The sequence below is a fragment of the Parafrankia irregularis genome, assembly GCF_001536285.1.
Classification (GTDB): Bacteria; Actinomycetota; Actinomycetes; order Frankiales; family Frankiaceae; genus Parafrankia; species Parafrankia irregularis.
Map to the genome: position 1 here is coordinate 1 of NZ_FAOZ01000040.1, position 57,671 is coordinate 57,671.

51 protein-coding genes, 1 tRNA gene, 1 other RNA gene and 1 pseudogene (1 of these 54 running past the window's edge) are annotated in these 57,671 nt (G+C 70.0%); 34 read left to right on the forward strand and 20 right to left on the reverse strand.

Annotated features, from left to right (window positions below; all coding sequences use genetic code 11):
• The 7 genes from cysC to AWX74_RS34500 form a co-directional block, all read left to right on the forward strand.
• Positions 1-1,756 (forward strand): adenylyl-sulfate kinase (cysC, locus tag AWX74_RS34470; protein ID WP_091285293.1); only part of this gene is annotated, 1,756 nt, incomplete at its 5' end.
• 23 nt (positions 1,757-1,779) lie between these two features.
• Positions 1,780-2,493, forward strand: a complete 714-nt coding sequence (locus tag AWX74_RS34475; protein WP_091285445.1) for an inositol monophosphatase family protein — start codon at positions 1,780-1,782, stop codon at positions 2,491-2,493.
• 82 nt (positions 2,494-2,575) lie between these two features.
• Positions 2,576-3,400, forward strand: a complete 825-nt coding sequence (locus tag AWX74_RS34480) for an SDR family oxidoreductase (RefSeq protein WP_091285296.1) — start codon at positions 2,576-2,578, stop codon at positions 3,398-3,400.
• A gap of 42 nt (positions 3,401-3,442) precedes the next feature.
• Positions 3,443-4,345 (forward strand): LLM class F420-dependent oxidoreductase, encoded by a 903-nt coding sequence (locus AWX74_RS34485; RefSeq protein ID WP_091285298.1) that lies wholly within the window; start codon positions 3,443-3,445, stop codon positions 4,343-4,345.
• Positions 4,346-4,372: 27 nt separating this feature from the next.
• Entirely contained in the window at positions 4,373-5,851 is a 1,479-nt protein-coding gene (locus AWX74_RS34490) for an aldehyde dehydrogenase family protein (RefSeq protein WP_091285301.1), read from the forward strand.
• A 231-nt stretch (positions 5,852-6,082) separates the two neighbouring features.
• On the forward strand, positions 6,083-7,363 hold the full coding sequence (locus tag AWX74_RS34495) for a DUF1214 domain-containing protein (protein WP_091285448.1): 1,281 nt from the start codon (positions 6,083-6,085) through the stop codon (positions 7,361-7,363).
• Positions 7,364-7,482: 119 nt separating this feature from the next.
• Positions 7,483-7,911, forward strand: coding sequence for a VOC family protein (locus AWX74_RS34500; protein WP_091285303.1), 429 nt, complete (start codon positions 7,483-7,485; stop codon positions 7,909-7,911).
• A gap of 14 nt (positions 7,912-7,925) precedes the next feature.
• On the opposite strand, the pseudogene AWX74_RS39260 reads toward AWX74_RS34500, so the two are convergent.
• The 4 genes and pseudogenes from AWX74_RS39260 to AWX74_RS34515 form a co-directional block, all read right to left on the reverse strand.
• A pseudogene (locus tag AWX74_RS39260) lies at positions 7,926-8,069 on the reverse strand (family 1 glycosylhydrolase); the annotation flags it as partial.
• A gap of 19 nt (positions 8,070-8,088) precedes the next feature.
• Entirely contained in the window at positions 8,089-9,549 is a 1,461-nt protein-coding gene (locus tag AWX74_RS34505) for an MFS transporter (protein ID WP_091285307.1), read from the reverse strand.
• Positions 9,550-9,644: 95 nt separating this feature from the next.
• The gene (locus tag AWX74_RS34510) at positions 9,645-11,210 is read right to left on the reverse strand and encodes a serine/threonine-protein kinase (RefSeq protein ID WP_091285309.1); all 1,566 of its coding nucleotides are present in this window, start codon (positions 11,208-11,210) and stop codon (positions 9,645-9,647) included.
• Positions 11,211-11,514: 304 nt separating this feature from the next.
• Positions 11,515-12,549: a Gfo/Idh/MocA family protein gene (locus AWX74_RS34515; RefSeq protein ID WP_091285314.1), complete on the reverse strand. Its 1,035-nt coding sequence runs from the start codon at positions 12,547-12,549 to the stop codon at positions 11,515-11,517.
• Positions 12,550-12,753: 204 nt separating this feature from the next.
• Between AWX74_RS34515 and AWX74_RS34520 the strand changes: the two genes are divergently transcribed.
• Positions 12,754-13,815: a LacI family DNA-binding transcriptional regulator gene (locus AWX74_RS34520; protein WP_091285318.1), complete on the forward strand. Its 1,062-nt coding sequence runs from the start codon at positions 12,754-12,756 to the stop codon at positions 13,813-13,815.
• A 61-nt stretch (positions 13,816-13,876) separates the two neighbouring features.
• Positions 13,877-15,064: a cytochrome P450 gene (locus AWX74_RS34525; protein ID WP_091285321.1), complete on the forward strand. Its 1,188-nt coding sequence runs from the start codon at positions 13,877-13,879 to the stop codon at positions 15,062-15,064.
• 80 nt (positions 15,065-15,144) lie between these two features.
• Here AWX74_RS34525 and AWX74_RS34530 read toward each other — a convergent pair whose 3' ends face one another.
• The 3 genes from AWX74_RS34530 to AWX74_RS34540 form a co-directional block, all read right to left on the reverse strand.
• Positions 15,145-16,464, reverse strand: a complete 1,320-nt coding sequence (locus tag AWX74_RS34530; RefSeq protein WP_091285323.1) for an MFS transporter — start codon at positions 16,462-16,464, stop codon at positions 15,145-15,147.
• 118 nt (positions 16,465-16,582) lie between these two features.
• Positions 16,583-17,539 carry a substrate-binding domain-containing protein gene (locus AWX74_RS34535; RefSeq protein ID WP_242666558.1) on the reverse strand — a complete coding sequence of 319 codons (957 nt, stop codon included), beginning with the start codon at positions 17,537-17,539 and terminating at the stop codon, positions 16,583-16,585.
• A gap of 183 nt (positions 17,540-17,722) precedes the next feature.
• Positions 17,723-18,112, reverse strand: coding sequence for a winged helix-turn-helix transcriptional regulator (locus tag AWX74_RS34540; protein WP_091285328.1), 390 nt, complete (start codon positions 18,110-18,112; stop codon positions 17,723-17,725).
• 107 nt (positions 18,113-18,219) lie between these two features.
• Here AWX74_RS34540 and AWX74_RS34545 point away from each other — a divergent pair, with 107 nt between their 5' ends.
• Positions 18,220-18,840, forward strand: a complete 621-nt coding sequence (locus AWX74_RS34545) for an NAD(P)-dependent oxidoreductase (RefSeq protein ID WP_091285331.1) — start codon at positions 18,220-18,222, stop codon at positions 18,838-18,840.
• Positions 18,841-18,876: 36 nt separating this feature from the next.
• Here the strand turns inward: AWX74_RS34545 and AWX74_RS34550 are convergent, their stop codons facing one another.
• Positions 18,877-20,100 carry a CU044_5270 family protein gene (locus AWX74_RS34550; RefSeq protein ID WP_311984162.1) on the reverse strand — a complete coding sequence of 408 codons (1,224 nt, stop codon included), beginning with the start codon at positions 20,098-20,100 and terminating at the stop codon, positions 18,877-18,879.
• 608 nt (positions 20,101-20,708) lie between these two features.
• Between AWX74_RS34550 and AWX74_RS34560 the strand changes: the two genes are divergently transcribed.
• From AWX74_RS34560 to AWX74_RS34570, 3 genes are all read left to right on the forward strand, one after another.
• Entirely contained in the window at positions 20,709-21,341 is a 633-nt protein-coding gene (locus tag AWX74_RS34560) for a hypothetical protein (protein ID WP_165615916.1), read from the forward strand.
• 866 nt (positions 21,342-22,207) lie between these two features.
• Positions 22,208-23,365: an ImmA/IrrE family metallo-endopeptidase gene (locus AWX74_RS34565; RefSeq protein WP_091285343.1), complete on the forward strand. Its 1,158-nt coding sequence runs from the start codon at positions 22,208-22,210 to the stop codon at positions 23,363-23,365.
• A complete protein-coding gene (locus AWX74_RS34570) occupies positions 23,365-23,850 on the forward strand; it encodes a DUF4411 family protein (protein WP_091285347.1) in 486 nt (161 codons plus the stop codon). The genes AWX74_RS34565 and AWX74_RS34570 overlap by 1 nt, the downstream gene beginning before the upstream one ends.
• A 12-nt stretch (positions 23,851-23,862) precedes the next feature.
• Here the strand turns inward: AWX74_RS34570 and AWX74_RS34575 are convergent, their stop codons facing one another.
• Positions 23,863-24,807, reverse strand: a complete 945-nt coding sequence (locus tag AWX74_RS34575) for a hypothetical protein (RefSeq protein ID WP_091285350.1) — start codon at positions 24,805-24,807, stop codon at positions 23,863-23,865.
• A gap of 359 nt (positions 24,808-25,166) precedes the next feature.
• Between AWX74_RS34575 and AWX74_RS34580 the strand changes: the two genes are divergently transcribed.
• From AWX74_RS34580 to AWX74_RS34645, 14 genes are all read left to right on the forward strand, one after another.
• On the forward strand, positions 25,167-25,457 hold the full coding sequence (locus AWX74_RS34580) for a hypothetical protein (protein ID WP_131799612.1): 291 nt from the start codon (positions 25,167-25,169) through the stop codon (positions 25,455-25,457).
• Between the two features lie 391 nt (positions 25,458-25,848).
• On the forward strand, positions 25,849-26,166 hold the full coding sequence (locus AWX74_RS34585) for a putative quinol monooxygenase (RefSeq protein WP_091285357.1): 318 nt from the start codon (positions 25,849-25,851) through the stop codon (positions 26,164-26,166).
• Positions 26,163-27,377 carry a helix-turn-helix domain-containing protein gene (locus tag AWX74_RS34590; protein ID WP_091285361.1) on the forward strand — a complete coding sequence of 405 codons (1,215 nt, stop codon included), beginning with the start codon at positions 26,163-26,165 and terminating at the stop codon, positions 27,375-27,377. Before AWX74_RS34585 ends, AWX74_RS34590 begins: the two co-directional genes overlap by 4 nt.
• A 296-nt stretch (positions 27,378-27,673) precedes the next feature.
• Positions 27,674-28,087 (forward strand): hypothetical protein, encoded by a 414-nt coding sequence (locus tag AWX74_RS34595; RefSeq protein WP_091285365.1) that lies wholly within the window; start codon positions 27,674-27,676, stop codon positions 28,085-28,087.
• On the forward strand, positions 28,087-28,332 hold the full coding sequence (locus AWX74_RS34600) for a DUF6284 family protein (RefSeq protein ID WP_091285368.1): 246 nt from the start codon (positions 28,087-28,089) through the stop codon (positions 28,330-28,332). The genes AWX74_RS34595 and AWX74_RS34600 overlap by 1 nt, the downstream gene beginning before the upstream one ends.
• A 17-nt stretch (positions 28,333-28,349) precedes the next feature.
• The gene (locus tag AWX74_RS41780) at positions 28,350-29,144 is read left to right on the forward strand and encodes a winged helix-turn-helix domain-containing protein (protein WP_226931100.1); all 795 of its coding nucleotides are present in this window, start codon (positions 28,350-28,352) and stop codon (positions 29,142-29,144) included.
• A gap of 88 nt (positions 29,145-29,232) precedes the next feature.
• Positions 29,233-31,449 carry a cell division protein FtsK gene (locus tag AWX74_RS34610; RefSeq protein ID WP_226931101.1) on the forward strand — a complete coding sequence of 739 codons (2,217 nt, stop codon included), beginning with the start codon at positions 29,233-29,235 and terminating at the stop codon, positions 31,447-31,449.
• A 140-nt stretch (positions 31,450-31,589) separates the two neighbouring features.
• On the forward strand, positions 31,590-31,829 hold the full coding sequence (locus tag AWX74_RS34615; RefSeq protein ID WP_091285371.1) for a hypothetical protein: 240 nt from the start codon (positions 31,590-31,592) through the stop codon (positions 31,827-31,829).
• A gap of 22 nt (positions 31,830-31,851) precedes the next feature.
• Entirely contained in the window at positions 31,852-32,121 is a 270-nt protein-coding gene (locus tag AWX74_RS34620; protein WP_091285374.1) for a hypothetical protein, read from the forward strand.
• 85 nt (positions 32,122-32,206) lie between these two features.
• The gene (gene ssb, locus AWX74_RS34625) at positions 32,207-32,680 is read left to right on the forward strand and encodes a single-stranded DNA-binding protein (protein WP_091285377.1); all 474 of its coding nucleotides are present in this window, start codon (positions 32,207-32,209) and stop codon (positions 32,678-32,680) included.
• Positions 32,681-32,798: 118 nt separating this feature from the next.
• On the forward strand, positions 32,799-33,740 hold the full coding sequence (locus AWX74_RS34630; RefSeq protein WP_091285381.1) for a bifunctional DNA primase/polymerase: 942 nt from the start codon (positions 32,799-32,801) through the stop codon (positions 33,738-33,740).
• Positions 33,737-35,005, forward strand: coding sequence for a DUF3631 domain-containing protein (locus AWX74_RS34635; RefSeq protein WP_091285385.1), 1,269 nt, complete (start codon positions 33,737-33,739; stop codon positions 35,003-35,005). Before AWX74_RS34630 ends, AWX74_RS34635 begins: the two co-directional genes overlap by 4 nt.
• A gap of 87 nt (positions 35,006-35,092) precedes the next feature.
• Complete coding sequence (locus AWX74_RS34640; protein ID WP_091285388.1) at positions 35,093-35,275, forward strand: helix-turn-helix domain-containing protein; 183 nt, start codon at positions 35,093-35,095, stop codon at positions 35,273-35,275.
• 97 nt (positions 35,276-35,372) lie between these two features.
• Positions 35,373-36,623: a tyrosine-type recombinase/integrase gene (locus AWX74_RS34645; protein WP_091285392.1), complete on the forward strand. Its 1,251-nt coding sequence runs from the start codon at positions 35,373-35,375 to the stop codon at positions 36,621-36,623.
• Between the two features lie 88 nt (positions 36,624-36,711).
• On the opposite strand, the gene AWX74_RS34650 is transcribed toward AWX74_RS34645, so the two are convergent.
• Positions 36,712-36,796, reverse strand: a tRNA-Ser gene (locus AWX74_RS34650).
• A 116-nt stretch (positions 36,797-36,912) separates the two neighbouring features.
• Here AWX74_RS34650 and ffs point away from each other — a divergent pair.
• The 4 genes from ffs to recR all read left to right on the forward strand — a co-directional run bounded on the left by ffs (position 36,913) and on the right by recR (position 41,027).
• Positions 36,913-37,008: signal recognition particle sRNA small type (gene ffs / locus AWX74_RS34655), an RNA gene on the forward strand.
• 36 nt (positions 37,009-37,044) lie between these two features.
• On the forward strand, positions 37,045-39,906 hold the full coding sequence (locus AWX74_RS34660) for a DNA polymerase III subunit gamma and tau (RefSeq protein ID WP_091285396.1): 2,862 nt from the start codon (positions 37,045-37,047) through the stop codon (positions 39,904-39,906).
• 61 nt (positions 39,907-39,967) lie between these two features.
• A complete protein-coding gene (locus tag AWX74_RS34665) occupies positions 39,968-40,414 on the forward strand; it encodes a YbaB/EbfC family nucleoid-associated protein (RefSeq protein WP_054568343.1) in 447 nt (148 codons plus the stop codon).
• A 13-nt stretch (positions 40,415-40,427) separates the two neighbouring features.
• Entirely contained in the window at positions 40,428-41,027 is a 600-nt protein-coding gene (gene recR / locus AWX74_RS34670; RefSeq protein ID WP_091285455.1) for a recombination mediator RecR, read from the forward strand.
• Between the two features lie 101 nt (positions 41,028-41,128).
• On the opposite strand, the gene AWX74_RS34675 is transcribed toward recR, so the two are convergent.
• The gene (locus tag AWX74_RS34675; protein WP_226931102.1) at positions 41,129-41,716 is read right to left on the reverse strand and encodes a hypothetical protein; all 588 of its coding nucleotides are present in this window, start codon (positions 41,714-41,716) and stop codon (positions 41,129-41,131) included.
• Positions 41,717-42,324: 608 nt separating this feature from the next.
• Between AWX74_RS34675 and AWX74_RS34680 the strand changes: the two genes are divergently transcribed.
• On the forward strand, positions 42,325-42,777 hold the full coding sequence (locus AWX74_RS34680) for a hypothetical protein (RefSeq protein WP_091285462.1): 453 nt from the start codon (positions 42,325-42,327) through the stop codon (positions 42,775-42,777).
• A 72-nt stretch (positions 42,778-42,849) separates the two neighbouring features.
• Here AWX74_RS34680 and AWX74_RS34685 read toward each other — a convergent pair whose 3' ends face one another.
• The 3 genes from AWX74_RS34685 to AWX74_RS34695 form a co-directional block, all read right to left on the reverse strand.
• Complete coding sequence (locus AWX74_RS34685) at positions 42,850-45,501, reverse strand: BTAD domain-containing putative transcriptional regulator (RefSeq protein WP_242666560.1); 2,652 nt, start codon at positions 45,499-45,501, stop codon at positions 42,850-42,852.
• A 181-nt stretch (positions 45,502-45,682) separates the two neighbouring features.
• Complete coding sequence (locus AWX74_RS34690) at positions 45,683-46,798, reverse strand: zinc-binding alcohol dehydrogenase family protein (protein WP_091285403.1); 1,116 nt, start codon at positions 46,796-46,798, stop codon at positions 45,683-45,685.
• A 158-nt stretch (positions 46,799-46,956) separates the two neighbouring features.
• Positions 46,957-47,541 carry a TerD family protein gene (locus tag AWX74_RS34695; RefSeq protein ID WP_091285406.1) on the reverse strand — a complete coding sequence of 195 codons (585 nt, stop codon included), beginning with the start codon at positions 47,539-47,541 and terminating at the stop codon, positions 46,957-46,959.
• A gap of 222 nt (positions 47,542-47,763) precedes the next feature.
• On the opposite strand from AWX74_RS34695, the gene AWX74_RS34700 reads away from it, so the two are divergent.
• Positions 47,764-49,032: an aspartate kinase gene (locus AWX74_RS34700; RefSeq protein WP_091285410.1), complete on the forward strand. Its 1,269-nt coding sequence runs from the start codon at positions 47,764-47,766 to the stop codon at positions 49,030-49,032.
• A gap of 88 nt (positions 49,033-49,120) precedes the next feature.
• On the forward strand, positions 49,121-50,182 hold the full coding sequence (locus AWX74_RS34705) for an aspartate-semialdehyde dehydrogenase (protein WP_091285414.1): 1,062 nt from the start codon (positions 49,121-49,123) through the stop codon (positions 50,180-50,182).
• A 667-nt stretch (positions 50,183-50,849) separates the two neighbouring features.
• On the opposite strand, the gene AWX74_RS34710 is transcribed toward AWX74_RS34705, so the two are convergent.
• From AWX74_RS34710 to AWX74_RS34735, 6 genes are all read right to left on the reverse strand, one after another.
• Positions 50,850-51,053 carry a cold-shock protein gene (locus AWX74_RS34710; RefSeq protein WP_006540798.1) on the reverse strand — a complete coding sequence of 68 codons (204 nt, stop codon included), beginning with the start codon at positions 51,051-51,053 and terminating at the stop codon, positions 50,850-50,852.
• Positions 51,054-51,385: 332 nt separating this feature from the next.
• Positions 51,386-52,435 (reverse strand): aldo/keto reductase, encoded by a 1,050-nt coding sequence (locus tag AWX74_RS34715; RefSeq protein ID WP_091285417.1) that lies wholly within the window; start codon positions 52,433-52,435, stop codon positions 51,386-51,388.
• Positions 52,436-52,877: 442 nt separating this feature from the next.
• Positions 52,878-54,413, reverse strand: a complete 1,536-nt coding sequence (locus AWX74_RS34720) for a CYTH and CHAD domain-containing protein (RefSeq protein WP_091285465.1) — start codon at positions 54,411-54,413, stop codon at positions 52,878-52,880.
• A 198-nt stretch (positions 54,414-54,611) separates the two neighbouring features.
• The gene (locus AWX74_RS34725) at positions 54,612-55,466 is read right to left on the reverse strand and encodes a CPBP family intramembrane glutamic endopeptidase (protein ID WP_091285420.1); all 855 of its coding nucleotides are present in this window, start codon (positions 55,464-55,466) and stop codon (positions 54,612-54,614) included.
• A 390-nt stretch (positions 55,467-55,856) separates the two neighbouring features.
• Positions 55,857-56,864 carry a cytochrome d ubiquinol oxidase subunit II gene (locus tag AWX74_RS34730; protein WP_091285425.1) on the reverse strand — a complete coding sequence of 336 codons (1,008 nt, stop codon included), beginning with the start codon at positions 56,862-56,864 and terminating at the stop codon, positions 55,857-55,859.
• Positions 56,861-57,671, reverse strand: the end of a protein-coding gene (locus AWX74_RS34735; protein ID WP_091285429.1) for a cytochrome ubiquinol oxidase subunit I. Its footprint extends 851 nt past the window's final position; only the last 811 of its 1,662 coding nucleotides appear in the window; the start codon falls outside the window, past its right edge — the gene reads right to left on this strand; its stop codon occupies positions 56,861-56,863. The genes AWX74_RS34730 and AWX74_RS34735 overlap by 4 nt, the downstream gene beginning before the upstream one ends.

Consider the following 57,671-nt stretch of genomic DNA (forward strand, 5'->3'; position numbering starts at 1 on the left):
TCTCGCCGCGCTGGAAAGCGACTCGAAGAAGGTCGGCACCCAGGGCGACGGGCTCGATTTCGCGCTGCTCGTCGACGGGCTCGCCGCGGAACGCGAACAGGGCATCACGATCGACGTCGCCTACCGGTTCTTCTCCACCGAGCGGCGTAAGTTCATCGTCGCGGACACCCCCGGGCACGAGCAGTACACCCGGAACATGGTGACCGGCGCGTCCACCGCCGACCTCGCCGTGATTCTCGTCGACGCCCGCCGGGGTGTGCTCACCCAGACCTGCCGGCACAGCTATCTGGTGTCGCTGCTGGGAATCCGCAAGGTCGTCCTGGCGGTGAACAAGCTCGATCTCGTCGGATACTCCAAGGAGACGTTCGACGCCATCGAGGCGGACTACCGCCAGTTCGCCGCGCAGATCGGGCTCAGCGACATCGTCGCGATCCCGATGTCGGCGCTCGCGGGTGACAACATCACCGCGCCCAGCCCGAACACCCCCTGGTACACCGGGCCAACCCTGGTCGGCCACCTGGAGACCGTCGAGATCGACGACGATCTGGAGGACAGGCCGTTCCGGCTGCCCGTCCAGTGGGTCAACCGACCGGACCTGGACTTCCGCGGGTTCTCCGGGCAGATCGCCGGAGGAGTCATCCGCCCTGGCGACCGGGTACGGGTGCTGCCTTCGGGCCAGGAGAGCACCGTCTCGCGGATCGTCACGGCTGACGGCGACCTGCCCGAGGCCGGTGCCGGTCAGTCGGTGACCCTCACCCTCGCGGACGAGATCGACATCAGCCGCGGCGACGTCATCGCGACCGCCGTCAACCCTCCGGAGGCCGCTGACCAGTTCGAGTGCCATCTGGTGTGGATGGGCGAGGAGCCGATGCTGCCGGGCCGGCCCTACCTGCTCAAGATCGGCACCCGCACCGTCGGCGCGGCGGTCACCCAGCCGAAGTACAAGGTCAACGTCAACACCCTGGAGCACCTCGCCGCACGTTCTCTCGAGCTCAACGAGATCGGCGTCGTCAACATCAGCCTCGACCGGCCGGTGCCGTTCGACCCCTATGGCGAGAACCGGGACATGGGCGGTTTCATCCTGATTGATCGGTTCACCCACGGCACGGTCGCGGCCGGGCTGCTGCACTTCGCGCTGCGACGCGCGCACAACGTGCACTGGCAGGCCGTCGAGGTCAACAAGAAGGCCCGTGCACTCGGCAAGGGCCAGCGACCGGCCGTCGTGTGGTTCACCGGGCTTTCCGGCGCCGGCAAGTCGACGATCGCCAACCTCGTCGAGAAGCGGCTGCACGACCAGGGCTTCCACACCTATCTGCTGGACGGTGACAACGTCCGGCACGGCCTGAACAAGGATCTCGGGTTCACCGAGGCCGACCGGGTGGAGAACATCCGCCGTGTCGCCGAGGTCGCGAAGCTCATGGTGGACGCCGGCCTCATCGTGCTCACCTCCTTCATCTCGCCGTTCCGCGCCGAACGACAACTGGCCCGCAGCCTGTTCGAGGACGACGAGTTCATCGAGGTCTTCGTCGATGCGCCCCTCGAGGTCGCCGAGTCCCGCGACCGCAAGGGCCTCTACGCCAAGGCCCGTCGTGGTGAGCTGATCAACTTCACCGGCATCGACTCGTCCTACGAGGCCCCCGTGGCACCGGAGCTGCATCTCGACGCGAGCGGAGCCGTCGCCGCCGAGGCCTCCGCCGATTTCGTCATCGCCCACCTGCGCCAGGCCGGCGTCCTCACACTGCCGCAGACGTCGTGACCGGGCTCGACGCCCTCGACGGGCTGGACGATCACGCCCTCGCGGCGCAGCTGGCCGAGCTGGCCGGGGCCCTGCTGCTCGCCATCCGCTCCGAGGGCGGCAAGGAGGGTGACCGACAGTCCAACGAGCTTCTTCTGGGACTGCTGGCACGAGCCCGCCCCGACGATGCAGTCCTGTCCGAGGAGAGCGCGGACAACCCGGCACGCCTCGACCGGGAGCGGGTCTGGATCATCGATCCTCTCGACGGCACCCGTGAGTACGGCGAGCCGCCCCGGGAGGACTGGGCCGTCCACGTGGCTCTCGCCCTCGGCGGCCTGCCCGCTGCCGGCGCGGTCGCCCTGCCCGCGGCCGGGCTCGTCCTGCACACCGGGGCCCCACCAGCGTCCCCGCCTGTCGCACCGGGGCCGATCCGTCTCGTGGTGTCACGCACCCGGCCACCGGCCTGTGTCGACCTGCTCCGCACCCACCTTGACGCCGAGCTCGTGCCCATGGGCTCGGCGGGGGCGAAGGCGATGGCTGTCGCGCGTGGCCAGGCGGACGTCTACGCCCACTCCGGCGGTCAGTACGAGTGGGACTCGTGCGCGCCCGTGGCGGTGGCCGCCGCGGCCGGCCTGCATGTGTCCCGGCTCGACGGCAGCCCACTGCTGTACAACCGGCCCGACCCCTACCTCCCCGACCTGCTGATCTGCCGTCCGGACCTCGCGGGTGCGGTTATCAGCGTGCTCCGGGAGAGCTGAGCGCCCAGCCCGGACCGGTCGGCCTGATGTAGCTGCCGCAACACAGATTTCTGGTCATCGATGGTGGAGGAGACAGCTGGACATGTCCCTGTTTGACGCGTTCCGGTTCGACGGGAAGCGGATCCTCGTGGTCGGCGGTGCCACCGGGATGGGTGCCTCGGCTGCCGAACTGGCACTGAGCGCCGGCGCCGAGGTCGTGGTGATGGACCACGCCGCCGTCACGCTCGCCGGTGCGACGGCGATCACTGTCAACCTCGCGGACACCGACTCCATCGACGCAGCCGTCGAGGAGTGCGGCGGCCCGGTGCACGCCGTCCTCTCCTGCGCGGGCGTCGCCGACGGCACCCCCGGCATCGAGAAGATCAACTTTCTCGGTCATCGGTACCTGATCGAGCGTCTGCTGGCCGCCGATGCCCTCCCAGCCGGATCGGCCATCGGATTCATCTCCTCCGCGGTCGGGCTGGGTTGGGAGAAAAACCTGCCGGAGCTGCGCGAATACCTCGCCATCACCGACGTCGAGAAGGCATCGGCCTGGGCAGTCGAGCACGGCAGGGCCTCCTACCTGTGGAGCAAGCAGACGGTCTGCGCCTATGTGGCCAGCGAGGCACTGCCGCTGCTGAAGCGGGGTATCCGCATCAACGCCATCTGCCCGGGCCCGACCGAGACACCGCTGGCCCAGGCCAACAAGGAGACCTGGCTCGGGTTCGGTGCCGACTACAGAGCCGAGATCGGTATCGAGGCAGCCACATCCCTGGAACAGGCGTACCCGCTGCTCTTCCTGTGCAGCGAGGCCGCGGCCGCGATCACCGGCATCACCGTGATCACCGACTCGGGCTACTTCAGTGCCGGCGTGACCGAGTCCTTCCCCGCCGCCGCAGCAGCGGTGAAGTTCGTCCTCAGCCTCTGACCGACCGGGGCGAGCACTCTTCGACTGGATGGTTTGCTCTCTATGCGATTCGTGTATCACTACCCCGAAACCAACGGACTCGAGCGCGACATGCTCGAAGCAGGCGCCGTCGGTGACGTGGCGGCCGCAGCGGAGAAGGCCGGGTTCCACGGTTTGTGCCTCAGCGAGCACCCCGCACCGAGCGCGCGCTGGCTGGCTTCCGGCGGCCACCAGAGCCTCGATCCGTTCGTCGCGCTCGGGCATGCCGCCGCCGCGACCGAACGGCTCCGGCTACACACCAATCTCTCGGTGGCTCCCTATCGCAACCCGTTTCTGCTCGCGAAGGCGGCGGCGACCGTCGACAAGCTCTCGGGCGGACGGTTCGTGCTCGGTCTGGGGGCCGGGTACATGAAAACCGAGTTCTACGCGCTCGGAGTGAACGTCGATGAGCGCAACGCCCTGTTCGACGAGGTGCTCGACGTGCTCCCGCTGCATTGGAGCGGCGAGCCGTTCAGCTACCAGGGCCGCCATTTCGACGCTCGCAACGTGATCGCCCGGCCCCGGCCGGTGCAGAACCCCATACCGATCTGGATCGGCGGCAACTCGAAACTGGCACGGCGCCGGGTCGCCGAACGGGCGCAGGGATGGATGCCGCTGGTAGGCCCGCCCGAGCTCAGCGCCGCTGTCCGCACCACCGCGATCGGTTCGCTGGCGGAACTGAGCAACATGATCAACGAGATTCGGGAGACGGCCGCGGCCGCGGGGCGAACGGACACGATCGACCTGCAGTACTCCTACAAGGATCGTTCCATCGCCACACCGGCCGTCGACGCGGACCGCCATCGCGCGGCACTGGCCGAGATCGAAAAGGCCGGCGTGACCACTGTGATCGTGTCCAGCCCGTCGGTGTCACCCGAGGCCACCCTGGAGTTCCTTGAGACCTTCGGTACCACCTATCTGTCCTGACAGCGCTACCGGAGAGAAGCGGCGACGATGGCGGAGACCCGCGCAATCAACCCCGAGCGCAGAATGCTGGTCGACGGCCGGCTGTGCGACGCCGACTCGGGACGGACATTCGACAACATCAATCCGGCGACCGAAGAGGTACTGGGCCAGGTCGCCGACGCGTCGGGTACGGAGATGGACCGGGCGATCGCCGCGGCCCGCCGGGCTTTCGACGAGACGGACTGGTCGACGAACCGGTCGTTCCGGCGTCACTGCATCGAACAGCTGCAGGAGGCGTTGGAGGCAGCCCGCGAGGAGCTACGTGAGCAGCTGATCCTCGAGACAGGCTGCCCGCGCATGCTCACGAACGGCCCGCAGCTCGACGACCCGCTCTCCGAGGCGCTCCGCTACCCGCTGAAGCTCATGGATGAGTTTCCGTGGGAGGTCGATCTTCCGGACGCGCTGACCCGGGGGACGGTGAACCACCGGCGGATCTGGAAGGAGCCGGTCGGGGTGGTCGGGGCCATCGCGCCGTGGAACTTCCCGTTCGAGATCGCCCTGCACAAGCTTGGCCAGATCCTCGCCACCGGTAACACGGTGGTTCTCAAGCCGGCCCCGGACACGCCCTGGAATTCCACTCTGATCAGCCGCCTGGTCGCAGAGCAGACCGATTTCCCGGCCGGCGTGATCAACGTCGTCACATCCTCGGATCACCTGGTGGGAGAGAGACTGACGCTCTCTCCGCTGGTCGACGCGATTTCCTTCACCGGGTCGACGCCCGTCGGAAAGAGGATCCTGGAGAAGGGTGCGGCGACGGTCAAACGGGTTTTCCTGGAGCTCGGCGGCAAGTCGGCGACCATCGTGCTCGACGACGCCGACTTCCCGAAGGCACTCATGGCGGGCCTGGGAGTGTGCGTCCATGCCGGCCAGGGCTGTGCCATCCAGAGCCGCATGCTGCTGCCGCGCTCTCGCTACGCCGAGGGCGTGGCCATGCTGAAGGCGGCCATGGCGGCCGTTCCCTACGGAGACCCGCAGCGCCCCGATGTGATCATGGGGCCGGTGGTGTCGAGCAAGCAGCGTGATCGGGTCCTCGGCTACATCGAGAAGGGTGTCCAGGAGGGCGCGACACTCGCCGTCGGGGGCGGTCGCCCCGACCATCTGCCGAAGGGCTGGTACGTCGAGCCCACGCTGTTCGCCGACGTGGACAACTCGATGACGATCGCCCGGGAGGAGATCTTCGGGCCGGTGCTCGTCGCTATTCCCTTTGATGACGACGACGATGCCGTCCGTATCGCCAACGACAGTTCCTACGGCCTTGGCGGAGGGGTGTTTTCGGGGTCGTTGGAGCGATCCTTCGCCGTGGCGCGCCGGATCCGGGCCGGAAGCGTCGGCCTCAACGGCGGCATCTGCTACGGCGCCGACCTGCCGTTCGGGGGATACAAGCACAGCGGAGTGGGGCGGCAGAACGGGAGCGTCGGTTTCGAGCAGTATCTCGAGACGAAGTCGCTCGCCTGGCCAGCCGCCTGACTCATCGCTCCCCCGCGGGCCAGACTGCGCGCATTCGCCAGCGATTCGCCCCAGGAGTCGAAGGCTCCGCCTCAGGACGGTGGCACAGGCCAAGGCCTTCGCCGGCGACATCACCGCCGAGGTCACCAGCGACCTGTTCGCCCTGTCGCATCGCAAATGCTCTGGTTGGTGCTTTCTCTGTTGAACCTAGATAGAAATGATGGGAACGAGAAGATGGGCGGAGCGATCACGATGACCGATGAGCAAGCTCGGCAGACCCGGCCGGTCCTGGCAACGCCGTCGCAGATTCTCGCCGAGGAGACCTTGCTTGAGATCCTCGAGGACGCTCAGCTCAAGCGCTTGCAGGCCGACCTGCGCGAACAGCTCGCGGCGACCCCGCGCGGGCAGTCCCCGGCGGGCGCCGCCACCCTCGACGAGGCGATCTCCCAGTGGTCCAACTCGCTGATCATGGCGGAGATTGCGAACGTCCTGCCTCAGCCCTCGCAGATCTGGGTCACCGACGACACCCCCCGGGAATGGCTCGGCCACACCCTGCCCGGCGTCGGCACCTCCGGCGACAACCCGGACGCGGTCTACCGCATCGCCTCCGTCGACGGGGACCGGCGCTTTGAGGTCCTCGGCCGCTTCGACCCCGCCCGCCGCCCTGCGCAGCTCAACATCGAGCTGCATCGCGGAACCAAGGTCACCCCACCGAACATGGTCAACAACACGGATCTGACTCCCCTGGCCAGTATCACCGATCGTGATCTGCAGATCGCGGTGGACGGGTCCTTCCGGATCACGATCGGACCCAAGGAGGAGAGCCCCGTCCACCTTCTTTCGGCTCCCGGCCTGCTTTCTCTCGGCTCCCGGGACATGCTGGCCGACTGGGATCAGCGCCCGTCCTGGATGGAGCTGCGCCCGCTCGACGACGTCGAGCCGACCCCCTTCGACATCGCGGAGATCATCCGGTCGGTCTACCGTGACCTGCCGGGCTACCTGCTCTTCTGGGCGAATTTCCCGAACGTGTGGTTCGGCGGCCTTCACGGCAACCAGATCAGTCCCGGGCATATACGCACCGGCAGCATGTCCGGCTTCACGGTGGCTCTCAGCTGGGACCTCCGGCCGGATCAGGCGATCGTCGTGACGACGGACCCGGTCGGCGCCGCCTACACGGGCTTCCAGCTCATGGACCCGTGGATGCTCGGGCCGAATGCCAAGGAACGTCAGGTCTCGCTCAACCTGGCCCAGACCGCGCCGAACCCCGACGGCACCTTCACCTTCGTCATCGCTCACGAAGACCCCGGGGTTGCGAACTGGCTCGACACAACGGGCCTCGATGAGGGGCTCGGACTCATCCGGTGGCAGGCGGCACCGCCTGGCGCGGCAATCAGCCCAGCCGTGCTGGTGCGCGATTTCCGGGTCGTCTCCCTCGCCAACGTGGAAAGCCTCGAGCTCCCCCAGGTCACCCCCGCCCAGCGGGCGGCCCAGCTTGCGGCCCGGGCCGTGGGATATCACTCCCGCACGCTCTAGTCCCCGCACCCGTCAAGGTTCCCCGTGCGGCGTACCCAAGCCGATTGCTGGCAAGGCACCGAAATCCGCTGTGTAGCAGCGCCACCCGAGAACCAGCGAAGGGCAGGTCACCCCCCACGATGCGTACGCCGACCTTCCGCTTCACGAAACTCGTGGTCAGCGACCTCGCTGTCGCGGAGAGCTTCTACAGCGGCGTCTTCGGGATGAAGGTCATCAACCGTGTCATGACCGACGAGCACAAGTACCCACTTGAAGAGATCACGCTGTCATCCACCGGCGAGCCCGATACGCACGTTCTCGTCATCGCCAGATATCTCGAGCACGCCCGCCCGCCGGCCGGCTCGGCGTGGACCGGTTTTGTCGTCCCGAATATCGATGTGGCACTGGCGGCGGTGGAGTCGGCCGGCGGCCGGATCGAGGTCCCGGTGCACGGGAATGCCGAGTTCGGAACACGTGCGGCCATCGCGACCGATCCAGACGGGCATCCGATCGAGATCATTCAGTTGATGTATGCCTCCACGCCTGAGAGGCGAACGTTCGGTCGCTGAACTGCCGCCACCGATCAGGGGAGGCGGCCCGTGCGGGCGATCTCACCGAGCCAACGTGCGGACGGTTTCACCGTGCGGGCGAAGGTGGCCCGGTCGACGGCGATCAGCCCGAAGGTCATCGCGTAGCCGGACGTCCACTCGAAGTTGTCGAGCAGGGAGCGACCAACGGCATGCGGGTCAGACCCGACGGGCCGTCCGGCTGTTCCGCAGTACCGTCCGGCTGTTCCGCAGTATCAGAGCCAGCGCCGCCCCGGTCGCGGCAACGCCGGCGGTGAACAGGAGACCGTTGGAGTATCCCTCGTCTCGGTAGAACCGGATGCCGTGAATGATCTGGCTGTCCCGGGCAAGAATGATGAAGGTCAGTTGGCTGAGAATGGTCTGGGTGGCCCCTTGCGCCATTGACTGGGCGCCGTTGGCCAGGGCCTGTTCCGCTGGGTGCACCGCCTGGATGACCAGGATGGGAACGGTGGCCACCACGAGGCCCATGCCCACCGCGGTCCCGGCGCCGAGGAGCATCAACTGCGGCACGGTGTGGTGGTATACGGAGATCGCACCATAGCCGCCGGCGACGAGCAGGCCGCCGACGGCCAGCAGGAGCCAGGGGTCGATCCGACGGGCAGCCATCCCGGCCGCGATCGCGCCCAGAAGAACCAGGACGCTGCTGGGAGCATTGATCAGCGCGTTTTTGGTCGCGGAGAACCCCAGGCCGTCGGAGACGCCGGGGATCGTCGGCATCAGGGCGAGCAGGAACATCACCGTGCCGACGGCGTACGCTGCCCCGCCGACCAGTGACGTCGTCAGCAGCATGGTCCAGAACGACCGCCGTTTCAGCAGGGGCAGTGGAAACATCGGATGCGGCACCCGGCTTTCGACGAAGGCGAAACCGGCCACCGCGGCGAGACCGCCGCCGATGAACAGAGGGGTGCGGGCACTGGCCCAGCCCCAGCCTGCGCCTTCACCGATCCCGTAGATGACCGCGGTCAGGCCACCGCCGAGCAGGAGCCCGCCCAGCCAGTCGATGCGGGTGCGTTCCTCGCGCACGGGACTCTCGGGAACGAGAAGCACGAGCGCCGCAAGGCTGAGCGCGCTGGCAGCGGCCATGAACCACAGCGCGCCACGGAAGCCGAAACCGTCGACGAGCCACGCGGACAGAAACGGGCCGCCGAGCGCGACCAGCCCGACGCCGCCGCCCAGCAGGCCGCTGGCTGGACCAACGAGCCGGCGCGGGAAGACATCACGAACCATCGAACAGGCCAGCGCGGCGATCGGACCGTAGCACCCGGCAATGCCACGTCCGATCAGCAGCATGGAGTAGTTCGTCGCGAGGGCGGCGATCACGTCACCCACCAGGCCGAGGACGGTGATGACCACCATGACGCGCTTCTTGCCGTACATGGCCGCAGCCTTGACCACGAACGGCGTGACGAAGGTGCCGACCAGCGCCGTGACCAATGTGAACCACGAGATCCTCGCGGTGTGAAAATGTATGGCGATCTCGGCCTGAATGTTGCCGGACAGCAGGCCGACCAGCCCCAGGAGCTGGGATGCCCACATCAGCACAAGCAGGATCAACGCATGTCGCGCGCCGAATCCGGATTCTCCGGATGCTGTCCGGGACGGGGCCGCGATAAGGGTCATGAACGGCTCCTGTCTGCTCGAATGATGAAACCCCTGGCACCAGGGGCACGCCGACAGCGCCGTAATACCGTTGTTCAGGACGGGCGACGGCCCGGCTACAACGGAATGGAACCGCCGCCACTGGCCGGGCTGTCATGGAGTTCCAGCCGCCGCGGTGTGGCGTCACGCGGTAGGTCGAACACCATCCTGCCGTGAATGGACGCACCCGGCTCGGCGGTGTTCCAGATCGTCTCGCCGGGCAGGTAGTAGCGCGACAGGTAGTCGGCGGTGCGACGAGCCCCGGTGCTGTCGTACACGTACTGGTAGGAATTATCCAGGGCACGGGGCGACGTACCGTTGTTACGGATCGTTATGGCGACCAGGCAGAACTGGCCATCCGGGTGGCGGGCCAGGAGCCCGAGGCCGAGTTGTTCGACCTCGCATTCGACGCCGTCGACGGCAAACGACAACGGGCCGTCCCGGAAGGCGCCGGGGCCAGGTGCGGTACGCGGGCCGGAAAGCGGCATGGCCGAGGAGTCCGCCGGTACGGCCGGGGACGCCACCGACGCCACCGACGCGGCCGGGGTGGCCGGGGATTCCACCGGCGTCGCCGCAGGAGTGGCCGGCTCAGCCGACGTCCCGTCATCACGGTTCGCCGCCAGCCTGATCGCGGTGAGGGCCACCATGACCAGCACCAGGCTGGCGGTCAGCGGAACGCGGCCACGCCCCCGGAGCCGCCACCGCGCATGCGCGGACCGGTCCGCGGACCGGTCCGGCGAGGGCGCGAGCTCCGCGGTGAGCCCGAGCAGGCGGACAGCCGGATCGGTGGGGTGCTCCCCCGGCCGGCGCTCGACCAGACGCAGGAGCAGGTCCCGGGCATCAGGCCGGCCGGCCGCGTCTTTCGTCAACGCATCGCGGACGAGATCCACCACCTGCCCGGGCAGGCCGGTCAGGTCCGGTTCGGCGGCGGTGATCCGGTGGGAAAGCTCGACATCCGGGCCGTCCCCGAAAGGGTGCCGCCCGGTGCCCGCATAGGCGACAAGAATGCCCCAGGCAAACACGTCAGCCGCCGCCCCGATCGGCTGACCGTTGATCTGCTCGGGTGCCATCCATCCCGCCGAGCCGAACCCCCAGGCCGTCGGCTTACCGGCGCCGTCCAGGGCACGGGCGATACCGAAGTCAATGACCCGCGGACCGGTCAGTGAGAGGATCACATTGCTGGGTTTGAGATCCCGGTGGATCAGCCCGGCATGGTGAATCGCGGTCAACGCCGTCGCGACCCCGACTGCCAGCCCGGTAAGAGTCGACGAGTCGAGCGGCCCCCCGTCGGCGACAGCGTTGTCCAGCCGGGGGCCGCCGATGAACTCCGTCACCAGGTACGGCGCGAACGCCTCCGGGTCGGCGTCGAGAACTTCGGCGGTGCAGAACGAGGCGACGCTGCGAGCCGCCTCGACCTCCCACCGGAACCGCCTGCGGAACTCCTGGTCCCTCACCCGATCCGACCTGATCACCTTGACCGCGACCGGCCTCCCCTGCTGGTCGCGCGCGTAGTAGACGGCACCCATCCCACCCACGCCCAACCGGCTCATCAGCACATACGGGCCGATGACGGTCGGCTCGTGCGGAAGCAGGGGTTCACCCGGGACGGACACACCGCGCGCAGTCTCCACCGCTACCTTCATCCGAGCCGGGGCCGGCCGCACATTCTGATCTGGTCGACGGCCGTGCCCGGGCGTCTATGCACCCCCGCGCAATACTGCCCCGGCCGGGCCGCTCCGTCATCGTCCATCCGCAGGCAGTACCGGCTACATATGACGCAGTACTTTTCCGGCCGTCGTACTCCAACCGGAGTACCTGCCGCGGCTCCGGCTCCGGCTCCGCAGCGGCCGGCTGGCCGGCTGGCCGCCGGCGCCCTGACCGCCCCCGGACACCGGCAACCGCCGGCCTGCCGCTCGGCCTACAGGCAGCCGTATGACCACTGTGTCGTCAGGCGTTGTCGGCTGGGTAGTGCACCCCGATCCGGGCTCGCGCAGTGTCGAGGGTTCGCATGATCGAGACGGTTTCGTCCAGCGGCATGATGTCGCTTTCGAGGTGCCCCGACCGCAGCCGTTCGTGGACGTGGCGGGCCTGGTGGTGCAGGCCGCCACCGGCCGTCTCGTCCCCGTCGCCATCGCCGTCCCGGGCGGCCGGCAGGTGCAGGCGCTCGACGGCACCCGCCCGTTGCACGACGAGTTCGTCGGGGCAGTGCATGAAGGCGGGCAGCTCGATGCTTCCGGCCGTGCCGGTGACCCGGCCGGCGCACGCCAGACTGGCCCGCAGAGACGCCTTGGCAACGGCGAACGCGCCACTGTCGTAGGCGCCACTGTCGTAGGAGGTCAGGACGGCCAGGTGCTCATCGACTCCGGTCTCGCCGAGCTGCCCGAACGCCGCCACCCGGCTCGGCTCACCGAGCAGCATGCTGGCCAGCGACACCGGGTAGACGCCGAGGTCCAGCAGTGCGCCACCGCCCAGGGCCGGGTCGAACAGCCGGTGGGTGGGTGTCATCGGCACCCGGAACCCGAAGTCGCCCTCGACCGAGAGCACGGTGCCGATCTCGCCGGCCGTGACCAGCTCGCGCAGCCTGACGTAGGCGGGCAGGAAGCGGCTCCACATCGCCTCCATCAGAAACCGGCCCTGCGCTCGGGCCGCCGCCACCATTTCGGCGGCCTGGCCGGCGTTCAGCGCGAACGGCTTCTCGCACAGCACGCCGTGGCCGGATTCCAGGAAAAGCAGGGTGTGCTCGTGGTGGTGCGAGTGGGGGGAGGCGACGTAGACGATGTCGATGTCGTCGTCGGCGGCCAGGCTCTCGTATGAGCCGTACCTGCGGTTCGGCGCGATGCCGTGGTTCTCGCCGAACTCGTCGGCGGTCGCCCGGTTGCGGGAGCCGACGGCCACCAGTTCGGCTTCCGGAAGGCGGCCCAGCGCGTCGGCGAAGCCCCTGGCGATCGCTCCGGTCCCCGCGATTCCCCAGCGTAAGGCCATGTGTACCCCGTTCTCCGAAGGATGCCGCGGGCGGGTGCCGCCCGTTCCTCTCACGATCGGGGTAGGTCGGCCCGGCGGGCGGTGTCACGCAGCATTTGCACCCGGAGGTTACACGTGTAACATGACCCTCGCCGCGAGTTACACGTGTAACTTGATCACACAGTCGAACGGGTGTGCCGCGGGCAGAGGATGGGTGATCGCACGATGCCGGTAGATGGTCGACGGGGCGAGGAGCTGTCGAGGCTGCCCGCGGCGCCGGGGCCGGGGCCGGGGCCGTCCAGGCCCACCAGCGCCGACGTGGCACGGCACGCCGGTGTGTCACGGGCGACGGTCTCCCACGTCCTCAACGGCACCGACCATCCGGTCAGCGAACAGACCCGACAGCGGGTCCTGGCAGCGGCGCGGGACCTGCAGTACGCGCCGAACGCGTCCGCGCGGGCGCTGCGCGCCGGGCGCAGCAACATCGTCCTGGTGCCCATGCTGCGGTCCGCGACCGTGCCTGGTGCGGACCGGTTCCTCGAGAGCCTCGACCGGGAGCTGGCCGCTCGCGACCTGGTCCTGCTGATGCACGGCGACCGCACCACCAGCGGGGTGCGGGGGGCCCAGGCCTGGGCCGAGCTTCGCCCCGCCGCCGTGTACGTCAACGTGTCCCGCGGTACCCCGGCCGCCGTGGAACTGCTGCGCCGGGCGGGCGTGCAGGCAGTCCTGCTCACAGGTGCCCCGCGGGTGGACTACGCGCCCACCGTGCCGCTCGATCCCGCCGCGGTGGCCCGCCTCGCGACCCGGCACCTGCTCGCACGGGGCTGTCGGCGCCTCGCCTGTCTGGTGCCCAGCGGGCCGCTGGCGGAGCTGCCCACGCAGCGTTACGAGGCGGTCATGGAGGTGGCGGCGGCCGACGGCGTGCCCGTCGAGCGGGTGGACTGCGAGCTCTCCTCGGACAGCATCGCGCCGGTGGTGGACCGATGGCGCGACCCCGCGCAGCGGCCGGACGCGGTGTACACCAACAGCGACCCGTTCGCCATCCTGCTCATCGACAAACTGCGCGCCGCGGGCATCGAGGTTCCCCGCGACATCGCGGTGGTCGGTTCGGGTGACCATCCGCTGGGCGCCGCGCTGCGGCCCGCGATCACCACCGCCACCTTCGACGTCCCGGCGATAGCGCGGGTGGTCGCCTCCTCGATCCGGCGGCTCCTCGACGGAGCGGACCTGGATCCGGGCCTGGAGGCCGCTCTGCGACCACACCTGATTGTCAGGGAGTCCGGGTGAGGACCTTTCCCCGGGAAAGTCCTCACTTCATCCCGCACCTACGACGAGAGGACTTATCCACATGACGGACGATCTGTACTGGGACCCGTTCGACAAGGAGATCGACGTCGACCCGCACCCGCGGTGGAAGCGGATGCGCGACGAGGCGCCGGTCTATCGCAACGAGAAGTTCGACTTCTACGCCCTCTCCCGCTTCGCCGACGTCGACGCGGCCCACCTCGATCCGACGACATACAGCTCCAGGTACGGCACCGTCCTCGAACTCATGAAGCCGGAGCCCTGGGACACCGGGCAGATAATCTTCATCGACCCGCCCGCGCACACCACCCTGCGCGTGCTGGTCTCCCGGGCCTTCACCCCGCGCCGAGTCGGCGGTCTCGAAGGCGTCATCCGGGACCTGTGCGCCGAGCTTCTCGACCCGCATATCGGCGGTGGCGGGTTCGACTACGTCCAGGACTTCGCCGCCCAGCTCCCCTCACTGGTCATCTCCCAGCTCATCGGCGTCGACCCCGCCGACCGGGAGGACGTCCGAAAGATGATCGACGGGACGTTCTACCTGGACCCGGAGAAGGGCATGTTCAACGAGACCGCCATGGCGGCCACCGCCCGGTTCCACGGCTACCTGACCGCCCAGCTCGAGGAGCGGGCCAGGAGCCCCCGCGACGACATGATGACCGCGCTCATCCAGGCGGAGATCGCGGCCGAGGGCGGCACCCGCCGCCTGAGCCTGCGCGAGGCCACGGACTTCACCGCGCTGCTCGTCTCCGCGGGCACCGAGACCGTCGCCCGTCTGCTCGGCTGGGCCTGCGTGCTGCTGGCCGCCCACCCCGACCAGCGGGCCGACCTGGCCGCCGACCCGGCGCTGCTGCCGGGCGCCGTCGAGGAGACCCTGCGCCACGAGGCACCGTCTCCCGTCCAGGGGCGCATGGCCACCCGCGACATCGACCTGCACGGCACCCGGATCCCTGCCATGTCGAAGGTTCTGCTGCTCACCGGCTCCGCCGGGCGGGACGACCGCAAGTACGACGACCCGGACCGCTACGACATCCGCCGCTCGTTCGACAGGCACCTCTCCTTCGGCCGCGGCGTCCACTTCTGCCTCGGCGCCTCCCTAGCCCGCATGGAGGGACGCATCGCCCTGGAGGAGACCCTGCGCCGTTTCCCGACCTGGGACATAGACCACAAGAACACGGTTCGCCTACATACCAGCACCGTGCGCGGCTACGAGAAGCTGCCGATCATTCTCTGATCGGCAGCCTCCACGCCGCACAGTTCACCCCAGCCCCAGCCCCGGCCCCGGCCCCGGCCCCGGCCCACGTCACCTGACGATCACGCCGGTGTTGTCCGCGTCGCCCAGAGCAGGGCGACGAGTGCGAGTGCCATCCAGGCCGTGAGGTAGCCGAACGCGAGCGCGGGCGAGGCCACGGTGTACAGGAGCCCCGCGACGACGCTGGCGGCGGTGTTGCCGACCGCCTGCACGGTGGCGAGCAGTCCGAACGCCGACCCACGGATCTCCTCGGGAGCGAACGCGGCGACCGCCGCGTGCTCCGCGGTCTCCGCGCACCCGATCCCGAAACCCGCCAGGACGAACCCGACCCCCAGCAGCCAGACCTGCGGCCCGGCCGCGGCGAACAGCAGGTAGGAGGCCAGAAACGCGGCGACGCCGGCGACGGTGACCAGCAGTGGCCCGCGCCGGCCGAGCCGGTCGGAGATGCCTCCGGCTGGGAACGACGCGGCTGTGGCGGCGATGTTGTAGGCGATGTACAGGCCGATCGCGATCTGGGTGGCGGTGCCGGTGCCGTGCCCGGGGGCCAGCAGATCCGTGGCCCGCAGGATCAGCAGGGCGGCGGCCGCATTGCCGACCTCGAACGCGGTGAAGCCGGTCAGCACCCGGCCGAGCTGGCCGCGCAGCACCGGACGGACCTGAAAGCGCAGGCGGCGGCGTTCACCGGCCCGGGGCACCTTCGCCTGCCGGATCGCGTAGCCAACCGCGACCGCGGCCAGCAGCCCTGGGATCACCGACAGCAGCATCGCGGTACGCACGCCGACCAGCGACACCAGGCCGAGTGCGAGCAGCGGGCCCACGATCGCGCCGAGATTGTCCATGGTCCGCTCGAAACCGTAGGCCCGGCCGTAGGCGGCGGCGGGCACGACGTCGGCGAGCAGCGCGTTGCGGGCCGGGACCCGCAGCCCCCGGGCCGCCCACGCCGCCCCGCGCAGGACCCCGGCCTGCGCGGTCGAGGTGGTCGCCCCGATCAGGGCGGCGAGCGCGGCGGTGGTGGTGTAGCCGCCGATCGCGACCGTCCGGCGCCGGCGGGGGTCGTCGGCCAGGGCGCCGCCGACGAACCGGCCCGCACCGGCCAACCCGTCCGAAATGCCCTCGATCGCGCCCAGCGCGGCGGCCGGGGCGCCCAGGGTCACGGTGACGAAACCGGCCATCAGCGCGGTCGGCACCTCGTGCCCGACATCGGCGAGGAAACTCGCCGTCCCGATTCCCCCGACCCCGGGGGTGAGCCACAGCCGCCCGGACGGCTCCCGCGCCGGGTCAGTCGTCGCCTCCGACGTCTCCCCGGCCGCGGTTCCGCTCCTGGCCTCACTGCACTCGGCCTCACCGCTCTCGGCCTCACTGTTCGCCGTCTCGCTGCGCACATACGGAAGAAAACAGCTTTCCTCGCCGAAAATGCAGTCTGTTCCCGGTCGCCCTACCCGCTTACAATGATCTTTGTACCGGTCTGTGCCAACACTGCCCGCACCAACGACAGCAGGGCTATTCCGCCGACGGCCGGTCCACGTCCACCGGTCGGACCATGCCGGTGCGGGTGAGGTCATAGCCGCCGAGTGCCGTGATCGCCTGATGCAGGGCGGGGTCCCGCAATGCGTCGAGCAGCGGCCGGGCGGCGCCCAACGACTCACGTCCGAGCGCGATCTCGTACGGCTCCCACCGCAGCGGCACGAACTCCAGCCCCAGATCCGCGAGCCCCGCCCGCACGCCCAGCCCCACGTCGGCGATGCCCAGCGCGACCGCGAACGCGACCTCCATATGCGAGGGAAGCACCGGTCCGGCGACAGCGTCCGGGGCGATCCCCTCGGCGAGCAGCAGCTGATCAAGCAGTACTCGGGTGCCCGCTCCGAGCTCACGCCGAGCGACCTGGAGACCGCCGATTCCGGCGGCCGAGGCGAGCCCGCGTGGATTGCCGGCCGGGACGATCAACCCCTGCTCACGCCGCCACAGGTGGATCAGGTGCGGGTCGTCGCGGGCCAACACGGCCCGAACGAACGCCTCGTTGTACACGCCGTCGCGATGACACAGGTGGATCACCGCACCGTCGGCTTCACCACGGATGACAGCGCGCAGACCAGGGAAACTGCCCCGCGCACCGACCGGCGTCACGGCCGGGCCGAGGCGACCGAGCAGAACACCCAACGCGGGATCGTCGCTGCCGGCGAGCCGGAACACCCTCCCGGGCTCCAACAGCCGCGCCGCCGCGATCACGCCCTCCGCCGCGACCCGGGCCCGCCGCCGATCCGCGATCGTGATCACCGCACCGTCGGCCAGATACCGGTACGCCCGCACGACCGTCGACGAGGTCGTCCCCAGAACCCGGGCGTACTCCCGCACCCCGGGCAGCTCCGTCTGCGCGGCCAGTTCTCCGGACCGCACACGACACGCCAGTTCATGAGCGATCTCCACATAACGGGCCATGGCCGCCGACTGTAGGGCCACCAGCCGAATCGTGGGGAGAAACGAGCGCACTCGGGCCCTGATCTTCCCGGCTTGGTCACCAACCTGGGCGGGCACGACCTCGTCCCGCTCGACGCCGCCTTCGGCCGCATCGACGACACCCTCGCCGGCGGACCGGTGGGCGCCGTTCCCCGCGTGGAGCGCGTCGGCGAGAGCCGCGCGGCGTCACCCGGCGCGGTCGAGGCGGATGACGCCGTCGTACGCCTCGCGGGCATCGAGGAGCTGGTCCCAGTGCTCGGCGACCCAGGCGCAGGCAACCGTCATCGGCTCCAGCATGCTGCGGCCCAGCGCGGTCAGCTCGTACTCGACATGGGCGTTGGCCCTGGCATCCAGGACGGTGCGGGTGATCAGGCCGTCCCGTTCGAGGGAACGCAGCGACTGGGTGAGCACCTTGGGAGTGACCCGGCTAAGTGGCACGCGCAGCTCGGAGAACCGGCGCGGCCCGTCTTCAAGGCAGCGGATGATGAGGGCCGCCCACTTGTCGCCGAAGCGGATCGGGTTGAGCGAGGACGGGCACAGCTCGTCGAACATGTCGGCGGGCAGAGGCTCCCTCACAGCCTCACGATAGCCAGACAACCGGTATCCCCGCGGTAACCGTCGTCCTCGCTAGCGTCCGCGCAACGGCCGGCGCAAGGGCGCCGGTTCCCGAGAGAGGGGTTGCCGTGGACATTGTGGTGTTCGGCGCAGGCGGGCGTGCGGGGCGGCAGGCTCTCGCCGAAGCAGGTCGCCGCGGCCACCAGGTCACCGCCGTGGTCCGCGACCCCGCCCAGCATGGTGACCTGCCGTCCGACGTCCGGGTGGTTGCGGGCGATGTGACGGACGCGATGAGTGTCGAGCGGGCGGCGGCCGGGCAGGACGCGGCGATCAGCGCCGCGGTCGACCTGTCCGTGCCGGCACACGATTTCTTCACCGCATCGTCCCGCGCCCTGGTCACAGGGCTGGCCAGGGCGGGCGTGCGCCGTCTGGTGGTCGTCGGCCTCTCCTCGATCCTGCCGGGGGCATCCGGCGCCGCGTTGATGGACGAGCCCGGCTACCCGAACGAGTACCGTCCTTTCTTTCTCGGCCACGCGGCGGGCCTCGACGTGCTGCGCACCTGCGAGCTCGACTGGGCGTACATCGCTCCCGCCGGGGACTTCAACCACGACGGGGCGCGCACCGGCCAGTACCGGGTCGCCGAGCACGGCGACGCGGCCAGCCGGATCGGCTACTCGGACTTCGCAATCGCGCTGCTCGACGAGATCGAGGAAGCGCGTCACCACCGCGCCACCGTCAGCGTCCGGTAGGCACCGACCAGGGAGACGGGTCGTGACCTTACCGAGTCAGGGTCGACTGCCTCGGCCGTCTGGCGCGGGGGCATCCGCGTTTCCGGAGTAGTCGGGGGTCCGCGCGGCTACGAGCCACCGAGAAATGCGGCTTCGCCGTTCGGCCGGGCCTCGATGCCGACTGTCCGGCCACCAGCCCCTTTCTTCAACGCGGGGGTTCAGTGCCCTGGGTGTGAGTGGCGTCGAGGAAGGCGGTGTAGGAGATAACGCTGGGAATGGGACGCCGAGAGCACCGGCGGTGCCGGTCAGGGTCTTCTCCTGGCCGAGGAGACGTCCGTCGGTCGGATCGATGAGCAGGGTGTAGCGGGTCGGCAGTCCGGACATCGCGCTGTCGACCGCGACCGCGAGGGCGGGGCGGCCGGCCCGGTCGACGGTGCGGCCCTGGAAGTAAAGGTCCGGAGTGGAGGCAAGAACGTCGAGAAGGGCGGCGCGCACCGGTGCGGGTGGAACCTGTTCGAGGCAGAGATCGGCGATGGCGACGAGGGTCTCGGCGGGGCCGTTCTCAACTGGATGACTGGTGGCGAGGAGGGCTGCCAGCTCGGTCGTGCCCGTGGGCAGGTCTGCTGGATACATGGCACCCAGGCCGCCAGCCGGGAAAGTCTCATCAGCAGGATCGGCTATGGGACGTCCTTCCTCCTCCCATGCCTGCCGCGCATCCTCCGAAGGGAACTGCGGCTCGCCCGCGACGGTTCGAATGCGCCCGGAGCCGTCGGGAGCACGCCAAACCTCACGGATCTCGGGCAGGACCGCCGAACGGACCTGGACACCATCGATCCGTGTGGACAGATCCCAGCTCTGCGTCCGCACGTATCGATAACCAGTGCTACTGCTCGCAGGAGCCTCGGCCGCGCGGATGCGGCCGGCGACGGCCAGCAGCGCCTCCCGGGCAGATCCCGCCTCGGCCTGGTAGGTCAGCGGCGGTGGTGTAGCGGCCTGAGCCAGCGACGGGGCGGTGCCCCGCGGCAGGCCGAGCTGAGTCACGACGATCGCTACCAGGACGGCAGCCATCCCCACCGGCGTTAGCCACAGCGCGTGTGACCGGCGTCGAGCGGCGCTCTGGCTTCGGCCGCGCCGTCCCGGGTCCCCGGGGGTGTCAAGGATGCGGGCAAGGACAGCTGTGTGATCCGTAGCCGCGGTCTCGTCGATGCCGTCTGCCGGGTCGTGACCGCCAAGAATCCGGTCGGCGACCACGGCCTGAGGCACAGCAGCGCCTCGATCCACCTTGCCGAGGAAGTCGACATCACGTTGGTGTCGAAGCGGCCTCGACGACCATCACCGGGCATCTGTACACGCACCTGCTGCGGTCGTCCGGGGCGCAGACTGCGGAGACCGCTGCCGCCGCGATCCCTCGGAAGCGCGCGAACGTGCCCACATAGATCATCGAGCGAGGCGGACGTCAGCCCGGACGACAGACGTTCGTTGAGCCGCAAGGGGTGCGGTCGACCATTCCCACGATCAGGTTGCGGAGGATGCGAGATTCGAACTCGCGAGGGGTTGCCCCCAACACGCTTTCCAAGTCTGTGGCACCCCGTTTGCGGCCGTTCGCAGTGGTACGCGCGTGATACGTGACGGCCAAACGATCCTTGGCGGACGCCCCCGAACGAACGTGAACGAGACCAGAACTGAGACCGCCGATCCACCAACTTGCCCAGCCGGGGAGTGATCGTGTACGGTCCTAGATCAAGGCAGACGCGCCTGCCGGCTCCGAGCTACCGGGACCCACGCACCCGCAGCGATGAGGACAAGAGGCCTTGACTCAGCGCACTCATCCGCACGTTTGGCATGACCGCCGATCTTGCGGAGGGCGTGGGACTCCGTCGGAGGATGTCGTGTCCAAGAACTTCAAGCGCAAGCCCGTAGCGGATCGTGCCCGGGTGAGGGCTATTCGCGCCCGTCAGGCAAGGACCGGCGAGCCCTACAGCGTCGCGGCCCGCATGGTGGATGTCGAGGTAGCTGCCGCGCAGGAGCACGCGAAGCAACGCAGCGCGGACGACCAGGGACTGAACGTCTCCAAGCTCGAGACGGCCCTAGGCATCGATCCGCTTCTTCGGGACCGGATGGCTCGCATCGTTGCCGACTACCAGGCATCCGCATTCGCCTCGATCGCCCGAGCGCTCGCCCCGGCACAGGAGGCCGCCGCCGCCTCGATCGCTGCGGCGGTCAGTCCGATGCAGGAGCTCGCCAAGACCCACCAGGCATCCACGTCCGCCTCGATCGCCCGAGCGCTCGCCCCGGCGCAGGAGGCCGCCGCCGCCTCGATCGCTGCGGCGGTCAGTCCGATGCAGGAGCTCGCCAAGACCCACCAGGCATCCACGTCCGCCTCGATCGCCCGAGCGCTCGGCCCGGCACAGGAGGCCGCCGCCGCCTCGATCGCCAGAATGGTCGAAGTCGCCCAGGTACCCACCTGGATGGACGATGTCATCCGTCTCCAGGAGCGGATCGGCAAGATCTACGGCGTCTAGACCCATCACACGAAGCAGCCGGTACCTGGCTCAGGTACCGGCCGCTTCGCGTTCCCTACCGTCGAGTGCCGCGGAGGCACGTGCGACAGCCTTCATGACGGTTCGCGACGTAGTCGAGGTGGAACCCGCCGACCTTCCGCTTTTCAGTGCCACGGTGTTCGATTCACCACCGTGCCGGGCCATTCAACCCGCTCGTCCGCGGATGATCCGACACAGCCGCGACCATCGTTGAACGGCAGTGAACGAGACCAGGACTGAGACCATGCGGCCACGTCACGTTGACCGGAGGAAGCAGGGGCACGGGATCCGCGTCGCGAACCTGGGAGGTCGACGGCTGGCCAGCGCGACTGTGGCCATGCCGCAGAAGACAACGTCTCTGGGCTCTACGTTGCCCTAACGTCCGTCTTCCAGACTGTGACCTACGGGTGGTCCGATCAAGCCCAGCCAACCGGCCCGATCGAGGCTTCCAACCAGCGTGCGCTTCGTGCATCGGTGATGGCGATTTGCCTGTTTCGCCACAGTTTGTGCCGATCGACCTACGGTCTAGCCTAGCCTTGCCACCAGCGATCCCAGGTCACGACACGTCAAGCCGCAAATGATCATGAGCGTTCGGCCGAGTCGATGGTCACCCAGCTCCAAAGCGTAGTTACATCGGTGCGGTACTGTGCCCCCGTATCACCGCTTGGTGGCTTGCAAACCACCAGGCAGGGCCGCCTTGGTGCTACGAGGGCACTGCAAGCACTCGTGAGCCGCACAGCCCCACTACTGGATCAACTTCTGTGGATCGCATGCGGGCCGCGCATCCGGCGCCCTACGCTTGCAAGGCGGGTCAGGAACCTAGGCAGCTTGACGGGGGGTGCGGTGGTATGGCGGAGCGCGTCGCAGTCTCGCCGGGCCTACTCGCTTGGGCACGAGAGAGGTCCGGCCGTACGGTCCAAGACCTCTCTAGGAGCTTCCCTAAACTCATCGAGTGGGAGGCTGGCGTTCAGCAGCCTACAATGCGCCAGCTAGAAGGCTTTGCCCGTGCAACACATACGCCGTTCGGCTTCTTCTTTCTCCCCGAACCACCCGTAGAAAATCTCCCAATCACCGATTTTCGCACCATAGGGGACGAACCGGTGATTAGGCCTACTCCAGATTTGTTGGACATTATCTACGCATGCCAGAGGCGCCAGGATTGGTACCGCGCATTTGCGGAGGAGAATGACCACGATCCTGTCAGCCTAGTCGGAAGCATGTCGCTTGATGCCGATCCGCGGAGTGCGGCTTCTGCGCTTCGAGATACGCTTGGCTTCGGCCTCGACATCAGGTCCACCTTCCAAAGCTGGAGTAGGGCGTTGGATGGGCTTCGCGAGAATGCCGAGAAGGCGGGAATTCTCGTCATGGTCAACGGTGTAGTAGACAATAATACGCATCGCAAGCTGGACCCTGACGAGTTTCGAGGCTTCTCGCTGGTCGACGAGTATGCCCCGGTGATATTCATTAATGGCAGCGACACGAAGGCTGCACAGATCTTTACGCTTGCGCATGAACTCGCGCACATTGCACTTGGAGAGTCGGGCGTATCGAACCCGAACCTCGGAAGCCTTGAAGAAAATGGCGCTGTCGAAATCTGGTGTAATTCGGTCGCCGCAGAGCTACTCGTTCCTACTGAATCGATTGTAGTCGAGTTTCGGTCGACTGCCGACCTCACCATGGAGCTTGACCGACTCGCAAAAATCTACAGGGTGAGCACTCTCGTTGTGCTCAGAAGACTCCATGACACACGGGCAATTTCTCCAACAAGATTCAGAAACGCTTTTCCTGTCGAGCTAGACCGAGTTCGCAGGCTAAGCCCGAAGCGCGATGAATCTAGCGGAAATTTCTACAATACTGAGCCCATTCGAATGAGCAAGAGGTTCACGCGCGCAATACTAGCGGATACAGTCGGGGGCCGCACCATGTACAGAGACACTTTCCGCCTTTTGGGTTTCAGTAAGATTTCGACCTTTGAAGAACTGGGTCAGAAACTCGGAGTGGTTTAGTGTATCTGGTCGACTCCAACGTACTGATCCAGGCAAAGAATCGACACTACCCATTTGACGTAGTGCCGGGTTTTTGGGATTGGCTAACCAACGGCCATCTTGCGGGCAAAGTGTACGTTGTGGAAAAGGTCGCAGACGAAATAATGTCTGGCAACGACGAGTTGGCGGCCTGGCTTAAGGGTCAGCCTAACTCTTTCCGCCTACCATCTACACCGGATGATGCTCCGTCCTTGGCGAGAGTTGCACTCTGGGCCAACGGCGCTGGATATGCGGCCAGAGCCGTCAATGAGTTCTTCAGCGCAGCCGACTTCCATCTTGTTGCACAAGCCCTAACACAGCGATTCGTTGTAGTGACTCACGAAGTCCCGAATACAGGTTCGGTCAAGAGGATCAAAATTCCGGATGCGTGTCATGCGGTTGGCGTGGCCTGCATAGATCCATTCCGAATGCTGAGGAGCGAGAGCGCAAAGTTCGTACTCCTCTAAGGTTCATAAACTCTAAGCAGGCCACTTTGATTTGTCGATTACCGGTAGCTCGTATCGTACACAGAAAGTATCAATAAAATTGTCCACGACCGCTTTACCGTTTTCTTCGATGAATTCGTAGCCGCCGAAGCGATATACATCATATCCAGCGAGACGCAGCTTCCTGTCCTCAGAAACCATCTCCGCATAGCGCCGAGGATCGGGTTTCCCTTCCGAGGAATAATGGTGCACCCCGTCGATTTCGACGACAATTCGAATATCACCTGGAAGCAGTAGAAGAAAATCCATCCGCTGCCTTATGAGTGGGCCCTGACTTGAACGAGATGCTTTCGTGTAAGGGTCGTAGTGCATGTAAACTTGCGGAATAAGAGCAGGCCATTCCCAACCTTCGGCATTCGCGTAGGCCCCACAGTAACGATTGAAGAAGACTCGCTCGGGGTCCGACGCAAGAGATTTACTCAAGCGTTGATATAGATGGCGTCCCGCCATCATAGAATCTTCGATTCTCGTAATTTCCTGCCACCAGCTGACGAGGCTCTTCCAGGTAAGACCCCGCGAGTCGATCGGACGGTCGTAGACCAAGCAGAATTGCTCGTTCTTAGTAATCTTTACAATGTTGCTGACTGCGTCCGTCAAGATTATTTCAGGCTTTGGCCCATCGGCCGAGAATATAAGATTCCTGAACTCTCCGGATGCGCCCTGAGCGCCGGATCTCTTAATAAGATCCTCAAGTTGCGGACTTGCGTGATCATCAAGAATTTGTCGCGCAAGCGCGACGAGCTGTGCGCGATTATGCTTTTCTATCCTCGACAGTACATACCAACGCTTGCTCGAAAAGGCATCGCTTTCCGTTCCCGGTTCTAGGCCATACGAAACGCAAGCTTCGGGGATTTCGTAGGAGCGCAATGCGTCTCGCAACGTCTCGGCAATTGCGTTCCGGAGCTCGTATAGCTTCACCGGTCCTGTCATGTGTAGATGTTACGTGATATCGAAGTCTTTATGCTGATCCGATGCCGGTGAACGCGGGGCAAGACTCCGGATCCGACGACGTCTGCGAGCCGTGACTCCCCGGGGACACTCGCAGTCGTCGCGGGGGCGGGCTCAAATCGGGCTCTCTGATCCCAGACGGAGGAGCTCGGCAACCCGGCAATCTATCTCTACGTCTCTGCACTTGGCCGCACAAATAGTGCTGGGTAGTCAAATGGATGCGACTGGTACTAGCGTGGCCGTGAGTCGCGGTACGAGGAGGCTGGCCGGGTGTGTGAGTACAGGCCGACCGCGGCGGACCCCTGAGCGACTTGGGAAGGGATCGACCGATGGATGATGGTGCTGCCAAGCTACGAGAGCCGCGCTACCGACCTGAGCAGGGCTGCCGGATCTGGGCAGGGCACATCGATGGGGAAGTGGAGGTCTACGCGGACACCGGGGTGACGGCTGAGCAGCTCACGAACGCGCTGGCTCTTTACGTTCGGGGTAGCGCTCGGCTGGTCGAGGTCGAGGTGCCGGACCGTGCTGACGGAGCCAACCTTTTCCGCTTCCGCCTTCCACCTGAATCGCACCAGAAGGGCGGCAGTCAGGAGCATCGCACGAATGCGTGCGAAAAATGAGCAACTCCGACATCTCTCCCGTTCCTCTCGGCGCGCTGTTTCCTATGTGGCGAGGCCGCGGTTGCGAGTCATCCTCTACCGGGATGCCCGCCGCGTCAGACCAACCCGACCGGTACCCACCTCTCGTTGGTGGCTTGGTCCTCAACGAGGACGGCGAGCCCATCGAGGTTGTGGCGCCGTTTGCGGGTCCGTCGGCACTCGCCGCGTGGATGGAACGTCGCGGCATCACGCACTACCGAGTGCTGTTGGCCCACCTGCCGGGTGCGGTCGCGCCGCACGGATCGGCCGACCCAACGTAGCCGAGTCGCACCAAAAGTGCGGGGTGGTTACGGGAATGCGACCTGTGGGAGGATCGTTGGACTCTTGACGTCCACCCACAGGAAGAGGATCTATGTTCGGCTTGGTGGTCCGGTTCAGTCTGAGGCCTGGTGGCGCCGAGGGGTTCGATCGGCTGGTGGCCCGGACGTTGCCGCTCATCGTGTCATCCGAGCCAGGGACTTTGCTGTATCTGACGCACACCGTGGACGGGGACCCTGACGCCCGGATCTTCTACGAGGTGTACCAGGATCGGGCCGCGTTTGACGAACACGAGCGCCAAGACCACGTTCGGGCCTTCCTCGCAGCCCGGGAGGAATTCCTTTCCGGCCCGCCACGGGTTGAGTTCGTGACGGTGGCCGACGGCAAGGGCATGCCGGCCGGTGCGCCATGACAGATCCGCTCCCCACGCTCGGCGAAAGAGTCGCTTTCTATCGCAAACGACGCGGATTGTCCCAAGTCGAACTCGGTCGGCTGATTGGCCGGTCGGAGAGTTGGGTTTCGCAGGTTGAGCGGAACACCCGCAAGGTCGACCGCCTGTCGGTGCTCGCTCAGGTTGCCGAGGTACTCGGTATTCCCGTGTCGGATCTCGCACCCGAAGCACCGACGGAACCGGTCGAATCCGACGCCGAGTCGTGGCGGACCGCGCTTCGCCTCGCGCTGACCGGTCATCCGGCGTTGCCGTTGCTGTTCTCGGAGACGACGCCGGAGGTGCCCTCCCCGCGGACTGCCCAAGAGCGGGCGGACGACGCATGGTCGCTGGTCCATGCCTCCCGCTACACCGACGCGGGTCCGGCGCTCGTGCCGCTGATCGGTGAGCTGGAGTCCGCGGTTCGCTCCGCGCCGGCGGACGAGCGTCCGGCGGTCGCCCGGGTCCTGGCCGCTGTGTACCAGGCGGTTACGGAGCTGTTCGTGAAGGTCGGTGACATCGAGGTCGCGTGGTTGGCCGCGGACCGGGCGCTGTTCGCGGCGGAACGCGCCGGGAACCTGGGCCTGGTGGCTGCCGGTCACCACCGGCTTGCGCACACGTTCTTGAGTGCCGGCCGGTATCAGCAGGCCCGGCATGCTGCGACGGTGGCCGCGGATGCGCTTCGTTCCGGCCCGTCGGGGTTGGGAGTTGAGGGGCAGTCCGCGTTGGGCGCGCTGTGTCTGGTTCGGTCGATCATCTGTGCCCGTTCCGGTGACCGGGGCGGGGCCTGGCAGGCGATCGGGGAGGCTGAGACCCTCGCCGGTGCCGTCGGTGCGGGTCGCAACGATTTCAACCTGGAGTTCGGTCCGGCGAACGTCGCACTACACGCGGTCGCGGTCGCGGTGGAGCTGGGCGACGCTGGCGACGCGCTGGACCGCGCTGGCCGCGTGGACACGGCCGGGCTTTCGCCCGAACGGCGTTCGCGGTTCCTGGTGGACGTGGCCCGCGCGCACGCTCAGCGTCGCGACCGCGGGGACGCGATCGCCGCACTGTTGGAGGCTGAGCGCATCGCGCCCGAGCAGATCCGAGACCACCCAAAAGTCCGCGTCCTGGTCCGAGACCTGCTCCAGGATCCCGGATGGCGCTCTGACCAGGACCTACGCGGCTTGGCGGACCGGTGCGGAGTAGTCGCCTAGGCGACCCGCACAGAAAGTACTAGACAACACTCAGAGTACGACCCATACTTTGAGTGCGGGTTGGCGGCGCCACCGGCGCCGCCTTCGCCGTTTCTGGGACGACTCCACCGCCCCGGAACGAGCGGACCCCGGCGCGGTGACTCCACCACCGGCCGGGGTCCTGGCCCGACCTGTCTAGGAGGTCAGACCGCTATGAAGCATGCCCTGATGTCGCCGCCGTTGGCGGACAACCTGACGGACGCGACGGTCCACGAGGTCGAGCGGATCGCCCGTGAGCTGATCGAGCGAGGCGGGAAGTGACCGCCCTCGCGGCCATCGCCGCGCCGGAGCAGACCACCCCCGCGACGGCCGGCCCGTTCGCGTCCGCGCTGCGCCTGGCCGCTGACCTGATCGACCACATGCGCAGGAGCGACCCGGACATCCGGGTGTCGGTCAGCGCGATGGACGGCATCGGGTCGGAGCTTCCCGAGGTCCGGTTCCTGTTCCACGGGACCGATCGGCAGGCGTTGGCGTCGCTGTCCGGCGCCACGTTCACTCTCGACGTCCCGGTCACCGTGTCCGACCCGTCGCCCGCGCTCGACGACGGGGTGTGGGTCGGCGGGTTCGTCGTCCGCGACGGGGTCACGGTGACGTTCCGGACCGGCTTGCACGACCCGGAGGTCATCGCCCACGCGCGGCGGATGTTCCCCGACGGCACCGGGGGCTGGTGATGGTGGCCGATCCGGTCGAGCGGGAGCCGTCGGCCCGGGAGCTGGCGGCGATCGAACGGGAGTGGCCGCTGATCGCGGCCGACCTCGCCGTCCTCGACGCCGAGATCACCATCCTCGACACCGAAGCCGCCGGGCAGGTCTCCGACCTCGTCTGGCGGCGCCTGGCCCACGCCCACGCGCAAGCCCGCACCGCCCGTCCGCTGTCCGCCCACCCCCGCCGACCCCACGTCCGGCGCACCGCCTGAGCAGGAGGTGACACCCCATGGCCACCATCAACCCCGACCATCTCCGCCGTGTCGGCCGCGCCCTCGACGGTGCCCTGTGGTTGGTCGCCCTGCTGGTCGGGGCGTACTCGCTGGCCAACGTGCACAGCGTCGCCATCGGGCATCACACCGACGATCCGCAGGCGTGGCTGTTGGCACCGATCGTCGACCTCGCGCTGTTCGCGGGCATCACCGCCGACAGCGTCCTTGCCCGCCACGGCCTGCACCCCACCCGATGGGGAACCGGCCTGCGCTGGTTCTGCGGCCTGGCGACCTGGACCCTCAACGTCTGGGACGCCGCCACCAGCCTCGATGCCGGGGCGATCGTCGCGCATTCGGTGCCCCCGGTCGTGCTGATCCTGCTCGCCGAAGCCGCGCCCCGCTACCGCCACCAGTTCGCCATCCTCACCACCACCGCGCCGCCGGCCGACGGGCCGGCACCCGCCCTCACCCCCGCGACCGACCCTGCTCCCTCAACTCCTGCCACCGCCCCGGCCGCCGTTCCCGTCCCGCCGACCAAGGGTGCTCCGGTACGCCGTACCGGTACCTCGGCCCGGCGCCGTACCGGTACGGCGAGCAAGCCCCGTACCGCCCGGCGCACCGACGCCGATCTGATCGCCGCCCTCGCCGATGTACCACGTGACCCGGACGGCACCGTCCCGGTGCGCCGCGCCGCCGCCGCGCTCGGCTGTGGCCCGGACCGCGCCCGCCGGCTACTCACCGCGCAAGAACTCCTCCGACCCCGCACCGCCGACACCCTGACCGCCCCGACGCCGGTACTCGCCGCCGTCTGACCCGACCAGCTCCGCCCGGGGCGCGGCGACCGTCTCGCCAAAGTCACCCGCCGCGCCCCGGTCCTCCCCGCAAGGAGGCACCACCATCATGACCACCACCGACCCGTTCCCACCGCCGGACCCGGACGGCTGGATTCCCGACATCGCCGCCGCCCTCGAAGCAGCGGAGGTCGTCGACCTCGACAAGGCCCGGACCCGCCGCGTCGACCCCGACCAGCCCACCACCAACACCGACGACACCCCCGACGGCGACAGCGACGCGGACGAGGATGCCGAGTCGCTCACCGCTCGCCCGGAGCAGGTCGGGCCGCCAGTCGACCCGCCCGACCACGACGGGCCCCGGCCAGTCGGTGGGCAGCGTCGAGTGCCGGTCCTGCCCGCGTGGGCGCACTCCCGCGCCGACATCGTCGCGACCGCCCGGCACGCCGCGGGCAACGCCGGCTACGTGCTCCGGTTCCACGCGGTGCGGACGCCGAAGTACGCGGCGAAGGTCGCCGTGTGGGCGCCGATCGGGTTCCTGCGCACCCTCGCCCGGCTGCTGCGCTGGGCCACGGCGGAGGAAGGTAACTGGGGTCTGCGGCAGGATGCCGCGCGGCGCAACGACCCGGAGACGTGGCTGAAGCTGGACCGGCAGCGTCAGCGGCAGACGTCGGTACGGTGGCCGATCCTGATCGCGGGCAGCACCGCCGCGCTGGTTGCCGCCGCGGTGGTGTGGTTCGGGCCGACCCCGGCGCCGGTGCGCTGGCTGGCGTTCCTGGCCGTGGTCGTGGCCTGCGCCCGGTTGGGCCGCCCGGCGGACCGGCCGATCACCGACCGCGTCAGCGCCGGTGAGACGTACCGCAAGCTGACCGCCGAACTCGTACGCCGCGCGCTGACGTCGCTGGGGATCGCTGGCATCAACTCCGCGGTGGCGAAGAACCCCGGCGCCATCAGCTTTCCGGTGGAGATCCACCGGGACGGGCCCGGCCACCTGGCCATCGTCGACCTGCCCTACGGGGTCGAAGCAGGGGAGGTCATCGCGCGGCGTGGCCGGTTGGCGTCCGGTCTGCGGCTGCCGCTGGACCAGGTGTGGCCCGACCCCGCGCCCGGTCACACGGGCCGGTTGGCGCTGTGGGTCGGCTACCAGCCCGCGTCACAGATGCGTCAGCCCGCCTGGCCGCTGATCCGCTCCGGCAGCGTGGACGTGTTCAAGCCGTTCCCGTTCGCGACCACGCCGCGGATGAACGTCGTGACCGTGTCGCTGATCTTCCGGAACTGGCTGTTCGGCGGGCAGCCCGGATCGGGCAAGACGTTCGCGTTGCGGCTGCTCGTGCTCGCCGCCGCCCTGGACCCGCGGGTGGAGATCCGCGGCTACGAGTTGAAGGGAGTGGGCGACTTCGCCGGTACTGCGCCGGTGCTCTCGGAGTACGGCAACGGGTTCGACGAGGACACCTTGGAAGCCTGCGCGGCGATGTTGAAGTGGCTGTACGACGAGTGCCGCCGCCGGTCGGAACGGATCGCGTTCTACGCGGCCGCGGGCGAGGCACCGGAGAACAAGGTGACCCCGGAACTGGCGTCGCTGAAGGGCTCCGGGCTGCACCCACTGGTGGCGTTCATCGACGAGATCCAGGAGCTGTTTCACTCCCCGTGGGGCAAGGAAGCCGCCGAGTACGCCGAGAAGGTCATCAAGCTTGGCCGCGCCCTGGGCGTGACCCTGCTGATCGGCACCCAGATTCCCGACAAGGACAGCCTTCCCCCGGGGATCACCCGCAACGTCAACAGCCGGTTCTGCCTGTCGGTCGCGGACCAGGTCGCGAACGACATGATCTTGGGCACGTCGATGTACAAGCAGGGCTACCGGGCCACCGTCTTCGAACCCGTCGTGGAAGCCGGGTGGGGCATCCTCGCCGGTTTCGGCAAGCCATCCGCTGACCGGTCCTACCCCGTCACTGGCCCGGAGCTTGACCGCGTGATCGCCCGCGCGGTCGAACTGCGCACCGCCGCCGGCACCCTGCCGACCCCGGCGGAGCAGACCCGCACCACCGCCCCGGCCGCCGATGTGGTCGTCGACGTCGCCGCGGTGTGGCCGGCCGGTGAGGACAAGACGTGGAACGAGACCCTGTGCGCCCGCCTGGCCGACCTACGCCCCGACGTCTACGGCGGATGGGAGTCCGCACAGCTCACCGCCGCACTCAAGCCGCACGCCATCACCCCCGTCGACGTCGGCCGCCGCATCGACGGTAAGGCCGTCACCCGGCGCGGGATCTCCCACGCGGCGATCCTCGCCGTGATCGCGGAGCGTGACCGAAAGCGGCGGGCGAACTAGCCGCCGGGGGCTGCTAGCGATAGCAGGCACCCCTGCTATCGCTAGCAGATCCCCTAGCACCTCACACCCACCCTGGCCAGGGCTCTAGTAGATAGCAGCCCTCGGCCAACCGCGCCCGAAAACTCCCCAAGGAGCGGTTTGTGACCCCCACCACCGGCCTGCTAGCCGCCCTCTCCCTGCCCCTCATCGTCGTCACTCTCGGTTACATCCTGCTGTGCTGGGTCCGGCCGTTCGGCCCCTGCCCGCACTGCCACGGCACCGCCCGCACCGAAAGCCATTTCACCCGCCGCACCCGCCCGTGCCGGCACTGCGACCACACCGGCCTACGCCTGCGCGTCGGTCGCCGCGCCTGCAACGCGCTCCGTCGACTCCTGCCCTGACCACCGCCCCGAGGGACCCGCCATGGCCGTCCTGCTCACCCTCGCCGCCCTCGCCGTCCTCTTGCTCATCCGGCCCGCGCGGGCCGCCCTCACCACGATCAGCCGCGTGGTCCGGGCCGTCCGCCGGCCCGCCGCCGTGCTGGTCCTGCTCGCCCTCGCCGCCCGCGTCCCCAGCCCGGTCCGCCCCGCCGCGACCACCACCCTCTACACCCTCGCCGCCGTCGCCGCCCTCGCCCTAGCCGTCGTCCTCGCCGCCGTCGCCCTACGCCTGCGCGCGTCGGCCCGCCGCTGAACGGGGCCGCCGGCCCTGCCCCGCCGGCGCCCACCGTTCCCGCCGCTGACCTCCCCGCTTCCTGACCTGAGAAAGGACCGTCCCCATGGCGAACGAGACCCCGCTGACCGTCGTCGGGAACCTCACCGCGGACCCGGAGCTGAAGTTCACCCCGGCCGGGGTGGCGATGTGCCGGTTCACCGTCGCGTCCACCCCGCGCCGCTTCGACAAGACCACCAACCAGTGGGCCGACAGCGACCCGATGTTCCTGACCTGCACCGCCTGGCGGACCGCCGCGGAACACGTCTCCGAGTCGCTGGCCAAGGGCATTCGGGTCATCGTTACCGGCCGTCTGCGGCAGCACCACTGGACCACCGACGCCGGAGAGCACCGGTCGATGTTCGGCCTCGACGTCGACGAGGTCGGTCCGTCCCTGCTGTTCACCACCGCCACCGTCACCCGCGCCACCCGCGGCGCCGCGCGCACGGAAGACCCATGGTCCACCGCCGCCCCGGCCCGCACCGGCGGGAGCGCCAATGACCGGACGGAGCAGGGCTACAGCGAGGAACCGCCGTTCTAGACCCGCCCCGCCCACGGCGACGGAGCAGGGGCAGGTCCGGTCGGACCCCGGTTGGCCTGCCCCACACCGGCCCGGTCCGCGCCGGTCCGATCCCCATCCCTGAAAGGAGTTCCGTTCCATGACCACGATCGCGTCCGGCATGCTCGCCGTCGCGCTCAACGCCGCGTTCCGTGGCTGGTACGTCCTCCCGCTCCGCCCCGGCCGGAAGATCCCTCTCGCCCACGACGTCGACCACTGCCCCCGCACCGGCCCGTGTGCCGATGGGCACCGGACGTGGGAGCAGCGTGCGACGCGCGACCTGGCCCACGTCGAAGCGCACTGGTCGGCCCACCCGCACCACGGGGTGGGGATCGCGACCGGCCCGTCCGGGCTGGTCGTGGTCGACCTCGACACCCCCAAGCCGGGCGATCCGCCGTTGCCCGCCGCCTGGCAGGCCGAAAAGGTCCGCACCGGCGCCGAGGTCCTGGTCGTCCTCGCCCGGCGCGCCGGGGTGGAGATCCCCCGCACCTACATGGTCCGCACCGGCTCCGGGGGATGGCATCTCTACTACGCCGCCCCGCCCGGCGCCCGGATCGGGAACACCGGCCGGAGTCTGGGCCCGTGGATCGACACCCGCGGATGGGGCGGACAGGTCGTCGCCGCCGGAACCGTCGTGGCTGGACGGCTCTACACGACCGCCCGGAACCTGCCCATCGCCCCGTTGCCCCCCACCCTGTTTCAGCCCTTGCTCACCCCGCCGCGCCCCGCACCGCGGCCGGTGCGGGTGGCCCTGCCGGCCGGGCGCCGGACGGCCTACCTGAACGCCGCGATCCGCCGCCAACTCGCCTACATCACCGACGCCAGCACCGGCGCCCGGAACACCGCCCTTTACCGCTCCGCCGTAGCCCTGGGCCAACTGGTCGCCGGTGGCGCGCTCACCGACACCGAGGTCACCGACATGCTGAAACAGGCTGCCGACATCCACATCGGCATCGACGGGTTCACCGCCGCCAGCGCGGACGCCACGATCCGTTCCGGCCTGCGCGCCAGTGCGGCCCGCCCCCGGCGGATTCCGGCATGACCGGCCGCCCGCCGGCCGACGGGGTGGCCATCCTCGATGCCCTCCGGGCCGCGCTCGTGCGGTACGTGGTCCTGCCCTCGCCGCAGGCCACCGATGCCGTGGTGCTGTGGATCGCCGCCACCCACGCCCAACCCGCGTGGGCACATGCACCCCGCCTGGTGATTCGCGCGCCGGAGAAGCGGTGCGGGAAATCTCGCCTGCTCGACGTCGTCGAAGCCACCTGCCATAACCCGCTTATCACCGTGAACGCGTCCACCGCGGCCATTTACCGGTCGATTGACGACGATCCGCCGACTCTGCTTGTCGACGAATCCGACACCGTCTTTGGTGGGAAATCCGCGGACACCAACGAGGATCTACGTGGTCTGCTGAATGCCGGTCATCAGCGCAACCGGCCGGCGCTTCGGTGGGACAACGTCGGCCGTCAACTGGAACGCTGCCCGACGTTCGCCATGGCCGCGCTCGCCGGAATCGGCGCCATGCCCGACACCATCGAAGACCGCGCCGTCGTCATCCGCATGCGCCGCCGCATGCCCGGAGAAACCGTCTCCCCCTACCGACACCGCCGCGACCGGCCCACCCTGCGCACCATCGCCGAAGATCTTTCCGCCTGGCTCCGCCCCGACCTCGCCGCGCTGGAACGCGCCGAACCCGCCATGCCCGTGGAGGACCGGGCCGCCGACACCTGGGAACCGCTGTTCGCCGTGGCCGAACACGCCGGCGGGCCCTGGCCGGACCGGGCCCGGCGCGCCGTCGACGTCCTGACCGCCGAAGCCGACGAGGGAGAGGAGAGCTCACAGCGGGTCCGGCTTCTGCTCGACTGCCGCCGCGCGTTCGGCGCCGAGAACGCGCTTCCCACCGCCCGGCTGTTGCAGCTCCTCAACGGCGACCCCGAAGCGCCGTGGGCCGAACACGGCCCGGCCGGACTCACCGGCCGCCGCCTGGCCGTCCTGCTCCGCGACTACGGCATCCGCTCCGCCAACATCCGCTTCCCGGACGGCACTCAGGCCAAGGGCTACGACCGCGCCGCGTTCACCGACGCGTGGGCCCGCTACTGCCCGCCCGATGACCCCGAGGACCCGTCGGCGGAGGTGCCGTCCCACCCGTCCCGGCCGTCGCCGCCCAGCTCAGCGCGGGACGGATACCCGCCGTGGGACGGATCGATCCGTCCCGTCACACCGATCCGTCCCGCGCTGACCAGCCACAACGAGCGTGTGACGGATGGGACGGATACCCCGCCAGCACCCGCGATCACCCCGGCATGATCCGACGCCCGGCCCCCGCGCGTGCCCCGCCCCGGCCACGGACCGGCCCGCCCTCCACCGCCGATGCCCTGCCCCGGGAGCCAGACCATGCCCGCCGCCCCGACCACGGTTCTCCTCACCGTCGAACAGGCCGCCGAACAGCTCACGATCGGCCGCACCACCCTCTATGCCCTCATCCGCACCGGCGCGATCACGTCCGTCCGGATCGGCAAGCTCCGCCGCCTGCGCCCCGCCGACCTCGCCGCCTACACCGCCCGGCTCACTGCCTGACTCGCCACCTGACCCGCCCTCCCCGGGGCGCGGTGACCGTCTCGCCAACGCCACCCGCCGCGCCCCGGGGCCCTCACCCCACGAGGAGCCATCCGCCATGCCCCGCAAGCGCAAGGAAGGCACCCGCGCCCCGAACGGCGCGTCCAGCATCTATTTCGGTACCGATGGGTCCTGGCACGGACGGGTGACCGTCGGCGTGCGCGACGACGGGAAGCCGGACCGCCGGCACGTGCGCGGCAAGTCCGAGGTGGAGGTCACCCGCAAGGTTCGCAAGCTCGAACAGGACCGTGACGCGGGCACCGTCCGCAAGCCGGGCCGACCGTGGACGGTGGAGCGGTGGTTGACGCACTGGGTGGAGAACATCGCCGCGCCATCGGTCAGTGAGAACACCATTGCCGGCTACCGGGTCGCGGTGCGCGTTCACCTGATTCCGGGTCTGGGCGCGCACCGGCTGGACCGGTTGGAACCGGAGCACGTCGAAAAGCTCATGCAGAAAATGCTGCGGGCGGGCAGTGCTCCGGCCACCGCCCATCAGGCGTACCGGACGCTCAAAACGGCACTGAACGAGGCCGTGCGCCGTAAGCACATCACGGAGAATCCGACACTGATCGCCAAACCGCCCAAGCTGGTGGAAGAGGAAGTGGAACCGTATTCGGTGGAGGAGGTGCAGCGCCTGCTGATCGCGGCGGCGCGGCAGCGGAACAGCGCGCGGTGGGCTCTCGCGCTGGCGTTGGGACTGCGTCAGAGCGAAGTGCTCGGGTTGAAGTGGGCCGACGTCGACCTGGACCAGGGGGTGCTACGGATCCGCCGGGGCCGCCTGCGGCCGAAGTACGCCCACGGCTGCCAGGTGCCCTGCGGTCGCAAGGCCGGCTACTGCCGCGACCGGATCACGGTCCACCCGGACACCCGGGACACCAAGTCCCGGGCGGGCCGCAGGCCGATCGGCCTGCCCGACGAGTTGGTGGCGATCCTGCGCCGGCACCGCGACGTCCAGGCCGCGGAACGGGCGCTGGCCGCGTCGCTGTGGCATGAGGCGGGGTGGGTGTTCACCGACGAGACCGGTCGGCCGCTCAACCCGAACACCGACTACCACCGGTGGAAGGCGCTCGTACGGGCTGCCGGGGTCCGCGACGCCCGGTTGCACGACGCCCGGCACACCGCGGCCACGGCCCTGTTGCTGCTGGGGGTGCCCGACCGGATCGTCATGGGGATCATGGGGTGGTCGTCGGACATGCGCCGCCGCTACCAGCACGTGACCGACCCGATGTTGCGCGACGCGGCGGACAAGGTCGGCCGGCTGCTGTGGGAGGTACCCACCGCAGCAGAGCGCCCCGCCGGGGGCGAATGAGACCGAAACTGAGACCGCGAGATCGCCGGCCGGATCGCGTGGTTCGCCCGGCAGAGACAGAAGCCCTGGTGGGGCGGGATGATCGTTGCGGAGGATGCGAGATTCGAACTCGCGAGGGGTTGCCCCCAACACGCTTTCCAAGCGTGCGCCCTAGGCCACTAGGCGAATCCTCCGTGGGGGAGCCTATCTGACGGCGAGGCGTTGTGGGGTGACGGGGTGCGCGAACGGGCTCACAGCCGGCCACCGGACCCGCGCGCTCATGATCGCTGGAAGACGGCTAGACTGCACAGCAGACCCCTCGTGCGGCGTTACCCCGTGAACCCCCCCAGGGCCGGAAGGCAGCAAGGGTAAGCGGGCTCTGGCGGGTGTGCGAGGGGTCCTCCTCGTTCGGGCGAGCATCGCGAGCATCCGGAGCACACGAGTGAGCACTGCGCTGTACAACAGGTACCGCCCTGCGACGTTCGGCCAGGTGGTGGGCCAGGAGCACGTCACCGACGCGCTTGGTCACGCGTTGCGCAGTGGGCGGCTACACCACGCCTACCTGTTCAGCGGCCCCCGCGGGTGCGGGAAGACGTCGTCGGCCCGGATCCTGGCCGCCTCGCTGAACTGTGAGAAGGGCCCGACACCGGAGCCCTGCGGGGTCTGCGACCAGTGCGTCTCCATCCGTACCGGCTCGTCGATGGACGTCACGGAGATCGACGCCGCCTCGCACGGCCTTGTCGATGATGCCCGTGACCTGCGTGAACGTGCGTTCTTCGCCCCTGCGTCCGCCCGGTTCAAGGTGTTCGTCGTCGACGAGGCGCACATGGTCACGGCGGCGGCGTTCAACGCGCTGCTGAAGGTGGTCGAGGAGCCGCCCCCGTACCTGAAGTTCGTCTTCGCCACCACCGAGCCGGACAAGGTGATCGCCACCATCCGGTCCCGGACGCACCACTACTCCTTCCGGCTGGTGCCTCCTGGTGTCCTGCGCGGGCACCTGGAGTCGATCTGCCAGCAGGAGGGGGTCGTCGTCGACCCGGCGGTGTTCCCGCTGGTGGTCCGTGCGGGTGCCGGCTCCGTCCGGGACTCGCTCTCCGTTCTCGACCAGCTCCTCGCCGGTGCCGGTGAGGGCGGGCTCAGCTACGACCGCGCGGTGGCGCTGCTGGGCATGACGGACGGCATCCTGCTCGACGAGACCGTGGACGCCCTCGCCGGGCGCGACGGCGCGGCACTGTTCACCGTGGTCGATCGTGTGGTCTCGTCCGGCCACGACCCGCGCCGGTTCGCGACCGACCTGCTCGACCGGCTCCGTGATCTCATCGTGGTCGCCGCGGTGCCCGACGCGGTGGAGCGCGGCCTGCTGGAGTCGTTCTCCAGCGACCAGGTCGACCGGATGCGGGCCCAGGCCGGCCGCATCGGGCCGGCGGAGCTCTCCCGCACGGCGGACGTCCTGCATTCCGGCCTGGTCGAGATGCGCGGGACGGCGAGCCCCCGGCTGCTGCTGGAACTGATCCTCGCGCGCGCCCTCCTCCCCAGCGCCTCCGCGGACCCGGCCGCGCTCGCCGTCCGGCTCGAGCGGCTGGAACGCCGGCCGGCGCCGGCGCTCGGAGCGGCTCCGCTCGCGGGCCCGGCGGCCACCGCCGCGAACACCCACATGGAGGCACCGCCGCACGCTGGCCCGCCCGTGCCAGCAGCAGTAGCCACCGCCCAGGGTCCCGCGGGTGCGGTCACCGGGCCTCCGGCCTCAGGGCCGGCACCCGCCTACCCACCCGCGCCCGCGGTCGCGGCTCCAGCAGGCCCCGCGTACCCGGCTGCGCCCACGCGCCAAGGGCCTCCCGCGCCCCCGGCCGCACCCGCCGCCTACCCCGCAGCGCCTGCCTACCCGGCAGCGCCCACGCACGCGGCAGCGCCCGCGTACCCGGCAGCGACGGCGTCGTCTCCGGGCGCCGGCTCCGGCGGCCTTGATGCCGCGGGGCTGACCGCCGTCTGGGATGAGGTGCTCGCGTTCGCCGGGCGCCGCAGCCGCCGGACCCACGCGATCCTGAAGGACTACGCCTCGGTCGTCGAGGTCCGCGGAGACGAGGTCGTGCTCTCCTTCTCCGCGCCGGCTATGGGGAAGATGTTCGGTCAGGGGAACAACGCCGAGATCCTGGCCTCCGCGCTCACCGACCGGTTCGGTGGAACGTGGCGGGTCACCATCGGAGGCGGTGGTCCCGGCCCGTCGGGTGGTCGCCCCCAGGCTCCTCGGGGCACCGGCGGGTCGGGCGGAGCCGGGCAGCCCGGTGGTGGCGGCGCGCCCCCGGCCGGGTTCAGCCCGGTGCCACCGGGTGCGTATGGCGGGCCTCCCGCCCCCGCCGGGCCAGGTCCGTATGCCGGCTCCGGCGTCTCCGGCGGGTCTGGTCCACGGGTCGCGTCCGCGGCCTATGGTGGCGCCGACGCGTACCCGGGCAGCGGGGTCGTCAACGGCGCAGCGGGGCCAGGCATGCCCGGCGGCCCGGGCGTCCCCCACGACAGCGGCCCTGGGCAGCGGCAGGGTGTTCCGGGTGCAGGTGGGCCTTCGAGCGATGGTTGGCCGGCTCCCGGGGCACCTGCCGCGCCGGCCGGCGGCTCCTTCGGGTCGCCGGTGGCGGCGGTCGCGTCAGCCGTCGCCACAGCGCCCCCTGCCGTCAGCACATCGCCGCAGATGTCCAGCGGCGTCGGACCTGGCGGCGCCGGGGCGGCCGTGCTCGGTTCCGCGCCGGCCGGGCCTCCCGGAGCGTTCGGCGCGTACCCGCCGGCCGATCCGTTCACCGGCAACGGTTCAGGTGGGCCCCCGGCCGCCGTGCGCCCCGGCATCGCACCCGGCCACGACGTCACAGCCGGTCACGGCGGCGCACCCGGCCCCGGCATGGCGCCCGGCCCAGGCACCACATTCGGGCCCGGCACCACGCCCGGACCCGGACCCGGCCCTGGCACAGCGCTCGCGTCGCCACCGGCCGGATCGGTTCCGCGCCAGGATCCGGCTCAGCCGGGTGGTGCCATCCCACCCGCGACCGGCGGCGGCCGGCCTCAGAGCGGGGCCGCCGCCGCACGCGCCGCGGTGATGACCGCCCGCGCCGGGCACGCCGCGGCCGGTCGATCGCCTGGCTCCGCGGTGGCCACCGCGGGGCCGGCGGCTGTCGGCGACACCTCCGGGGTGGACGAGGCGTCCCTCGACGACGAGGACGTACCCACCCATCCGGGGGATGCCAGGAGCAGCGAGGAGGCCGCGGTGGCCCTGCTGCGCACAAGCCTCGGCGCGACGGTCATCGACCAGTCGGGCTGACCGGGCGATCCGGCGGCGGTTGGCGTCGGATCGGCATCGCCCGGCACGTAGGCTCACGGTCATGTCGAACCCACAGATCCCCGCCGGGAATGGCGCCAACCTGGGGCAGATCCTCGAGCAGGCACAGCGGATGCAGGCCGCTCTGTTCGCTGCCCAGCAGGAGCTGGCCGAGACCCGGGTCGAGGGCTCGGCCGGCGGTGAGCTCGTCATCGCGACCGTGAACGGTGGCGGCGAGCTCGTCGATCTTGTGATCAAGCCCGCGGCGATGGATCCGGACGACCCCGAGACCCTCGCGGATCTCGTCCTCGCCGCCGTGCGGGACGCGACGACCAACGCGCACCGGCTCGCCGCGGAGAAGATGAACGCGGCCACCGGTGGCCTCGGCGGGGCGCTGAGCGGTCTCGGCGGGCTGGGCGGGGCGGCCGGTCTCGGTGGCGGTGCCCCGGCACCAGGTGCGCTGCCGGGTGGGGGCGCGCTGGGCGGCCTGGGCATCCCTGGCCTCGGCTGAGTCTGCCGCCGCCATGTACGAAGGCGTTGTCCAGGACGTGATCGACGAGCTGGGCCAGCTTCCCGGTATCGGGCCGAAAAGCGCGCAGCGCATCGCGTTCCACCTGCTCGCCGCCGACCCGGCCGACGTCCGTCGGCTCGTGAACGCGCTGACCGAGCTCAAGGAGAAGGTCCAGTTCTGCCGGACCTGTTTCAACGTGGCCCAGTCGGAGCTGTGCCGGATCTGTGTGGACCCGCGCCGCGACCAGACGTCCATCTGCGTCGTCGAGGAGTCTAAGGACGTCGTCGCGATCGAGCGGACCCGCGAGTTCCGCGGCAGATACCACGTTCTGGGTGGCGCGATCAATCCGATCGGCGGGGTCGGCCCGGATGATCTGCACATCCGGGAGCTGATCGCCCGGCTGGCGGACGGCGCGGTCACCGAGATCATCCTGGCGACGGATCCGAACACCGAGGGTGAGGTGACGGCGTCCTATCTGGCGCGCCAGATCGCGCCGATGGGCCTCACGGTCACCCGGCTGGCGAGCGGCCTGCCGATGGGCGGCGACCTCGAATGGGCTGACGAGGTCACCCTCGGCCGTGCCTTCGAGGGCCGGCGGATCGTCAACGCCTGACCGCCCGGCGCGCGTGACCGCTCGGCGCGGCCGGGCGTTCGGGGCGGCCGGGCATTCGCGGTCAGGTACCTGATCTCTGTTGCCTGGCCGGCCGGCGGACGTCAGAAGCCCAGGATCGGCGCGTAGGCCGAGCTGGGGATGGAGGCGAGCGTCAGCAGGACGACGCTGACATCGAGCTGGTCGGCGCCCGCACCGAACTCGGCGTGCCTGCCGTGGGTGGCGTAGACCAGAACGTCGGAGTCCCGCGTCACCCGCACACCGAACATGTGCGTCGCCCGGACCCACCACACCCGGCCTCCCACCCGCACCCGCACCCGCCGAGCGTCGCGGCGCAGCCCGGTCGTGAACCGCGCCAGCCGCCCGGATGGCAGGTCGGGCTGGTCCAGGTAGCCGGTGATGTCCCCACCGGGGCCGTGCACGACTATGCGCGCCGGGCTGGCCGGCGGGCCGGGTTCGACGAGGCTGGCCTCCGCGGAGATCTCCTGCTCCCAGGGATGCATCTCGGCGGCCCAGACCTGCTCGCCGCACACGAACCGTTTGCCGAGCACGCCACCTTCGGGATGCCCGCGTGGCAGCAGCCCGCCAACCACCCGACCGGCACCTTCGAGGCGCCAGACGACGGAGACGATCGCCCCGGCCGGCATCTCGGGGCCCTCCGGCGCACCGGTCACGCTCGTGTTCACGCGCATGCGGGACGGACGCCCGGGCGGTACGCCCCGGCCAGGCCGCACGGTCGCGCGGTGCCCGACACCCCGGACCGTAGTATGGGGTGCAGAGGCCAGTGCACGTACCTCTGCTGTTGCACGTGCGGGTGCCAGTGAACCCGCACCCGCGACGGACGGCCCACGCCTCACCTTCCAACCCCCGCCCTACCATCGGCCCGGACGATCAGCCATTTACGGTCGACGCATCACAGGCCGTCGCCGGCTTCGGGCCGACGCCGGCCGAATCTGCGACCTCCGACACCGAATCACTGCACTATGCATGCAGATGGTACGCGGCATGCGGACTGTCCGGAGTCCCTCGCGCACACCTTTCTCGTCGACACCTTGCTGTCACCACAATTCAATGACAACGCCACACGAATGGATGCCGGCCGGGGCCGTGGCTCCGCGGAACACCGGACCCCGGTGCGGCATCGCGTCGACCTGCGGACAAGGTGGAACCATGCCGGGGAATCCAGGCCGGTAACCGTCTCTCGATCCTCCGAGGAGGAACTGCCCGCAATGAGGCTTTTCCATCCCAAGGTGCATGGTCAGGGATGCCGCAGGTCCGCGTCGACGACGGAGAAGGCTCAATGATCATCAGTTCCCATGTCGGTGCCGGGGCGTTCGTCGGCATGGCCGCGTCGAGGCCGGGGCCGGCTCTGGCGCTTGGCTTTCTGTCGCATCTGGCCATGGACGCGATGCCGCACTGGGGCACCGGTCCCAACACCGAACCCGAGTGGCTGCCGATCGCGCGCAAGGACGGCGTGGCGGGCCTCGCCGCGATGGCCCTGCTCACCGCCGCCGCCCCCGCGGACCGGCGCGTCGGGGTGCTGGCCGGAATGATCGGCGCCTGCCTGCCCGACACCGACAAGGTCGGCCGCTACTTCGTCGGGACCAGCCCCTGGCCGGCCCGCTTCGACCGGTTCCACGAGGCCATCCAGAACGAGTCCCGGCACCGGTTGCCCCGGGAGGTCGCGACGGCCGCCTGCCTGACCGTCGCGGGCACGGTCGCCCTGCGGCTGCTGGCCGCCCGCCCACGCTGAGGCGCGGCTGGTTCCGCCTCCAGCCGGACGGCATGAGCCGCGCCAGCGGCGTCAGCCTCGTCGGGGGCGGGTTCACGGTCGGGGGCGGGGGTGGCTCCGCCGGGCCCGGACCGACAGCGCCGAGAACCGTGCCACGCCGCTCAGGTAACAGTTGTCGACCGAGTCGGCGAGGCTGACAGCGCGGTCGAGGAGCAGCAGGCATCGGTCCGGGTCGCGGTCGACAACCAGCTCGGCCTCGCCATAGGCCAGCCAGCCGATGTCGGACGGGGCAAGCGGCCCCGCCGGCGTCTGGGTCCGCACGACCCGGCCGGCTTCCAGGTCGCCCGCGTGGGCATGGGCGAGCATGACGTTGCGCAGCCCAGCCACCTCGGCATGCCGGTCGCCGCAGGCCCTGGCCGCGGCGACCAGCTCCCAGCCGTGGTCGACGGCCTCGCCGATCCGACCGCGGTAGAACGCGAGGTCGCCAAGCAGTTCGAGCGAGAACCTACGCTCGGGCGCGTCACCGGCGATCAGGCGGCCACGTTGCGCGCAGGCTCCGGCCATCTCCAGGTCACCGGTGCTGACGTACCAGGCCGCCGCGGTCGCCAGGGCGATCGACAGCGCACCGGCGGACACCCCGGGCGGCAGGGCCACCGACAGGTCCGAGACCAGATCCGCCAACCGGTGGGGCTCCACCCCGGCCGGCGGGTGCAGGCCGAACGCCCGGATGAGTTCGACCGCGGCGGACAACGGCTCGATCCGCAGCCGGCTCATCGCGTAGACGTGCACCGCCGCGGCGATCTCGACCGCGAGCGGCGGATCGTTCGCCAGCGCCCAGGCCCGCGCCGCCCTCGACTCGATGAGCAGGTCGGCCAACCGGCGTTGCCCCTCGGCCTCACGCGGGGTACGGAGCAGCCCGTCCGCGACGCGCAGCTGCCCGAGGACGTACCGCGCGTGCGCCGCGGACAGCGTGTCGTCGGCCGCCCCGAGCTCCCACCGCGCGTAGTCGCGGATGGTGCCCAGTAACGAATATCGGGTCAGACCGTGGGCCGGATCCGCGACCACCAGCGAACGCGCAACCAGCGCGTCGAGCATGTCCAGGCCGGTTGCCTGCGGCAGCCCCGCCAGGGCGGCGACGTCCTCGGCGACGACCGGGCCGGCGAAGGCACCCATGATCCGTAGCATCGCCCGGTGCGGGCGGTCCAGCATCGACACCGACCACGCCACCACGTCGGTGAGGGTGCCGTGGCGCGCCGTGCTCGCCCGACGCGTGCCCCGGCGAAGGCCGAGATGCTCATCCAGGCGGTCAGCGAGCTCGGGCAGTGGCATCACGCCGCTTCGCGCCGCCGCCATCTCGATTCCGAGCGGCAGACCGTCGAGGGTGCGGACGATGCGCTCGACCGCCGCGGCGTCCGCCACCGTGCTGCCCGCAACCGCACTGCCCACCACCGCGCTGTCCGCTACCACCCCGGCTGACGCCACGCCGGCTGACACAGGCTCGGCTGACGCAAGCTCGGCTGGCGCCGACGCGGAACCGTCGGGCGTGGCCCGCGCCCGGAACAGCGCGAGAGCGGGGGCATCCGGCCCGTCGACCCGCAACGGACGCACCGGCCAGCAGTGCTCGCCGGCCACGCCGAGCGGCTCACTGCTGGTCGCCAGCACCCGCACCCCGGAACCACCGGAGACAAGAGCTGACGCGGCGGCCGCGGCCGCCCCGACGACGTGCTCACAGCCGTCGAGGATCAGCAACGCCTCCAGGCCGGAGGCGGCTGCCAGGACCGTCATGGCCTCGCCGTCCATCCCGCCCGCACCTGACCCACCGGAGCCACCGGAGCCACCGGAGCAACCCACGCCGAACTCGTCGGCGACGGTGGCGGCGACCGCCGCCGGGTCACGCACACCGGCCAGCTCGACCAGCCGGACGCCGTGCGTGAACCGGCCGGCGAGGCTGTCCGCGAGGTGCAGCGCGAGCCGTGTCTTGCCGACGCCGCCCGGCCCGAAGAGCGTGACGATCCTGGCCGAGCCGATCAGGTCGCTCACCGCGGCCAGGTCGGCGGCGCGCCCCAGCAGAGCGGCGGCGGGCGGGCGACCGCGCCGGGATCGGCCCAGCAGCGTCGGCGAGCCCTTCACCGAGACTGCGGGGGGTGCCGAGCGCGCAGAGGGTGCCGAGAAGGCAGACGGTGCCGAGAAGGCAGACGGTGCCGAGAAGGCAGACGGTGCCGAGAAGCCGGAGGGTGCCGACAGCACCGGGCGCCGCGGCAGCAGAGCCGCCCGCGACTCCCGCGCGGCGGCCCGGGCCTCGGCCAGGCGGACCGCCGCCGGACGCAGTGTCGGATTGTCGGTCAGCTCTCCGAAGGCCGGACCGCGCCAGAGCGCGAGCGCGTCATCCAGCAGGATGAGCTGCTCGGCGGCCTCGGGCACCTCGTGGGAAAGCCTCAGCAGCCGCTCGAAGACCACGATGTCGACCTGCTCAGGCGCCAGCCGCAGAGACCAGCCGCCAGGACAGGTCGCCACGGCGTCGCCGAGCACCCGCCGCAGCCGCGAGACGTAGGACCGCAGCGTCGCCTCCGCGGTCGGCGGAGGGCACTCGCCCCACACCGCGCCCACCAGGCGAGCCTGTGGCACCGCATCGCCCACCCGGGAGCCCAGCACTGCCAGCAGCAGCCGCTGCGTCGGGCTGCCGATGGTGATCGTCGTCCCGGCCGCGTCCACGACGTCCACCGGGCCCAGTAGCCGTACGCGCACACAACCGATCATAGGAGCCACAGCCGGAAACAACCCGTAACACGCCAGATACGCCACTCGGGAGCTATCAGAACGCCGGCGGGCCGCAATCCAACCATAGCGACGCAAGCATCACAATCCGACACCCCGTATACCGCCACCACTCATGCGGCGGCGGAAACTTCCACGCGGGACTCGGGGGTCACGTGGTGTCGGGAAAGAGCACTGCCGCGCCGTCGACCCGGTCGCCGGCCAGGTCCGTGAGCGCCTGAGCGGCCGAGGTCAGCGGGTAGGGGGTGACGGTCACCTCGAGGTGGTGGCGGGAGGCCACGGCCAGGAACTCATGGCCGTCCGCCCGGGTGTTCGCGGTCGTGCTGCGCACGGACCGTTCCTGGAACAGATGCCGCTGGTAGTTCAGCCGCGGGATGTCCGTGAGATGGATTCCCGCGACCGACAGAGTGCCCCCGCGGTCCAGCGCCTCCAGCGCGACCGGCACGAGATCACCTACCGGCGCGAACAGGACAGCCGCGTCGAGTGGCTCGGGGGGAGCGTCGTAGGCGCCGGTCACCGAGGCGGCGCCGAGGTCGAGCGCAAGCCGACGGGCCCGCTCGGACCTCGTCATGACGTGCACGCGGGCGCCCTGGGCGATGGCAACCTGGGCGGCGAGATGCGCGGACGCACCGAACCCGTAGATGCCCAGCCGCCCGTCAGGCGGTAGTTCCGCACGTGACAGTGCCCGGTAGCCGACGATGCCTGCGCACAGCAGCGGAGCCAGCTCGCCGTCGCTGTAGCCGGCCGGCAGGTGGTACGCGTAGGCGGCGTTCACGACGGCGTACTGGGCATAGCCGCCGTCGACGTCCCAGCCGGTGTAGATCGACGCGGGGCAGAGGTTCTCGGCCCCGCGTCGACAGTAGGCACACGTCTGGTCGGTGCCACCGAGCCAGGCGATGCCGAGCCGGTCACCGAGCTGGATCGCGGCGGAGGCGGCGGGAGCGGCACAGGCGGCGGGAGCGGCAGAGGCGGCAGGAGCAGCGGAGGCGGCGGAGGTGGGCCCGTCGGCGAGGGTCTCCGGCGCGCCGGCGGGCTCGATCCCGGGCCCGAGTGCGTCGACGTAGCCGACGACCTCATGGCCCGGAACCGTGCGCGGGCGGCGCGGAGTGAGGTCGCCCTCGGCGAGATGCAGATCCGTCCGGCAGACACCGCAGGCGGCGACCTTCAGCCGGACCTGGCCGGGCCCCGGTTCGGGTACCGGAAGCTCCACTGCCCGCAACGGCCCCGAGGCCATGGGCCCCGGGCTGGTCACCTGCCAGGCCAACACCGCGCATCAACCTCCGTCGCCCGGCCCAGCCGCTCCCACGGATCGCCCGCGGCCAGGCCACGGATCGCCCGCGCCCACGGATCGGCCCGGCCCCACCTTCGAGGCCCGGCCTCGCGGTCAGGCCCGGCCTCGCCGGTCAGCTCCTGGCGAGACGTCGGTCAGACGTTCACGCCGTGGTCGCGGGCGAGGCCGCTGAGGTCGTTGTGCCCCTGGCCCACCGCGCGGAACTTCCAGTCGGCGCCGTTGCGGTACACCTCACCGAAGATCACCACGGTCTCGGTGGAGTAGTCCTCGGAGAGGTCGTAGCGGACCAGCTCGGTGCCGGTCTGGTCCACCACGCGGATGTAGGCGTTGCGTACCTGCCCGAAGTTCTGCGCCCGGTTCACCGCGTCGTAGATCGACACCGGCACGACGATCTTGTCGATCTCCTGGGGCACCAGACCCAGGGCGATGTTGATCGACTCGTCGTCGCCCTCGCCGGCGCCGGTCAGGTTGTCGCCGGAGAGCGAGATGGCACCCTCCGGGCTCTTCATGTTGTTGAAGAAGACGAAGTGACCGTCGGACAGCACCTTGCCGTCGCTCTTGACACCGATAGCGGATGCGTCCAGGTCGAAGTCGGTGCCGGTCGTCGTCCGGGCGTCCCACCCGAGGCCGACGGTGAGCGCGGTCAGCGCTCCGGTTCCCGCCTCGGCGGCCTGCTTCGTGAGGCTGACGTTGCCGCCCTTGGCAAGGCTGATCGCCATGACGAATGTCCTTCCTGAGGAATGCTTCTAACGGCGACGATCCTCCGCAGCGAGGACCATCGGTCCAACATGGTCGCTTCCGTAGCCACCCTTGCACAGGAGTACGAACACAGCCGGCAGGCCGTCGGTCGGATGACACTGATGCCACCGGGACGTCCAAGCCGCCCACGTCACGGAGCGCGACCGGGCGGAAGTGCCCCCGACCTCGGTAATCTGGCACGCATGGCGCTCCTGGTCGCGAAGTTCGGCGGTTCCTCGGTCGCGGACGCGGATCGCATCAAACGGGTCGCCGAGCGGATCGTGGAGACCCGCCGAGCCGGCAACGACGTGGTGGTCGTGGTCAGCGCGATGGGTGACACCACCGACGACCTGCTCGACCTCGCCGAGCAGGTCAGCCCCGTCCCGCCCGCCCGGGAACTGGACATGCTGCTCACCGCCGGTGAGCGGATCTCGATGGCGCTGCTGGCGATGGCGATCACCAAGCTCGGCGCGGAGGCGCGTTCCTTCACCGGCTCCCAGGCCGGGGTGATCACCGACTCGGTGCACGGCAAGGCCCGGATCATCGACGTGACCCCGGGGCGTATCCGCACCGCGCTGGACGAGGGCGCGATCGCGATCGTCGCCGGCTTCCAGGGCGTCAGTCAGGACACCAAGGACATCACCACGCTGGGCCGCGGCGGCTCCGACACGACCGCGGTGGCGCTCGCCGCCGCGCTGAACGCCGACGCCTGCGAGATCTACACCGACGTGGACGGCGTCTTCACCGCCGATCCGCGCATCGTGCCCGATGCCCGCCGCATCGACCGGATCTCCTACGAGGAGATGCTGGAGATGGCGGCGTGCGGGGCGAAGGTGCTCATGCTGCGGTGCGTCGAGTACGCCCGCCGATACAGCGTCCCCGTGCACGTCCGCTCCTCGTTCTCGTCGAAGCCGGGCACGTGGGTCACCGAGACTCCGGAGGCACAGCTCGTGGAACAGGCCATCATCCGCGGCGTCGCGCACGACCTGAGCGAGGCGAAGGTGACCGTCGTGGGCTGCCCGGACAAGCCGGGCGTGGCCGCCGCGGTGTTCCGCGCGGTCGCCGACGCCGACGTCAACCTTGACATGATCGTGCAGGTCGGCTCGGTCGCCGGCTCCGGCCGGACGGACATCTCGTTCACCCTGCCGAAGACGGACGGGAAGACCGCGCTGGAGGCGCTGGAGAAGGTGCACAGCCAGATCGGCTTCGACCGCACCCTCTACGACGACCACATCGGCAAGCTGTCACTGATCGGCGCCGGGATGAAGTCGCATCCGGGGGTGTCCGCTCGTTTCTTCGGCTCCCTCGCCGACGCCGGGGTCAACGTCGAGATCATCTCGACGTCCGAGATCAGGATCTCGGTGGTCGTGCGGGACACGGATCTGCCCGTCGCCGTGCGCGCCGTGCACAGCGCCTTCGAGCTGGGCGACCCGGACGAGAGCGCCGTCGTGTACGCGGGAACGGGTCGATGAACGCTTCCCGCGGCGGCAGCTGCCGCCGTGGCGGCAGCGACGGCAACGGTGACGGCAGCGGCAGTGGACGGACGAGCGGAGGCAGGCAATGAGTGACATCCCCCAGCGCCCCACGCTGGCCGTGGTGGGTGCGACCGGGGCGGTGGGCAGCGTGATGCTCGGCCTGCTGTCCGAGCGCCCGGACGTCTGGGGTGAGATCCGGCTGGTCGCCTCGGCCCGCTCGGCCGGGCGCACGCTTCGGGTACGCGGCCAGGACGTGCCGGTCCAGGTGTTGGCACCGGAGGTGTTCGACGGTGTCGACATCGCCGTCTTCGACGTGCCGGACGAGGTGTCCGCGCAGTGGGCTCCCGTCGCCGCGGCGCGGGGCGCCGTCGCCGTGGACAACTCCGGCGCCTTCCGGATGGACGCGGACGTCCCCCTCGTCGTGCCGGAGGTCAACGCGGCCGCGGTCGCGGACCGCCCGCGCGGCATCATCTCGAACCCGAACTGCACGACCCTGTCGATGATCGTGGCGGTCGGCGCGCTGCACCGGGCCTTTGGCCTCGAATCCCTCTTCGCGACCTCCTACCAGGCCGCGAGCGGGGCCGGGCAGTCCGGCATCGACACGCTGTACGACCAGCTCCAGCTGGTCGGCGGCACCCGGGAGCTGGGGCAGGCGGCCGGTGACGTGCGCAAGGCCGTGGGCGAGGACGGCCTCGGCCCGTTCCCCGCACCGCTCGCGCTCAACGTGGTCCCCTGGGCCGGGTCGTTGAAGGAGGGCGGCTGGTCCTCCGAGGAACTGAAGATCCGCAACGAGTCGCGGAAGATCCTCGGCATGCCGGGCCTGCGGGTGTCGGCGACCTGTGTACGGGTTCCCGTCGTGACCACGCACGCCGTGGCGGTGCACGCCCGCTTCACCCAGCCGGTCACCGGTGAGCAGGCGCGGGAGGTCCTGACGTCGGCTCCCGGCGTGGCCGTCCTGGACGATCCGGCCGCCGGCCAGTTCCCCACCCCGGCGGATGTGGTGGGCACGGACCCGACCTGGGTCGGGCGTATCCGTCAGTCGCCGGATGATCCGCACGAGGTCGCGCTTTTCGTATGCGGGGACAACCTGCGCAAGGGCGCCGCGCTCAACACGCTGCAGATCGCAGAACTGCTCGCAGCCCGCTGACGTCGGTCGGCCCCGCCGGCGCGGGGCCGCCGGTCCGCCGGTGGTAGCGATCAGCACTGAACGTCACTGCACGCGATTGGCACGACGCGAATTGCGCACGCGCCCGGTCCAGTCATGATCCTGTGAACATCCTATGAATCATGAAGGATCGACGCTTCAGCGCTCCCACCACCCGGTCGGCGCGAACGCACGACTGAACAGAGGGCCGTCACGGAACGTGACATCACCCCAGCACGGAGCAGCACAGGACGGCGTCTCGGAACGAGATATTTGCGCCAGGAAGTATTCCCGACATCATCTTTTTCGGTTCCGACCAATCAGCGAGACGCTTGCCGACTGCTCCACGAATCGATCGACCCAGCTGGGAACGAATGACATCTGTTATTCGTCTGCCCGCCGCGGCATACCGATTCCGGCAACGAGATGACGCCGGATCCCGCAACTACATCCAGCCGGATCCTGCACCTGGATCGCACCGGTCGGTACGCCTTCTGGTGAACGACCGCCGCAGCCGGCGGAAGCCCCAAGGCGGGCTACCCGGACAGATCAGAACGCCACCGGCGAGAGCCACGCCATCGCCCTGACATCACCAAAAAGCGGTCAGCCCGCTCACCGGAGTGATCCGACGAGCGGGCTGACCGACCTTGGTTCTACTGCTACTCGTGGCTCAGACGACGCGGACGGCGTCGGCCTGCGGGCCCTTCTGGCCCTGGGTCACCTGGAACTCGACCCGCTGGCCCTCCTCGAGTGCCTTGTAGCCGTCCATCACGATTGCGCTGTAGTGGACGAAGACGTCAGACCCGCCGCCGTCCACGGAGATGAAGCCGAAGCCCTTCTCCGAGTTGAACCATTTCACCGTGCCCTGAGCCACGTGCCGTTCTCCCTGCTGGTGCAGTCAGGACCCGCACCGCGCGGGCCCCGGGCCGGAACGCTTCGGCGATAGGATTCGCCGCCGCGTTGTTCCGCTGTGTCTCGGTTGAGACACGAACTGACGAACCCCGGCCACGCCTGACGCTACACGTACGCGGCCCCGGACGGGAGTCCTCCGGCAGAAGAAGTCCACTTCACGGCTCGGCATTACGAACATCCACTTCACCGTGGCGGTGTGTCACAGCGCACTCGATCGAAGTCGAGCAGCCACCGGAACAGCTCTTCGCAGGCCTTCGCAGCCCTTCACCGAGCGCCGAAGTAAGGACTCCCAACTCACACAAGTGCGCTGCCGGGCAACGCGGGGCTCTGGCGCGCGGGGCCTTCTCCGGCACCATGACGCTCGATCGCGGTGGCGATCTCATCCAGGTCGCCGCCGCTGAGAACCACCTCGCCACCGGCCGGCAGCCAGGCTTCGATCTGGTCCGGACGCCGGGCCCCGACAATCGCGGCGGTCACCCCATCGAAGGACAACGTCCAGGCCACAGCCACCGCGGCCACCGTCGTCCCGTTCCGGTCCGCGATGGGGCGCAGCGCGTCCACCAGGGCCAGGTTCCGGTCGAGCGCGGGCCGCACGAACTCCGGCGACCGATGGCGCCAGTCATCCTCCGGGAGCGACTGCGAGCGCTCCAGCGACCAGCGGCCACTGAGCAGCCCCGACTGCATCGGGCTGTAGACGATCACTCCGATGTCCCGCATCGCACAGTAGGGCAGGAGATCCGTCGCGGCCAGCCGGTTGATCATCGAGAACGGCGGCTGCAGGACGTCGACGCCGCCCACGGTGGCCGCCTCCTCCAGCTGGCCCACCGAGAGGTTCGACACACCCACCGCGCGAATCTTGCCGGCCGCGCGGAGCTCATGCAGGGTGCCGACCGCGTCGGCGATCGACGTGCCGTCCTGCGGCGGCCAGTGCAGCTGGTAGAGGTCGATGCGCTCGGTCCGCAGCCGCCGCAGCGAGGCCTCGACCTCCGCGCGGATCGACGAGGGCGCACCGACCCGCTCCGGCGGCCGGGAGAAGTCGCTCTCGTCCCAGACCAGGCCGCACTTGGTGAAGACGTAGGGCCGCTCGTCGGCGGGGATGTCGGCCAGCGCGCGGGCGACCAGCTCCTCGGAGTGACCGAGCCCGTAGACCGCGGCGGTGTCGATCCAGTTCACCCCGGACCGCACCGCGGCGCGGATCGCCTCGACGGCCTCGGCGTCGTCCTGGGCCCCCCACCCGAACGCCCAGCCCGCCCCGCCGATGGCCCAGGCGCCGAACCCGACCCGGGTGACGGACATGTCAGTCCTGCCGAGTCGGACGGTCGGCAGCGATTCAGGAGCGGTCATTCGGCATCTCCTCGTGAACGTGGGCGCCTGACCCGGGGTGCCCACCGGACTGCGCGCTGGCGTGACCAGGCTCCGGTGACTCCGGGCCGCCGGAACGCGGGGACCTCGCCACCGCTCGCCGGACGTCCACCGACACCACCTGGCGCCTGCCGACGTCTGCCGCGCGCCCGCCAGACGTCTCCAGGCCCGATGCTGCCCGACCCGCGCCCCGTCCGCCCGTCAAGGTGGCCACCCACACGCCCGTGATGCGCCGCCACGAGACGAAAGTCACACGCGAGCAGGCCCTCGCGAACTACTGCGGACCAGAACCTACCGGGACGCGGACGGCACAGGAGCGGCCGTCGCACGGGCGACCATCAGAGAGCCGAACGTCACACAGACGAACGCCGAACGGGCGAACGTCGCAGGGGTGAGCGCTGAACGGGTGAACGCCGAACGGACGTCAGCGGAACCAGCGGCGGTGGCGGCGGGCGGAGGCCGCCGGCCACAGATCGAAGAAGTCCCGTTCGGCCGTGCGGGCCCGGTGCTCCTCCAGCCCGAGCAGCACGCCCAGCGTGAAAGCGGACGGGTCGCCGGCCTCCTGGGCACGCACCCCCCATTCGCGCAGCAGGCCGCGGGCGATCGTCGCGTCCTGATGTGTTCCGAGCAGTTCCTGCATCGACTCGGCGAGCCGGGCGAACGCCGCCGCGGACGAGCCGTAGACCGGGCCGACCGCCTCGGCCGCGTAGCGCAGCCGCTTGGCCTGCTTGCGCGCCGAGTGCAGCAGCTCGTCGCGTTCGAGGCCGATCGGCAGGTCACCGGCGCGGGCCACCTTGCGGGTCAGCCGGCGGTCGGCGTCATGCAGCAGGCCCGGGAGGATCTTCTCGGCGGGCTTGCGGGCGGACCCGGTCAGCGGCGCGTTGACGAGCGCGATCAGATCCTCGAGAAGCTGCAGATAGCGGGCGCTGCGCAACATCGCGAGCGCCTCTTCCCGTGCCGCGCTCTGGTCGGCGGCGAGATGGCCGGAGATGACCGCGGCCGCGTCGCCGCGGACCAGCTCGGCGGGCAGCTCGGCGAGCCGCTCGGTGAAGTAGGCGATCTGCACCTCCGCGTCACGCGCGCCGGACAGCGCCCCGGCCAGGTCGCGCAGCTCGCCGTCCAGGTGCGCGACGAGCTCGGCGGGGAAGAAGGGCGCGAACGTCCGCAGCGTGCTGCGTGTCCGGCGACAGGCGACCCGCATCCGGTGCACGGCGTCCGGGGCGTCCAGCCGCACCCGCGGGTCGGTGGCGAGCAGCGTCTCGACCTGGGCGATGAGATACGCACGGATCACGGTGCCGGCCGGTGTGCGGCGGCGCAGTTTGGCCGCGGCGGCGGGCACATCCGGGCCTGGCGCCTCGGCGAGTGCCGGGCCGAGCACCTGAGCCAGCTTCGAGGCGGACGCCGAGCGGCCGGCCCCGGCGGCCAGCAGCACCCGCTCCACATCGTCCAGCAGGGCAGGGGCGCCCGCACCGAGCTCGACCTCGATCTCGCGCCACTTCTGCGCGCCCGCGGCCGAGCCCAGGATCGTGGCGGACACCTGATCGTCGACGACCTCGGCCAGATCCACACCTGCGTCGTCCCGCAGGCGCCGGGCCGTCCGCAGCGTCACCAGACGGGCGACCGGACGCAGCTCGGCTCCGCGCAGGTACGCCGTGACGAGATCAACGAGGTCGGCGGGCACCGGGCCGCCGTCACCGCCGAGCGGCCGCTGGATCTCGTCCCGCGCCCCGGGGGCGACGGGGAGCTTCAGGTGCCAGCCGGCATCGGGCCCGCCGGTGCGCCGGCGCAGCGTGATGCGGTTGCGGGCCAGCCGCAGGTCCTCGGTGTCGTGGTAGACGGCCTCCAGTGTCACGGCACGGCGGGTGCGCGCCGTCGAGACACCGGGCACCTGGGCCAGCCTGGGCAGCATGAAGCCCGGATCCACCGAGTACTTGCGTTCGATCTCCCGAACCGAGCCCATGCCGGCTCCCTCCCCGTCGTGAGTCGCCCTCGCCGGGACGATCAGTTGGACACCGGACGCATCGGCACCGGGCATCTGCCGCCAGGCGGGCCCCCGAGCACGGAAGGGACCTGGCAAGGCACAACACACAACGCACCCGCAGGCACGTTGTGATATGGACAACTTTTGTTTGCCTTTTGTTTACCTTAGCGCGGAAGGCTACCTCGGAACGGGGATCCACGAGACCTTTCCGGCAAGAATCACGTATCCGACGAAGGCAACACTGTCGATGAGTGTGTGCGCGATCACCAGGGGTAGCACCCGGCCGGTGCGCTGGAAGATCCGCCCGAACAGCAGCCCCATCGCGACATTGCCGGCGAACCCGCCCAGCCCCTGGTAGAGGTGGTAGGAGCCGCGCAGCAGCGCACTCGCCAGCAGGGCGGAATTCGAGCGCCAGCCCAGCTCCCGCAGGCGGACGAGCAGATACCCAGCCACCACGACCTCCTCGGCCAGCCCGTTCTCGGCCGCGGAGGCGATCAGCACCGGCACCCGCCACCAGACGTCCGGCAGGCTCGACGGGGAGACCGTGAGGTTCGCGCCGCTGTGCCAGGCCGCCAGGTAGAAGGCAAGCCCCGCCCCACCCACCACCGCCGCCAGCGCCGCCCCGCGCAGGCCGTCCGCCCACGGGCGACGCCGATCGAGCCCGATGGCCGCGGCGCCGCCGCCGTGCCGGCCGAGCAGATGGCACACGAGGAACACCGGCACCAACGCGGAGGCGATCGACGCGAGCTGCAACGCGAGATCGAGCCAGGGCCGGCCCGGCGCCGCCGACGAGTTCAGGCTCGCGACCTGTGAACGCACCGACTTCTCCGCGGTGAGCACGCCGACATACCGGATCAGCGCGAACAGGCCGGAGGATGCGAACGAGACGCCCAGAACGAGGAGAACCTCGTTGCGCAGCAGCCGGTGGCCGAGCGACTCCGCACCGCCCTGGTAGGCCGGCTCCGCCTCCGGCGTCGGTGCCGGCGCCGGCGCCGGAGGCGGAGGCGGAGCCGGCGGGCTCGTCGTCGTCATCGCCGTCGGAGGCGGTGCGGCTCCTGTGGGCACGGCGGAACCGTCCGCTCGGCTGCTACCGGAGCTGGCCCTCATCACCTAATGAAGGTAGTCGCGCCGCCGAAACGACTCCCGCGCCGGGAGCCGCCACCACCGTCCGCACCCGCCCTGGCCGGCCGCTCGAAGCCGGAGCTACGAAGATCTGAGGAGTTTGGTCGTTGCGACGACCACGATCCTCAGATCTTGCTCAACAGCAACCGCAGTCACAGCCCCGGTCGGAGCCGGCGGACCACATCCGCCGCCTTCGGGAATGCGCTGCACACCCCTGGCCGGGATTGCGCGGCCCTGACGCAGCGCGGCCCTGCGCCGGCAGCATGCCGACGCAGGGCCGCATCCCGGGCCGGTCCCTCGTCAGGACCTGGCCTCGGGGCTGGACACCTCCGGGCTGGAGAACAGGCGGAACAGCATCCACAGTGAGGGCACCAGGATGACGAGCCCGCAGCAGACCGCGATCAGCATCGCCACGATGTTGGCCGACGGGGCGGCGGCCGAGTCGATCGTCGCCTGGCCCATCACGAGATCCGGGTACTGCGCGGCGGCCCAGCCCCAAAGCACGCCGGCGACCGCGAGACCCGCCGTCACCCTCGCCGTCGTGAACCTGTGCCGCCACAGCGCCACCAGCGAGGACACCCCACCGATCGCGGAGATCACGACGAACGGGATCGAACGATCGGCGAACCGATCCGCGACCACCGGTGCCTCGGACCACAGCAGAGGCAACAGCGCGGCGGCGAGCAGCCCGGACACGACCGCACCGCCGAGCGCGCGGCGCCGGAAGCCCGGGACCAGATGCGCCGTCTCGGTGCTGGCGGCCGCGTCGCGGCACAGGTAGACCGCCGCCAGGAAGGCGGTCACCGCGAGCGCGAACACACCGCAGAGGATCCCGAAGGCACTCTTCACCGGGGTGAGCGGTGCGCCTTCGGCGACGTCACCGGTGGCGAGCGCGGCGCCGGCCACCCCGAGGGCGACCGGCGTGATCGCCGACGAGACCGCGAACACGTGGCCCCACCAGTGGTCCGGCCCGGCGGCGCCTGAGCCGTACGCCCGGTACACGTAGGCCGCGCCACGCAGCACGATGCCGGCGAGCGCGCAGATCAGCGGGATCTCCAGGGTCGAACCGACGACACCGAACGCCGCCGGGAAGCCGCTGAACATCATCACCACGACGAAGATGAGCCAGACGTGGTTCGCCTCCCAGATCGGGCCGAGCGCCGCGGAGACGAGCCGGCGCTGGTCCGCGGCGTCGCGGCCGCGGGCGAACAGGTCCCAGACGCCTCCTCCGAAGTCGGCGCCGCCGGTGAGGGCATAGGCGGTGAGCCCGAGCACCATCACGATGGCGAGCAGGTCCGCGGCGGTCATCGGGCGTCCCCCTCCTGCCCGGCACGGCCCGCGCCGGGACGGTCCGCACCGGGACGGCCGGGCGGCTCGGTTGTCAGGGCGTCGAATCCGGAGGCTTCCGACCTCGCGGAGCCGCCCGGCGGCGCGGACTGTTCGGGCAACGCTGAGGCTTCCGGCCTGGCGGAGGCTTCCGGCGCCGGCGCGGGCTGGCCCGCCGGCGCCGGCCGTGCATCCGGAATGTCCGGCGTGGTGGTGCTCTCGGCGATGGCGCCGCCGAGCACCGGCCCGCCGGTCGCCATCCGGCGCAGGATGAGCACCAGCGCGACCGCGAGGCCCAGGTAGAGCAGGACCGTCCCAGCGAAGATCACCGGCATGCCCTCGGTGGTCGTCACAGCCTCGTCCACCCGCATCCGGCCGTAGACGATCCAGGGCTGGCGGCCGCCCTCGGTCACCTCCCAGCCGGCCATCATCGCCGCCACGGAGGCCGGGCCCGAGGCAACCGCCGCCCACAGCCACGATCTGCCGGTGGGCAGCAGCGGCCGTTCCCCGCGCCGGCGCCGGCGCCAGACCGCGATACCGGTGGCGCCGGCGAAGGCGATCAGGGCACAGCCGAGCCCGACCATCACGTTGAAGGCCAGGTGCACCTGGCGCGCGTCCGGCCGCTCCTCCGGGGGCACCGCCGACAGGCCCGTGATCTCGTGATCGGCGCTGAAGCCCTCCATCAACGACAGCAGGTTGGGGATCTCGATCCCGTGCCGGACCTCGCCGGTCTCCTCGTCGTAGATCCCGCCGATGGTCAAGGGGGCATGTGTCTGGGTGTGGCCGATC

Excerpts from the sequence above, each read along its gene's own strand:
- AWX74_RS34610 (WP_226931101.1), top strand. The coding sequence starts at position 29,233 with ATGACCACCACCGACCCGTTCCCACCGCCGGACCCGGACGGCTGGATT.
- AWX74_RS34585 (WP_091285357.1), top strand. The coding sequence starts at position 25,849 with ATGTTCGGCTTGGTGGTCCGGTTCAGTCTGAGGCCTGGTGGCGCCGAG.
- AWX74_RS34620 (WP_091285374.1), top strand. The coding sequence starts at position 31,852 with ATGGCCGTCCTGCTCACCCTCGCCGCCCTCGCCGTCCTCTTGCTCATC.
- AWX74_RS34695 (WP_091285406.1), bottom strand. The coding sequence starts at position 47,541 with ATGGCGATCAGCCTTGCCAAGGGCGGCAACGTCAGCCTCACGAAGCAG.
- AWX74_RS41780 (WP_226931100.1), top strand. The coding sequence starts at position 28,350 with ATGGCCACCATCAACCCCGACCATCTCCGCCGTGTCGGCCGCGCCCTC.
- AWX74_RS34490 (WP_091285301.1), top strand. The coding sequence starts at position 4,373 with ATGGCGGAGACCCGCGCAATCAACCCCGAGCGCAGAATGCTGGTCGAC.
- ssb (WP_091285377.1), top strand. The coding sequence starts at position 32,207 with ATGGCGAACGAGACCCCGCTGACCGTCGTCGGGAACCTCACCGCGGAC.
- recR (WP_091285455.1), top strand. The coding sequence starts at position 40,428 with ATGTACGAAGGCGTTGTCCAGGACGTGATCGACGAGCTGGGCCAGCTT.
- AWX74_RS34500 (WP_091285303.1), top strand. The coding sequence starts at position 7,483 with ATGCGTACGCCGACCTTCCGCTTCACGAAACTCGTGGTCAGCGACCTC.
- AWX74_RS34520 (WP_091285318.1), top strand. The coding sequence starts at position 12,754 with ATGCCGGTAGATGGTCGACGGGGCGAGGAGCTGTCGAGGCTGCCCGCG.
- AWX74_RS34565 (WP_091285343.1), top strand. The coding sequence starts at position 22,208 with ATGGCGGAGCGCGTCGCAGTCTCGCCGGGCCTACTCGCTTGGGCACGA.
- AWX74_RS34600 (WP_091285368.1), top strand. The coding sequence starts at position 28,087 with ATGGTGGCCGATCCGGTCGAGCGGGAGCCGTCGGCCCGGGAGCTGGCG.
- AWX74_RS34700 (WP_091285410.1), top strand. The coding sequence starts at position 47,764 with ATGGCGCTCCTGGTCGCGAAGTTCGGCGGTTCCTCGGTCGCGGACGCG.
- AWX74_RS34510 (WP_091285309.1), bottom strand. The coding sequence starts at position 11,210 with ATGAAGGTAGCGGTGGAGACTGCGCGCGGTGTGTCCGTCCCGGGTGAA.
- AWX74_RS34590 (WP_091285361.1), top strand. The coding sequence starts at position 26,163 with ATGACAGATCCGCTCCCCACGCTCGGCGAAAGAGTCGCTTTCTATCGC.
- AWX74_RS34580 (WP_131799612.1), top strand. The coding sequence starts at position 25,167 with ATGGATGATGGTGCTGCCAAGCTACGAGAGCCGCGCTACCGACCTGAG.
- AWX74_RS34705 (WP_091285414.1), top strand. The coding sequence starts at position 49,121 with ATGAGTGACATCCCCCAGCGCCCCACGCTGGCCGTGGTGGGTGCGACC.
- AWX74_RS34720 (WP_091285465.1), bottom strand. The coding sequence starts at position 54,413 with ATGGGCTCGGTTCGGGAGATCGAACGCAAGTACTCGGTGGATCCGGGC.
- AWX74_RS34525 (WP_091285321.1), top strand. The coding sequence starts at position 13,877 with ATGACGGACGATCTGTACTGGGACCCGTTCGACAAGGAGATCGACGTC.
- AWX74_RS34495 (WP_091285448.1), top strand. The coding sequence starts at position 6,083 with ATGACCGATGAGCAAGCTCGGCAGACCCGGCCGGTCCTGGCAACGCCG.
- AWX74_RS34505 (WP_091285307.1), bottom strand. The coding sequence starts at position 9,549 with ATGACCCTTATCGCGGCCCCGTCCCGGACAGCATCCGGAGAATCCGGA.
- AWX74_RS34630 (WP_091285381.1), top strand. The coding sequence starts at position 32,799 with ATGACCACGATCGCGTCCGGCATGCTCGCCGTCGCGCTCAACGCCGCG.
- AWX74_RS34515 (WP_091285314.1), bottom strand. The coding sequence starts at position 12,549 with ATGGCCTTACGCTGGGGAATCGCGGGGACCGGAGCGATCGCCAGGGGC.
- AWX74_RS34645 (WP_091285392.1), top strand. The coding sequence starts at position 35,373 with ATGCCCCGCAAGCGCAAGGAAGGCACCCGCGCCCCGAACGGCGCGTCC.
- AWX74_RS34675 (WP_226931102.1), bottom strand. The coding sequence starts at position 41,716 with ATGCGCGTGAACACGAGCGTGACCGGTGCGCCGGAGGGCCCCGAGATG.
- AWX74_RS34715 (WP_091285417.1), bottom strand. The coding sequence starts at position 52,435 with ATGACCGCTCCTGAATCGCTGCCGACCGTCCGACTCGGCAGGACTGAC.
- AWX74_RS34680 (WP_091285462.1), top strand. The coding sequence starts at position 42,325 with ATGATCATCAGTTCCCATGTCGGTGCCGGGGCGTTCGTCGGCATGGCC.
- AWX74_RS34485 (WP_091285298.1), top strand. The coding sequence starts at position 3,443 with ATGCGATTCGTGTATCACTACCCCGAAACCAACGGACTCGAGCGCGAC.
- AWX74_RS34640 (WP_091285388.1), top strand. The coding sequence starts at position 35,093 with ATGCCCGCCGCCCCGACCACGGTTCTCCTCACCGTCGAACAGGCCGCC.
- AWX74_RS34665 (WP_054568343.1), top strand. The coding sequence starts at position 39,968 with ATGTCGAACCCACAGATCCCCGCCGGGAATGGCGCCAACCTGGGGCAG.
- AWX74_RS34480 (WP_091285296.1), top strand. The coding sequence starts at position 2,576 with ATGTCCCTGTTTGACGCGTTCCGGTTCGACGGGAAGCGGATCCTCGTG.
- AWX74_RS34725 (WP_091285420.1), bottom strand. The coding sequence starts at position 55,466 with ATGACGACGACGAGCCCGCCGGCTCCGCCTCCGCCTCCGGCGCCGGCG.
- AWX74_RS34730 (WP_091285425.1), bottom strand. The coding sequence starts at position 56,864 with ATGACCGCCGCGGACCTGCTCGCCATCGTGATGGTGCTCGGGCTCACC.
- AWX74_RS34635 (WP_091285385.1), top strand. The coding sequence starts at position 33,737 with ATGACCGGCCGCCCGCCGGCCGACGGGGTGGCCATCCTCGATGCCCTC.